Source organism: Candidatus Firestonebacteria bacterium RIFOXYD2_FULL_39_29 (assembly GCA_001778375.1).
Classification (GTDB): domain Bacteria; phylum Oederibacteriota; class D2-FULL-39-29; order D2-FULL-39-29; family D2-FULL-39-29; genus D2-FULL-39-29.
In genome coordinates this window covers 1-57,671 of the sequence record MFGV01000074.1, presented here as the reverse complement: position 1 = coordinate 57,671, position 57,671 = coordinate 1, and the positions used below count along the sequence as shown (strand labels likewise).

55 protein-coding genes (1 of these 55 running past the window's edge) are annotated in these 57,671 nt (G+C 39.0%); 7 read left to right on the top strand and 48 right to left on the bottom strand.

The window, feature by feature from the left end; genetic code table 11:
• The 13 genes from A2536_06380 to A2536_06320 form a co-directional block, all read right to left on the bottom strand.
• Positions 1-866 carry the 5' portion of a hypothetical protein gene (locus A2536_06380; GenBank protein OGF45107.1) on the bottom strand. The gene continues 787 nt to the left of window position 1, outside the view, so only the first 866 of its 1,653 coding nucleotides appear in the window; its start codon is at positions 864-866; its stop codon lies beyond the left edge, outside the window.
• 130 nt (positions 867-996) lie between these two features.
• Complete coding sequence (locus A2536_06375) at positions 997-1,203, bottom strand: hypothetical protein (protein ID OGF45106.1); 207 nt, start codon at positions 1,201-1,203, stop codon at positions 997-999.
• A gap of 84 nt (positions 1,204-1,287) precedes the next feature.
• A complete protein-coding gene (locus tag A2536_06370) occupies positions 1,288-1,983 on the bottom strand; it encodes a hypothetical protein (GenBank protein ID OGF45105.1) in 696 nt (231 codons plus the stop codon).
• 14 nt (positions 1,984-1,997) lie between these two features.
• Positions 1,998-2,375, bottom strand: a complete 378-nt coding sequence (locus tag A2536_06365; protein ID OGF45104.1) for a hypothetical protein — start codon at positions 2,373-2,375, stop codon at positions 1,998-2,000.
• A gap of 1 nt (position 2,376) precedes the next feature.
• Positions 2,377-3,399 carry a hypothetical protein gene (locus tag A2536_06360; GenBank protein OGF45103.1) on the bottom strand — a complete coding sequence of 341 codons (1,023 nt, stop codon included), beginning with the start codon at positions 3,397-3,399 and terminating at the stop codon, positions 2,377-2,379.
• Positions 3,400-3,479: 80 nt separating this feature from the next.
• Positions 3,480-3,722 (bottom strand): hypothetical protein, encoded by a 243-nt coding sequence (locus A2536_06355; GenBank protein ID OGF45102.1) that lies wholly within the window; start codon positions 3,720-3,722, stop codon positions 3,480-3,482.
• 197 nt (positions 3,723-3,919) lie between these two features.
• Complete coding sequence (locus tag A2536_06350) at positions 3,920-6,112, bottom strand: hypothetical protein (protein ID OGF45101.1); 2,193 nt, start codon at positions 6,110-6,112, stop codon at positions 3,920-3,922.
• A complete protein-coding gene (locus A2536_06345; GenBank protein OGF45100.1) occupies positions 6,109-7,758 on the bottom strand; it encodes a hypothetical protein in 1,650 nt (549 codons plus the stop codon). The genes A2536_06350 and A2536_06345 overlap by 4 nt, the downstream gene beginning before the upstream one ends.
• Before the next feature lie 622 nt (positions 7,759-8,380).
• Positions 8,381-9,553: a hypothetical protein gene (locus A2536_06340; protein OGF45099.1), complete on the bottom strand. Its 1,173-nt coding sequence runs from the start codon at positions 9,551-9,553 to the stop codon at positions 8,381-8,383.
• Positions 9,554-9,759: 206 nt separating this feature from the next.
• Positions 9,760-10,629, bottom strand: a complete 870-nt coding sequence (locus A2536_06335) for a hypothetical protein (GenBank protein ID OGF45098.1) — start codon at positions 10,627-10,629, stop codon at positions 9,760-9,762.
• Positions 10,630-10,889: 260 nt separating this feature from the next.
• On the bottom strand, positions 10,890-12,209 hold the full coding sequence (locus tag A2536_06330) for a hypothetical protein (GenBank protein OGF45097.1): 1,320 nt from the start codon (positions 12,207-12,209) through the stop codon (positions 10,890-10,892).
• 136 nt (positions 12,210-12,345) lie between these two features.
• A complete protein-coding gene (locus tag A2536_06325) occupies positions 12,346-12,585 on the bottom strand; it encodes a hypothetical protein (GenBank protein OGF45096.1) in 240 nt (79 codons plus the stop codon).
• 36 nt (positions 12,586-12,621) lie between these two features.
• A complete protein-coding gene (locus A2536_06320; GenBank protein OGF45095.1) occupies positions 12,622-12,807 on the bottom strand; it encodes a hypothetical protein in 186 nt (61 codons plus the stop codon).
• Here A2536_06320 and A2536_06315 point away from each other — a divergent pair.
• Both A2536_06315 and A2536_06310 read left to right on the top strand, forming a co-directional pair.
• The gene (locus A2536_06315; protein OGF45094.1) at positions 12,806-13,339 is read left to right on the top strand and encodes a hypothetical protein; all 534 of its coding nucleotides are present in this window, start codon (positions 12,806-12,808) and stop codon (positions 13,337-13,339) included. The two genes, A2536_06320 and A2536_06315, sit on opposite strands and share 2 nt — an antisense overlap.
• Positions 13,340-13,367: 28 nt before the next feature.
• Positions 13,368-13,802, top strand: a complete 435-nt coding sequence (locus A2536_06310; protein ID OGF45093.1) for a hypothetical protein — start codon at positions 13,368-13,370, stop codon at positions 13,800-13,802.
• A gap of 185 nt (positions 13,803-13,987) precedes the next feature.
• Here the strand turns inward: A2536_06310 and A2536_06305 are convergent, their stop codons facing one another.
• From A2536_06305 to A2536_06140, 34 genes are all read right to left on the bottom strand, one after another.
• Positions 13,988-14,671, bottom strand: a complete 684-nt coding sequence (locus A2536_06305; GenBank protein ID OGF45128.1) for a hypothetical protein — start codon at positions 14,669-14,671, stop codon at positions 13,988-13,990.
• Positions 14,672-14,801: 130 nt separating this feature from the next.
• Entirely contained in the window at positions 14,802-15,827 is a 1,026-nt protein-coding gene (locus tag A2536_06300; GenBank protein OGF45092.1) for a hypothetical protein, read from the bottom strand.
• 312 nt (positions 15,828-16,139) lie between these two features.
• Positions 16,140-16,337, bottom strand: a complete 198-nt coding sequence (locus tag A2536_06295) for a hypothetical protein (GenBank protein ID OGF45091.1) — start codon at positions 16,335-16,337, stop codon at positions 16,140-16,142.
• Positions 16,338-16,483: 146 nt separating this feature from the next.
• Positions 16,484-16,903, bottom strand: coding sequence for a hypothetical protein (locus A2536_06290; protein OGF45127.1), 420 nt, complete (start codon positions 16,901-16,903; stop codon positions 16,484-16,486).
• 99 nt (positions 16,904-17,002) lie between these two features.
• The gene (locus tag A2536_06285; protein ID OGF45126.1) at positions 17,003-17,332 is read right to left on the bottom strand and encodes a hypothetical protein; all 330 of its coding nucleotides are present in this window, start codon (positions 17,330-17,332) and stop codon (positions 17,003-17,005) included.
• A 247-nt stretch (positions 17,333-17,579) separates the two neighbouring features.
• Entirely contained in the window at positions 17,580-19,352 is a 1,773-nt protein-coding gene (locus tag A2536_06280; GenBank protein ID OGF45090.1) for a hypothetical protein, read from the bottom strand.
• On the bottom strand, positions 19,349-19,936 hold the full coding sequence (locus tag A2536_06275; GenBank protein ID OGF45125.1) for a hypothetical protein: 588 nt from the start codon (positions 19,934-19,936) through the stop codon (positions 19,349-19,351). The genes A2536_06280 and A2536_06275 overlap by 4 nt, the downstream gene beginning before the upstream one ends.
• Positions 19,937-20,194: 258 nt before the next feature.
• On the bottom strand, positions 20,195-20,731 hold the full coding sequence (locus A2536_06270) for a hypothetical protein (protein ID OGF45124.1): 537 nt from the start codon (positions 20,729-20,731) through the stop codon (positions 20,195-20,197).
• Positions 20,732-20,829: 98 nt separating this feature from the next.
• Positions 20,830-21,561, bottom strand: a complete 732-nt coding sequence (locus A2536_06265; protein ID OGF45089.1) for a hypothetical protein — start codon at positions 21,559-21,561, stop codon at positions 20,830-20,832.
• 30 nt (positions 21,562-21,591) lie between these two features.
• Positions 21,592-22,110: a hypothetical protein gene (locus tag A2536_06260; GenBank protein OGF45088.1), complete on the bottom strand. Its 519-nt coding sequence runs from the start codon at positions 22,108-22,110 to the stop codon at positions 21,592-21,594.
• A gap of 108 nt (positions 22,111-22,218) precedes the next feature.
• On the bottom strand, positions 22,219-23,223 hold the full coding sequence (locus A2536_06255; GenBank protein ID OGF45087.1) for a hypothetical protein: 1,005 nt from the start codon (positions 23,221-23,223) through the stop codon (positions 22,219-22,221).
• Positions 23,213-24,850: a hypothetical protein gene (locus A2536_06250; GenBank protein OGF45086.1), complete on the bottom strand. Its 1,638-nt coding sequence runs from the start codon at positions 24,848-24,850 to the stop codon at positions 23,213-23,215. The genes A2536_06255 and A2536_06250 overlap by 11 nt, the downstream gene beginning before the upstream one ends.
• Positions 24,847-25,569, bottom strand: coding sequence for a hypothetical protein (locus A2536_06245; protein ID OGF45085.1), 723 nt, complete (start codon positions 25,567-25,569; stop codon positions 24,847-24,849). Before A2536_06245 ends, A2536_06250 begins: the two co-directional genes overlap by 4 nt.
• Before the next feature lie 2 nt (positions 25,570-25,571).
• Positions 25,572-26,504 carry an ABC transporter gene (locus A2536_06240; GenBank protein OGF45084.1) on the bottom strand — a complete coding sequence of 311 codons (933 nt, stop codon included), beginning with the start codon at positions 26,502-26,504 and terminating at the stop codon, positions 25,572-25,574.
• Between the two features lie 114 nt (positions 26,505-26,618).
• Positions 26,619-26,906 carry a hypothetical protein gene (locus A2536_06235; GenBank protein OGF45083.1) on the bottom strand — a complete coding sequence of 96 codons (288 nt, stop codon included), beginning with the start codon at positions 26,904-26,906 and terminating at the stop codon, positions 26,619-26,621.
• A 202-nt stretch (positions 26,907-27,108) separates the two neighbouring features.
• Positions 27,109-27,858, bottom strand: a complete 750-nt coding sequence (locus A2536_06230) for a molybdate ABC transporter substrate-binding protein (GenBank protein ID OGF45082.1) — start codon at positions 27,856-27,858, stop codon at positions 27,109-27,111.
• Complete coding sequence (locus A2536_06225; protein ID OGF45081.1) at positions 27,846-28,565, bottom strand: hypothetical protein; 720 nt, start codon at positions 28,563-28,565, stop codon at positions 27,846-27,848. Before A2536_06225 ends, A2536_06230 begins: the two co-directional genes overlap by 13 nt.
• The gene (locus tag A2536_06220; GenBank protein OGF45080.1) at positions 28,562-29,341 is read right to left on the bottom strand and encodes a hypothetical protein; all 780 of its coding nucleotides are present in this window, start codon (positions 29,339-29,341) and stop codon (positions 28,562-28,564) included. The genes A2536_06225 and A2536_06220 overlap by 4 nt, the downstream gene beginning before the upstream one ends.
• Positions 29,342-29,343: 2 nt before the next feature.
• On the bottom strand, positions 29,344-30,090 hold the full coding sequence (locus A2536_06215; protein OGF45079.1) for a molybdate ABC transporter substrate-binding protein: 747 nt from the start codon (positions 30,088-30,090) through the stop codon (positions 29,344-29,346).
• Between the two features lie 17 nt (positions 30,091-30,107).
• A complete protein-coding gene (locus A2536_06210; protein OGF45078.1) occupies positions 30,108-30,851 on the bottom strand; it encodes a hypothetical protein in 744 nt (247 codons plus the stop codon).
• A 176-nt stretch (positions 30,852-31,027) separates the two neighbouring features.
• The gene (locus tag A2536_06205; protein ID OGF45077.1) at positions 31,028-32,137 is read right to left on the bottom strand and encodes a hypothetical protein; all 1,110 of its coding nucleotides are present in this window, start codon (positions 32,135-32,137) and stop codon (positions 31,028-31,030) included.
• Positions 32,134-32,811 carry a hypothetical protein gene (locus A2536_06200; protein ID OGF45076.1) on the bottom strand — a complete coding sequence of 226 codons (678 nt, stop codon included), beginning with the start codon at positions 32,809-32,811 and terminating at the stop codon, positions 32,134-32,136. Before A2536_06200 ends, A2536_06205 begins: the two co-directional genes overlap by 4 nt.
• A gap of 254 nt (positions 32,812-33,065) precedes the next feature.
• Positions 33,066-35,231: a hypothetical protein gene (locus A2536_06195; protein ID OGF45075.1), complete on the bottom strand. Its 2,166-nt coding sequence runs from the start codon at positions 35,229-35,231 to the stop codon at positions 33,066-33,068.
• Positions 35,232-35,262: 31 nt separating this feature from the next.
• Positions 35,263-36,453 carry a hypothetical protein gene (locus A2536_06190; GenBank protein OGF45074.1) on the bottom strand — a complete coding sequence of 397 codons (1,191 nt, stop codon included), beginning with the start codon at positions 36,451-36,453 and terminating at the stop codon, positions 35,263-35,265.
• A 99-nt stretch (positions 36,454-36,552) separates the two neighbouring features.
• The gene (locus tag A2536_06185; GenBank protein ID OGF45073.1) at positions 36,553-37,059 is read right to left on the bottom strand and encodes a hypothetical protein; all 507 of its coding nucleotides are present in this window, start codon (positions 37,057-37,059) and stop codon (positions 36,553-36,555) included.
• Between the two features lie 140 nt (positions 37,060-37,199).
• Positions 37,200-38,414 (bottom strand): hypothetical protein, encoded by a 1,215-nt coding sequence (locus A2536_06180; GenBank protein OGF45072.1) that lies wholly within the window; start codon positions 38,412-38,414, stop codon positions 37,200-37,202.
• Positions 38,415-38,651 (bottom strand): hypothetical protein, encoded by a 237-nt coding sequence (locus A2536_06175; GenBank protein ID OGF45071.1) that lies wholly within the window; start codon positions 38,649-38,651, stop codon positions 38,415-38,417. It abuts the gene before it with no gap.
• Positions 38,652-38,658: 7 nt separating this feature from the next.
• Positions 38,659-38,988 carry a cupin gene (locus A2536_06170; GenBank protein ID OGF45070.1) on the bottom strand — a complete coding sequence of 110 codons (330 nt, stop codon included), beginning with the start codon at positions 38,986-38,988 and terminating at the stop codon, positions 38,659-38,661.
• A 166-nt stretch (positions 38,989-39,154) separates the two neighbouring features.
• Entirely contained in the window at positions 39,155-41,011 is a 1,857-nt protein-coding gene (locus A2536_06165; protein ID OGF45069.1) for a hypothetical protein, read from the bottom strand.
• Positions 41,012-41,187: 176 nt separating this feature from the next.
• Positions 41,188-41,904 (bottom strand): orotidine 5'-phosphate decarboxylase, encoded by a 717-nt coding sequence (locus A2536_06160; protein ID OGF45068.1) that lies wholly within the window; start codon positions 41,902-41,904, stop codon positions 41,188-41,190.
• 182 nt (positions 41,905-42,086) lie between these two features.
• Positions 42,087-46,589, bottom strand: coding sequence for a hypothetical protein (locus A2536_06155; protein ID OGF45067.1), 4,503 nt, complete (start codon positions 46,587-46,589; stop codon positions 42,087-42,089).
• Between the two features lie 164 nt (positions 46,590-46,753).
• Complete coding sequence (locus A2536_06150; GenBank protein ID OGF45066.1) at positions 46,754-48,910, bottom strand: hypothetical protein; 2,157 nt, start codon at positions 48,908-48,910, stop codon at positions 46,754-46,756.
• Positions 48,907-50,478, bottom strand: coding sequence for a hypothetical protein (locus tag A2536_06145; protein ID OGF45065.1), 1,572 nt, complete (start codon positions 50,476-50,478; stop codon positions 48,907-48,909). Before A2536_06145 ends, A2536_06150 begins: the two co-directional genes overlap by 4 nt.
• A gap of 26 nt (positions 50,479-50,504) precedes the next feature.
• Positions 50,505-51,305, bottom strand: coding sequence for a hypothetical protein (locus A2536_06140; protein OGF45064.1), 801 nt, complete (start codon positions 51,303-51,305; stop codon positions 50,505-50,507).
• A 340-nt stretch (positions 51,306-51,645) separates the two neighbouring features.
• Here A2536_06140 and A2536_06135 point away from each other — a divergent pair, with 340 nt between their 5' ends.
• From A2536_06135 to A2536_06115, 5 genes are all read left to right on the top strand, one after another.
• The gene (locus A2536_06135; GenBank protein ID OGF45063.1) at positions 51,646-52,056 is read left to right on the top strand and encodes a hypothetical protein; all 411 of its coding nucleotides are present in this window, start codon (positions 51,646-51,648) and stop codon (positions 52,054-52,056) included.
• The gene (locus A2536_06130; GenBank protein ID OGF45062.1) at positions 52,053-52,418 is read left to right on the top strand and encodes a two-component system response regulator; all 366 of its coding nucleotides are present in this window, start codon (positions 52,053-52,055) and stop codon (positions 52,416-52,418) included. Before A2536_06135 ends, A2536_06130 begins: the two co-directional genes overlap by 4 nt.
• A 115-nt stretch (positions 52,419-52,533) precedes the next feature.
• Positions 52,534-54,138 carry a hypothetical protein gene (locus A2536_06125; protein OGF45061.1) on the top strand — a complete coding sequence of 535 codons (1,605 nt, stop codon included), beginning with the start codon at positions 52,534-52,536 and terminating at the stop codon, positions 54,136-54,138.
• Positions 54,138-55,787 carry a hypothetical protein gene (locus tag A2536_06120; protein ID OGF45060.1) on the top strand — a complete coding sequence of 550 codons (1,650 nt, stop codon included), beginning with the start codon at positions 54,138-54,140 and terminating at the stop codon, positions 55,785-55,787. Before A2536_06125 ends, A2536_06120 begins: the two co-directional genes overlap by 1 nt.
• On the top strand, positions 55,784-56,434 hold the full coding sequence (locus tag A2536_06115; protein ID OGF45059.1) for a hypothetical protein: 651 nt from the start codon (positions 55,784-55,786) through the stop codon (positions 56,432-56,434). Before A2536_06120 ends, A2536_06115 begins: the two co-directional genes overlap by 4 nt.
• A 44-nt stretch (positions 56,435-56,478) precedes the next feature.
• On the opposite strand, the gene A2536_06110 is transcribed toward A2536_06115, so the two are convergent.
• Complete coding sequence (locus tag A2536_06110) at positions 56,479-57,516, bottom strand: epimerase (protein ID OGF45123.1); 1,038 nt, start codon at positions 57,514-57,516, stop codon at positions 56,479-56,481.
• Between the last annotated feature and the right edge of the window lie 155 nt (positions 57,517-57,671).

The window sequence follows — 57,671 nt, the reverse complement described above, 5'->3', positions numbered from 1 at the left end:
CGATTGGCTTCTACTATCCTAAACGTTGAAGCCGTGCTTAAACTTGCCGTAAACTCTGCGTTAAATGCAAATCTTGACGTTAGTTTTAAACACTTTGACTTCCCACTTTCTCTCGTCCCTGAAAGGAAACAATAAGGGAATGATGAAAACAATGGATGAAAGTATGTACCTATGCACCATATCGAAAAGAAATCGTATAGAGCCGTCTCTTCAAAATCTAAATACTGTTTGTATAACTCCTTTATTTCATTGAACACCTGATAGGCGTTAATCTCGCCTTCTTCATTCTTTAAAAACTTCTGGATACTTTCGGACTTCCACCTGCTTTCAGGTAAATACGTTGATCCCGAATAAATCAGTTTCCGCTTATACATCTCTTCCTTGGTTAACGGGAAACATTCACGGTTACTGGCAATAACATATGGGACTTCAAAATACTCACCTTTTACTTCCTTATAGAGGGTTATTGTTACATAGGCGGTTTCGTTGATGAAATCCAAGGCGGGACAAAATATTCTAGGCTCTTCCCAGACGATATGGGCAGGTATCTCTTTGTCGGGTTTAACTCTCTGCTTTCTGCAATCGTATAGATACTCGTTTATTACCTTGCTTGACATTCCTAACTGGGAGATAATCTTCTTCTTGATAATCTCTAACTCGACCCCATCCAACCAGACTGCGACCTCAAACAACAGGCTCTTAATTTCTCTACCTTTTTCAACATCCCCCATCTTTGCTATGCTTGCCAGTTTTTCATCTACGGCGTTTATTATGCTATCTTGTTTAACCTGCGTTTCCATGTGCTCCCTCAGGTCATTCTTTTCTTTGATACTGATAGTCTTTATCAGCTCTCCGATCTTTTGCATATCTGCTCCTTAAAAATACGATTTTTACTTCCATTATATTAAAAACATTCTTTTTCACGTTTAAACCCCCGTTTTCCTTCTCTTCTTATTCTTATAATATATTTGGTTATAGCGATCCGAGATCTCATGCTTAAGCCCCGTTTGCTCGCGTATTTGCCCGTTTATAATTGATCCTTCCTTTACTTTTCCCGTACTTGGCAAAAAGGTGACAATATACCTCTACTTTTAAAATGTCCGTCACCGCCCTTGAATACGAGAAGCCCATATCTTTCAAAACATTAACCATGATATCCACCAACTCGATTGCTTCCGTCTCCAACTCTTCTTTTTCTCGCATTCTTCTTGGCTCCAAATAGAAAGAGCCTCTTGGGCTTTTAACCCTCAAGGCTCTTAAATTTAAACTGTCTTGTTTTGTTCTACTTTATTTCTTGAAACCTTCGTTAATTACCTTAATAGGACTTAGTACTACAACGTTGTCTGAAGAAACGTATTCAAATTTCCCAGTAACGACCATCCAATCGTCTTCCTTAACTTCTGGAACTTTTTTTAACATAACAGCACATTGATATGTATACCCCTCTGGACCAAGAACACTAACACTATAGCTATTATTATCCCTGTAACTCGAAGCCAGACGACCCAAGGGATTTTCCCTTGAAATGTAACTCACTTTAAATCTCCAAGTTGTAACGGTTCCTTTGTATTTTTCCTCAGCACTACGAAAGTTGACCCATTCATCTTTTGCATCCCGATCTTCTTTTGGCTTGTATTTTTCTTCTTCTTGTCTACGCTTTTCTCCAGCGATCCTTTCCGCCTCGACCCTTACCAACTCCCTATTAATTTCAGTTAAACGCTCCCTTGAAGATGCAACTAAAGAACTCGTTGGATACTTCTCAATTACAGCTTCAAACTCCGTTTTCGCATTATAATATGACTTATCCTTCAATAATAAAACACCTTCCTTATAATGATAATCTGCCGTCTCTTTTAAACACTTGATCTCATTCTTCAATGAAGCATTCTCTGATTTTAGTTTTTCAATTTCACCTTGTCCACAACCTCCAACAAATACAATTACTAGCCCTAATATAAACAAGCCAACATCTTTTCTACTCATAACGCACCTCATTCTTAATTCGCTTTATAGATTGCGACGTCACTTTTTAAACTTTCTACCCCTTCTCCAGAAATAGTCCTTTGATAAGAATATGTCGTCCCGATAACAACTGGATAATCCTCATAATATGTTGCAGTGGTTGTTCCTATTTTCACCCCATCTCTATAGATGTTACTCGTATATGAGCTTGTCCATTCTTCCCCATATTTTATATTCCAAGTTAATCTCATAGTGGTTGAAGTATTTCCAATCGTAGTTATATTCGGTTTGTATGCCTGTATTTTTGTTGCGAGATTTATTGAATCATAAGGATTGTTCCAACTACGGGTACATCCAACACCTATCAAAACGCTTAATATTAGTACTACCGTTATTCTATTAATTGGCTTCACTTTAAAACCTCCCGCATAATGCTATGCTTATTCCGTCAAAGGAAGGTTTGCATACTAAATGTATTTTGTCATTATCCAATTCCGACACATTACTTTCTGTTGATGTATTAGTAATTAATGCAATCAACCCAAACACCCCTGTCCCAATTCCGCATGCCAGCGTTGCCGTATCCCATGTCTGCGTTTTAGTTTTATGATCAAGTGCTGACTCATTACTCTGCGCCTTTTGATATAAATCATATTCATTAGAAGCATTTAAGTAGCTCCCTGCTGTTGCAATAGCAAATCCGCCAGCTATCCATGCCCATGCGTCTAAAGGTTTCGAGGGCTTAACTATCTCTGAATATTTATTTGTTTCAGACAAATATTGACTTGTTTTCATACGTTCATATTTTAATTGAACCCCTGTAATATTAGATGCCAGTTTAACGCTACATTCTTCGAAGTCATTTTTTGATTCGCACCTGATTCTTTCTGACTTATCTACGCTACCGCTTTCTACGTCAAGAAGTCTAACTGTAATATAATAGATTCCGCCTAACTCGTTTATGTCGCCAATAAATATCTTTCGAACATTAAGTAACTTGCCGACTTCCACTGCACACTCGCTTGAGGTACACCCTGTCATCTGGAGCTTCTGTTCTTTTAAAACATCCTCCATCTTGTCTCTTCCTATCACTAAGTATTTATTTGTCCTGTAAAGATCGTGTCTAAATAAACTTACAAATATTGAAGTGTCAGTCTCTGATACATTCTTCGACTCAAAGCTTAACACTGCAACATTTATCTTTTCCTCAGCAAAACCTATTCCGGTCAAAAGGAAGGTAAGTATTAATAGGGTTAAAATATTCTTGGCTTTCTTAATGGCGACATTTCCAAGCTCTTTGCTTTTAACTGCTTTTATGATGGCTCTTATTACCTTGCCTTTACCTATTCCTTTACCGTTATTATCTTTAATAGTTTTATCTATGTTATCAACATATTTCATCTCTCCTTTATTAAGTAGTACCGTTTTTGACTTCATCTATCCGTCTCCTTGCCCATCTGCCCTAATGGGCATATTGTCTTTATAAAAAAATAGAGGACTCCGAATAACAGAGTCCTCTATCGCTTCTTTTTACTGACTTCTATAGCTTTTTCAATTTTCTTTACTAAGTCTTCTTCGGTCTTAACTTTGCTCAGGTCTATATCGTACTTCATAACCGCTCTTATACAAGCCTTAATTATTGAGGTTTTTGGTATCCTGAACCCACCAAGTTCTCTGGCATCAATACCAATATTCTCTAACCACTTAGTTAGTTCCGCGTTCATTGGCACGTGTACTTTAAAAACTTCATTCTTTTTCATTTCATTTACCTTAATATAATTATATATTACTTCCCGTATAATCTCAATATCAAAATAAGGTATTTTGACCTTAACGAGATAATGGCTTAGTAGTCAACACTTTAACGGGGCAATTTCGAGAGCAAACGCCGTTTTTACACGTTAAAATAGTTTTAATATAATTTTATATTAAGGGATTACAAAAGGAAGGGCAAACCCTATATGTCCAAGATTTTCCATTCCGAGAGGTCATCTTTATTATATTTGTACTTATCGTTACTATTAACTCTCCAACTATTTTTAACAGATATGACTATTCCACCCTCAAGCTTTTTTACTTTTTTCAATTCCTTCTTAATGTATTTTTGTAAGCCTTCCGCTCTTGGGCCAGCCTGTTCTGCTGTCATTCCGCTTTTAGTATCAAATAGTCCAATCCTGCCATCTTTAAATTTAACTACAAAATCAACATAAAAACTTCTTTCTATGCCATTCTCATCCTTGTACGGTACTGCAAAATATTTAACCTCGCCCTCTCCGTTCTTATACCACCATTTTACCTTACTAGATTTGTCAAGCAATTCTACAAACTTTCTCTCGGGATCACTTTGTTCAGACACATAGAATGGTTTAATAATAGACTTCTCATGGTCTTCTTTTTTATACCTTTTGTTATAGTTAATGACTATTGGAACTTCCCATTCCGGCGTCTCTTCCTTTTCCTTTGTTTCGGATAGTTTTTCTATGACTTCTTTTTTGTATCGCTCCTTTGCAAGGTTTATAACATCCACAAATGCTTGTTCATTCTCCTTCCCTAAGACTATACCCTGAACCTTTGGATCATACTTTTCTATTTTGTATTTTTGCTTAAAGTATTGGTATATAGCTGTTTTCATTCTATCACTTGAATCAACTGGAGCATAAGGAGAACAATTCTGAATGATAAATCTATCAAATTTTTCTTGCAATTCCTTCTCACTTAAAGTCAAATACACCTGGCCCTTGTCCTCTATCTTCCCAGGTTTATCCACATCTTTTATCTTCCCATCTGATATTATTGGATTGATAATTTTAGATTTGTCCACATTAATTTTATTTTGTAATTTGTTCACATCAGCCACCGTCACAAATATTCTCGTAAAGGCCCCTGACAAACGTGTTCTTTCTCTTTGCCTTTTCATGAAAACTGATGACAAGGCTAATTCCTCATACAACTTGTTATCTCTTTTACCTTCATATATTGATATATAGTCTTTTGCGTAATCCTCTGTTATTTCAATGCTTGGCAGATTTGTAAAAACAAATCCTTTATTCAGTTCCTCATTCTTAACATAATAACGCAACTCTGGCATTCTCATAATCCTGCCGATCGTCTGTATAGTAAAAACAAAACTTTTCAATTCTCTAAATATCACCAGAATTGATGCTCTTGGGCAATCCCAACCTAACGCAATAGCTTGCTTAAATACCAAGACCTCTACGTCATTATCATTTTTTTCTATATTTGGTAAAGTATCAGTTTTTTCTTCTGACAACCATATTGCTAATTTCCCGTTCTTTTCAGTAATTCCTTTTGATTCTAGAATTTTTTCCACATCTTCTTTTTTGTTAATCAAATCTCCTTTACTGTCTGGCAATTGAATTAACACAAGCGGATTAATATTTGAACCTTCGTTCTCGAACATTAATTTCAAATCTTTTCTCTTCTTTAATGCCTGATCAATTACCAGTTCGTCAGCACTTTTTGACCCGACTTGGATACTTTTAAATTCAGGATTAACAACAATTTCCATCTTAATCATTTCTTCAGATTTAACATCAGTTAAATGGACTTTCTCAATCTCAGAGACTTTGTCAGTTAGATGAGGTGTAGCAGAAACCTCTATGGTTACTTTAGGGCCAATAACTTCTATTAATTCTTTTGACTTCTCTGAATTTGCGGAATGATGGCTTTCGTCAATAACTAATATTACAGTTCTTCCTTCCTCTTTTGTGTTCCGAATAATACTATTCAAATTATTATCTCGCTCATTTTCTTTTACAAATATATTTATGTCTTTCTTGTTTATGCTGTGCCAGTTAATAAACAAAATTTCATTTTCGTTTATCTTCCTGTCTTCCAAGTCTTCAAAGTATGAGCACTTTATTAGCCTATCATCTTCGTAATATTTTTCTAACTTTTCTTTGCTTTGTTCATGAAGCATTCTAACTGACACCCAGACAAATGAATAACTTTTATCACCCTTCTTATTCCGCACTATTTCTTTTAACAGCTCTGACACCATTACAGTTTTTCCAGAGCCTGTAGGAGCTTGAAAAATGATCACTTCATTTTCTGGAGATCTTAATAGCTTTTCTGTTTTATTCTTAAGACCTTCTATAGCTATTTTTTGATACTCCTTTAATTCGATCATTTGAATATCCTCTTATAAACATTCAAAATTACTGCTGGTATAGGTTTTAATTCTACAAGATGTTTTATGTCTTCAAATTCCTCTTCCCTCGCATTCTCGTCAAGTGAGAAAACGTATATAACAACTAATTTATTAATCTTTCTTATTTCCTTCTTAATATCCTCAATTCCCTCATCATCATAAACTATACCTAAATGCTTATTTTGTGAATCTTTGAATATTCTATATTCTTTACCTTTTTTTACTTCCTCAAAACAATATTCTTTTAGACACAACATTTCCGTTGATTTATCAACTAACATCTTTTTACTCTTATCAGTCGGAGAAGCGTCCACAAAATCTGTCTTATAATACTTTAAATTTGCAGGCATTCCAGTTATATCATCGTGCCCTTTAAGACCTTTTATTACTCTTTTTATTCTTGGATAGCATACACCTTCTGCAATTTTATTTTCATTATTAGTGCAGACAATAAATTTTCTACTACCCTTGTCTTCATTATTAAGCATTAAGACAGCATGACCAGTGGTTCCAGATCCTGCAAAATAATCCAGAACTATACCATTCTTCGGAAGAAACAAATCTATGCAATCCATAACAGAGTACAAGCTTTTAGGGTAATCAAAATTTGTTTCTGGGAGGATCGTCTTTAAAAGACGCGTGCCGTATGCATTAGCATTATACTTACTTCCATGCCAAAACGATGTTGGTTTTACACGACCAAGTTCACGACGTTTGTAATAGATAGTTATTCTTTCTTTTCGAACAACAGCACTAAGCTCGCCCACATTGTCTTTTGCTCTTTGTTTGTCCCAAAGCCAAACCCTCTCAATCCCTTTAACATTTATTGGCCAAACTTCACTCGTTCCTTTACCTGGCTCAAAAAATATTTTACCTTCTTTAGAAACATGGAATGCATACCAGTAGTCTGACCCTCTGTCCTCACGCGAAGCGTCTCTTCGCATCAACCCTTCCCATCGGAAATTGGATACCGGATCTTTTTCTGGAAAATCTAAACCAAAGTCTACATTTAGACCTCTGGTAATCGGGGTACCCCATGTTACAAATAATGCATATTCGTGTGCTTCCATTATATATTTGCTTTGACGTCTTCCTTCAGGTTTAATACAAATTGAAACTATACCAATATTCTTGGCATTTACACCTTCTAACAATCCGAGCAACCCCAATAATTCATGATCATCAATTGTTGCTATTAGAACTCCGTCCCTTCTTAAGAGATTCTTAGCTAAAATTATTCTTTTATTCATCATCGAGAGCCATTTGCTATGCCTATAATCATCGTTTTCATCAACGTAGTCGTTATTATATTTCCAATCCTTTGCTCGAGTATTATAAGGAGGATCTATATATATGACATCGATTTTATTTTTATGTGTATAATTTAAGACTGACAAGGCATGATAATTGTCACCTTCAATTAAAATATTAACAGGGAGGTCTTTATTGGTTTCTATTATTTTATCGTGTTGTTCTATTAAGACAGGGAGTTTGTTTTTACAAAGCTCGGCAACTTGCTCCGGTTTATCTTCCCACACCATACCATATTTTTTTCGCTTCCTTAGCTTTTTAATTTCTGTTAATAATTCTTCTCTTGACCAGCTACTAAAATCTTCTTTTGGCATATAAGATTGCTCCAGTTATTCAGCCCATACAAAATACTCTTCTTATGGCCGTCTCTTTTAACAATTATAGCAGTATTAATCTTCTTTATAAAGGGAAATCAGGTTTTTGATTGTAACGGAACAGCCCAAATGTTAAACGGGTTCATTTCCATCGCAAACGGGGTTATTCCTTCCTTTAGCTATTCCAATATAATTTTATATTATAACTTTTAAATAACCCTTTCAAACCAAAAATAACACGGTTTCTTAGGGTGATCCCAGTCACCTTCTGGCAAAACAAAAGTGTGCCCAAAATGTGCCTGACGGATGCACCTGGATGAGTAAATCTGGGCTCGGGTGAGACTCACGATTTCAAGAGAAGTCCTTTTAGAATCAGAAAATCATTTGGATACAAGGAGAACAGCTATCGGTCTAAACGCTTTGGGAAGGTGGCATTCTACCGCTGAATTACGCCCGCAGCCGTAAACGATGTTTATAATGCTTTTAAGGTTTATAAAGTAAAATCCTTCAAAGCAATCAACAAAAATATTGTAGCACCCAAAAATGTTTTTATCAAGAACAGTTTTGCAGCTTTTTTTGTTATCTTGTTAACCCCGACAGTCTCGGCAAATGTCCTATTATTTTATCCGGCAAAAAACCTTGATGCCGATACCACAAAAAACCTCTCCTGCTCAACTTTCAGTATATTCTCGCTTGCCACCAACTGAACGTAGGGAATATCATCGAACATTGTAGAGTGTTGATAATGATGCTTCTCTATTTTTTCTGAAGAAAGTTTGGCTTCAACTAACAAATAAGGCGTAGAGTTCTTAGTTATCATAAAATCAGTTTCGGTCTCACCTCTGGCTTTAACAAAATATAGCGCATATGTATCGGCGAGAGTACTATTCCAAAGATCCACTCTGGATTTAAGTTCAACAGCCACATAATTCTCAAATTTCTCCGCATCTCCTTTCACTGAAACCCAGTCATAGAAATATACCTTCTTTTCCTTTTTAACAAGGCGATTGCCTTTTTTGTAATAAGGCGGCACCTCAAATATAGCGTACGAAAGTGTGAGATATTTTACATAATTTTTAACGGTATTGAAATTGAGCTCAAGATCCTCCCTGAGTGAATTTATCGATAAAGGGGCCGCTATTTTGGAGAGCAGCAAGTAGTCGAGATCGGATACTTTTTGAAGCTGATGTATGGCGGATAAGTCTCTTAAGTCTTCTTTGACAGTTTTTTCAAGATATTCCGCATGCCAGCTTTTTGAAAAGACAGCATCCTGATTTAAAAATGGTTCAGGGAATCCGCTGAATTGCATAAGGGTCTCCATTGCTTTTTGTTCAAATCTGTTTCCGGAAATGTTTTTCTCTACATATTTCAGTGCCGTTTTGTCCGGCAATATGTTCTCATATTTTTTTCCCAACACTTCGGCAAGTATCAGGGGATTTAATCTGAAGAGGAAATAGCGGCCTGCAAGGCTATCCCCTGCCTTGTTAAACATATCAAGCCTTGCGCTTCCTGTAACAATGATATTCAGTTTAGTTTCATAGGTATCAAAGAAATCTTTTAGAATATTCTTCCATTTAGGATACTTGTGTATCTCGTCAAAACAAACACTGATCTTCCTTCCTCTGTCTCCATTTTTCAGCAGGTCGTTTGCAAGAAAATCAATTTCATTTCTGTATCTCTCCCGCAACTCTCTTCTATCCCAGTTATAATAATAAAGCCCGCTTTTGTTCTTTTCAAGCGCACTTTTGGCAATTGTAGTCTTTCCTGATTGCCTGGGTCCGGAGATAAACCGCATCTGCCTTGAGAATCTCTCGGAAAACGCTGTTTCCTCTATATATCTTTCTATTCGCTTACTCATGTTGACATTATTACACATGTATATAATATTGTCAAGGCATTATTATACAACCATGTAATTTTGTCAAAAGGGCTTCCCGCGAAGATAGGTAAAAAGGGACGGCTGGTCCATCATTTCCCCTTTCCGTTCTTCTGCCTTATACTTTATTTAATGATATTTTTTGTCGGCAATGAACGGGTTTCTGCCTGGGCGGCGCACAGGCAGGAGCCGAATATAAAAATACAGCCGGAAAGATAGATCCACATAAGGAGTGCCATGATCCCGCCGAACGCTCCATAGACTAGATTTAACGAGGCAAAGTTCTTAACATAGATAACAAATAAACTTTCTACCGCCTGCAGTAAAACTGTCGCATACAGGGCGGCAATCCACACCCGGGAAAAACGCACGAACTGTTGCGGAGCCAGCATGTAAAAAAGGCTCAGGCCGAAGAATATCACCAGCAGAGGGATAAAGAAGATTCCCAAGGCATATATCCAGAAAGCAAAGTCAGGTACTGTAAAAAGCCTTCCCTCTGTCATTTTTAAGAGGACAGGTGCCACCATGCCGAGGAAGACCACGCCTGCTGTTACGCCGAGCATCACCAGGCTTTTCAGCGGCAGACGCCACCACTTTCTAACCGGAGTATCCCAGGCAAGATTGGCAGCGAAGATGAGGGTAGAGAAACATTGGATGGCGCCCCAGATCAATATGAAAAACGAAATAACACCTACATGCCCCCGAGCTTTGACCACACCTGCAATGGTGTTGAATACTTGATCCTGCATTTCACCTCTGATCGGGACATATCTTTGCATATAGACAATGATCTCTTTCCCTGCTACGACCGGATCAACAAAAAACGAGGCAATGGTGACGAAAAGGACAATTAACGGAAATATAGAAAAAAAGAGATCAAAAGCAAACGATCCTGCCCACTGTCCCCCGTTTAACCGCAAAAACTTCTTGACAGTGATACTAAATATCGCCCAATCCCTGCTAATCTTATTTTTAAGTTTTATTTTCGTAATCATATATTTTTAATAATCCTATTTCCGATTTGTATAATTACTTATAATTTTATTCTATTTTTCAAAACACCTAAATTGTCTAATCCCGCAGTTAATTGACTTTTATCTGCCAACATATTATTAGAGGTGCTGTAAAGAATTTTCGTAGTTTCATCTCAGAGCAGTATAATTGTTGAGCATATGGGGTTATATCTAAAATGGGGTCAACGGCCATTATTTCCATTTTGCGGCTCGATTATTTCAGGACAGATAATTACAATGCTTCACCGGTTTGTTAAATGGTGCTGACTCTTTTGTTTTAGGAAAACAACGGCTATTACCAGAACCCATTGAAGGTAAGCTATTATTGATATCCTTTCAAAAAGCCCTGCGTAATAAAAGCCGGAAAGCCCTGCAATTACGGTAATGAGAGCGAAGCCCAATATGAAGAAGAGAGATATTTTCGAGTAGGCCCTGAGCTTTCTGTTATGATCCTCGCCGAACTCAAAGAACAGCGTGCTGATTATGGTAAAGACCGCCAGTATCGCAATAAAAAAATGATGGGTAAAACCGGAGAAGGTCATCCTTATATTTTCCGGGTCTTTGGGGAATATAATTATCAGTATCCCGGTTACCCCCGCTCCGATGAGGGACAGACCGGACCAGGCCCTGTATTTTTTTTTGACGTTCCTGCTTATAGCAAATAACCCGTATCCGAATAGAATGAGGCAGATGTTACTTAAAATAAAACCGGCCCGGAGAATTATTCTATTTGGCGCGCCGGCCTGGACCAGAGTGCTTATCGTATGGGAAAGCGGGGCGTAATCAGGTCTTAGAAACCCGCCGAGCAGCACAAAACCGCTGTACATTACCGGCGCGATGATCCCGGCGACTGCATAGACTATCTTCATCCTTCGCGGCACCTTCTGCTCTGTCTTAGCGATGATCTTCTTTGAAAGCTCTGAGATCTTTTTTGAGGTCTTTTTACTGACGCTGTGTTTAAGCGCCAGACCGGACATTACGATTACCCATTGAAAGTACAGGATCAGTGTTATCCGCTCGAACATCCCGACAAGAGAAACTTTTGACATTCCCGAAATTACTGTGACAACCGCGGAGATGAGAATAAAGATCAGAGAAATAGTTGAATATATTTTGAATTTCCGGTTACGGAACTGTCCGAACTCGAAAAAAATAATGCTCAGCATGGCAAGAATGGTCAGGAACGCGGCTATAATATGATGCAAATAACCTGTTACACTCATGGCGCTTACGCTGTCCAAGTCCTTGGGTAATAAAATGATTAGAATACCTGCGATACCTCCGGCTATAAGTGTAAGGCCTGAAATGAACTTGTACTTATTCGCTTCATTCCTTCCTATCCTGAATATTCCGTACCCAAAAAGCGCAAGTAATGAGTTACTAATAATAATGCCGATATCAAGGAACATTTTATTCGGCGCGCCTCTCTGAATAAGAGTGCTTATTGTCTCACGAAATGAGCTATAATCCGGATTTATATATCCGCCCAGCAATATAAAAAAGCTGAACAGAACCGGAGCCGCAATACCCGCAAACCTGAATACTTTCAATTTTATCTGCAATTACACTTCCCCCATATACGACCTGATTATACGGGATTAATCGTGGTCTGGCAATAGCCATTGTTGACCCGAAATCCGAAGTAGAAAGCATGTCATTATTTGATTGTATAATATTAAAGTTTAGAGGGATTTCGAGTTAGATTCCGCTTCCACCAGTGATATAGGGCGGATCTTTTGATGAGATTGCAAAGCTATTGGATTCCACTGATTCTACAATAAACACTAAGATTTTATTAAGTTCTAGTTTAAATAGTTCTACTTCGTTTTTTGGGGTTGACTGTTTTTTAATATTTTTTTCTCCCCGAACTTTCAGCTTTTTCTTTCTCTCCCGCTCCAGCCAACCAGCCTGCGCATAAAGCTTCGGTTGGTAAACCATCTTGCTTTTATTCTTTCGCTAAGCCTCTAACCATCTCTACCAAAGATCCGCCCTATATGATTGGCGGGCAAACCTCCAAGCATCCATCTGCCTTCCGTCCTCTGTCCTCCGCCTTCCTCCCCTCAGATTCCAGTCAATAAAAAGACGAAATCCGACATATCTAAAAATCGCTGATAAGTTTATATTAATTATATAAGAATTCATCAAAGGAGGAGATAACATGTTAAAGAAATTTTTGAAATTCCGGGTGGTTCTGGGTGTTTTTCTTGTTTTTGCATTACTATATTCATCCGATATCTTTGCTTTTAGCCGCGGAAACGGGAGACATTATTATACTAGAGGCAGCTGGTATAGACAGAGATGGTTTTGGTTTGATGCAATTGTTCCCACTCTTGCTATCGGCGCGATCGTTCGCACACTACCCTTAGGCTATACCACCGTTATAGTCAGAGGTCATCAATACTATTATTACAATAATGTATATTTCCAGACGTACAACAACAACGGCTTTTTAGTAGTCGAGGCCCCTTCAATAGTTATTCCGGTTACGCCAAAGCCTGCTGAACCTATCGCAACTGCTCAGGTAACAATACAAAAAGATGTTTATACCATAAATATCCCCAACTCAAAGGGAGGGTATACGGCTGTTATAATAAAAAAAGTTAAGGAAGGTTTTACCGGGCCGCAAGGCGAGTTATACAAGGAATTCCCTACCGTAGAACAACTGAAGGTTTTATATGGCACTAAAAAGTAATTAACAGGACAACAAGGAGAAAAAACATATGAGAAGCAAAATAGCTTTTGTTTTGTTGTTGGCGGTATTTGCACTGTCCGGTATGAGTCAGGAGGTTTCGGCAGCAACCCCGTTAAGGCTTTCATTGCTTCCGGGTATCAGTATCCCGGGGGATAATGTAGTGATAGGAATTGACATAGGCTTGATCGCGGACAGCGTTCAGGAAGTGAATGGTTTTCAGGTATCCTGGCTTTACAGCGGCACAGACAGACTGTCAGGAATTCAACTCGGTCTTGTAAATATCAGCAACAGTGCTACAGGTATTCAGTGGGGACTATATAACCAGTCCCAATCCTTCGTCGGCATTCAGATAGGTTTAATTAATGTGACCGACACAATGCATGGCTTTCAGATAGGCCTGATCAACATAATCAGAACCGGCGCCCCTTTCCCCTTTATGGTATTCATAAACGGTAATTTTTGAAAAAGCAATTTCACTTCCGCCAGTGATATTAGGCGGATCTTTTGATGATCCGCCAGTGATATAGGGCGGATCTTTCGATGAGATTGCAAAACTACAGGATTTCACTGATAAGAGATGGTTCCAATGAACTAAAATCTGAAAATCTCTCCATAGGGCGTGGAGTTCCACTTACAACTAAATTTAAGTTAATGCTTAGCTTTTTTAAGCTCTTTACGCAAGGAGCGCCAATCAGGGGCGAATTTGTCCATGACAGCTTTAAACTCTTTCTGGTGGCCTCTTTCCAGTAAATGCGCCAGCTCATGGATAAGGACATATTCAATACTTTCGAAAGGTTTTTTTGCAAGCTCGGTGTTCAGACATATCTTTCTTTCTCGATAATTGCATGTTCCCCATCTTGATTTCATTGTCCGGATAGTTAACTTTTCTACTTTCACATTCATTACGCTTTCTAATCTCGAAATGTGCGGTAAAATAAGCTCCTTAAGCCGTGCTTTATACCATTTTTCCAGGAGATCTTTCCTGTTTTTCTTTCCCTCTCCCCGGTGTACATATATATGAAGGGTATCATTGACAAGAATCACCTTACGGCGGGTGTTGCCTTCAGTCACTTCCAGTTTGTACTTCTTCCCCAGGTAAAAATGCACTTCACCGCTAGTATATTCTTTGGCAGGCTCATATTTTAGAGCTTTCATCTTTTCATGATGTTTTTTTATCCACTCAAGCTTTGAGGTACAAAATTCTCTGATTTTTCCCGACTCCATTCTAAGCGGAGCTGAAACCGTCACCAACCCCGGGGGCCGTACCCGCAAATGAATATTTCTGATGTTCTTATGGATAACATTAATACAAATACCGTCTATTTCAATTATTTTGGAGTCGGAATTTATCAATTATTTTTCCTGTTATATAAAACGGGGACAGACACCGGCAAAGCCCGTTATCTATCCCCTGACTATTGCCTCCCTATACGTTAATTGGTAAATCTGACTTTCTCTTTTTTTATGGTAACCTTGTGCAGTTATACGAACCGGTTGTGGTCGCGTTATTAAAGAACTTACTGTAGGTGCCGGAATGAGTGGCTTTTGAGAAATTCTGAAGTGTAAGGGTATTTGAATCATCAAATGTTCCCATGCTTCCGAAACGGATTAGAAGATTATAGGTCCCATTACCGTTATCGGTGAAAATGCATTGAGCGGGAGCCGTGGTCGGTAACAAATTGTTGCCAAAACTGCTATTTGTAAGAACCAACCTGGCATTAGCACCTATAACATTACCCGTCCCGTCATAGACTATTGTCAACCTGCCTCTGTCGGCGGATACGCCGGTATCAAAATCATAAATCTCTTTACTCCCGGGTATCCCCAAAGTAACGGCGTAACCGCAGCCTTGCAGATACATACCCGCCGTCTTCGCCGGCAGCCAAGGTTTTGCAAGGGGGTCCGTTCCGCTCCCGTCATAATAAATCAGAGAATCTGAGATATCTACGAGAGCTACAATATCAGAAACTGTTGAGGAACCTCCGATCTCGATCGCAGGGGAATAATCCTGAGTAAGAGCATAATATCCTTCAACTAGCGCAGTGGAGCTGAACTCTTCTATCTCCGCCGGGCCGGTAGCATGCCCGGTATGGCTCGCTTTTGTATAATAGGTGGTCGCACCGGATACTACGGTTCCTTTTACTCTGATATTTACACCGTTTGCCGGGCCGCAAAAAATATTAATTCTCTTGTATTTTCCGGGCGGCACGCTGCAGTTGAAAGAAGTGAAATCCGAAAGCCCCGAAAGAGTTGCCAGGTCTACGTCCTGATTACCGGACCACAGAGTCACAAAATTACCGTCTTCTTTTTGCAGGCTTATCTGGGTTACCGGGATAATATAGTTATCCGGAGAACTCGCGCTATGCGCCTTAAAGGCCAAGGCAAATAGAGGCTCCGCCTTGTATTTACCCGCCGTATAAAGAATGCCAATAACTACCAGTTGTACGGTAATTACAGCTTTAAGTATCTTTAGAATTTTGTCTGTCATTTTAAACTCCTTTTTCCGGCAGAGTACGCCGGCAGATCCCGCATAACTAGGGACTGAATATTTGTCTTTCCTTTTCTTCTCTTCCTTCTTGCCCTTCCCTTCCTGATTCTTTACAGCTTTCCCACTCCGACATTCACAGTATTGCCGCCGCCCAGCACACTGACAAACGGATTCCTGCCGCACCCTACAACAAACATCACATGCAGAAGCAAAACTACCACCGCCAGATACAAAACCACCTTCAATTTTTTCATACCCACCCTCCACTAGACATTAGATATTACTTATAAAATTCCATAAAAAGCACGCCGGCTATTCTGTAGTTTTCTTGAAGCCTGTTAAAGCAAAACCATCATAGACTTTGTGTGAAATTCTGCTTCCTAAATCCATAGGGAGTTTATTATAGGTTACCACGGTATCACGGCACCCCAAAAGAGTACTTGCCGGAGTCAAACAGGCTCCAACGGTCAAATCAACAATAATGGACTCCCCTTTATTTATCTTTATCAAATTTGAGGCCTGCACCCTCAAATTATTATTCTTACAACCATATAAATACAATATAATTTAAAAACCATGTATTGTCAAGCCAATTCCGTATTATTCCATATTATATTAAAAGAAGCCTCTGCAAAAATTATCAGGCGTGGATTTTTCTATTTGTTCCTTTTTCTAATTTTTATCAAATGTTTTAATTGCCATGCTCGTTCTTTGGTTACGGCGGCATCTGCTTTAACCGAATCAACAGAGTCGCGGATAACTGTAGCTGCGGAAGCTGCAGCGGCAAGGGCGTGAGCGGGAACATGCGCCGCAGCCACTGCCTGTCCTGCGGCACGTGCGGCTGAACGCGCAACATCATCAGCCATAACATCCCGCGCCGCGGCGTGAGAATCAAGTGACGCTTTACGAATAACGGCCATGCTAAACACGCCGGTTCTTACCCATTCCCGTCCCGCTTCAATTGCAGCTTTAGGGCGTTTGTCTCTCGTATATTTACTCTCAAAATATGGCAGGACGCGCTCGGCACAATCAAGTCCCCACGTTGCCAGTGTCTTATGATTAATTTTCTTCGCCAGCTCTGCAATTTTTCCTATACGGGGATTTTTTATGGCTATTTTTGTTCTTTTCATTTTATTAGTGTTGACTCTCCTGTCTCCATGTTATCTGATATCTATTTATCTTTTAGCAGCCTTCACGTATCCCTCTATTCTGGAATATGTAGCCGAAGGGCTTTCTATCATATTCCCCTTCTTGTCAAAAACCCTGACATCCGGTATGGAGTTTATTCCGTATTGCCTTGCCACCGGACTGCCCCATTTTACAATATTTACTTTTCTTAGAATCACATCATCATTCTCTTTAACCAGCTCTTCTATTTTAGGAGCCAATGCCAGGCAGGGACCGCACCAGTCCGCGTAAAAATCGATAATGACCACGTACCCGTTCCCGACATATTCTTTAATATCAACTTCTTCCCCGTTTGAAATGATCTTTATTTTCTCTATATTGCCGGCAACATTAATATCTTTTTTTGGTTCAACCCGGTGGACATGCTCCGTTACAATACTTTCATTTTTCTTTACCGCAACCGGCTGCTCATCTTTTTTTTCATTGAGAAATACAATTACTCCCCATATAATGAAAACAACAATGACTGCGGCAACAATGGCTATAAATTTTGTAAACCTGGTTTGATTCTCGCTATATTGCTTATCGCTCATTTAATGTTCCTCCCCGTATTTTGTTAAGCATTCACTCAACCGGTCTGGCATAATCATAAAAGTAAAATTCGTCCACCCATCCCCTGAAATTATCGCGTTTTGAACTGTAGGAATACGTCTGGCCGATACTCAGATTTTCTATCCTCTCCGGAATTTTAAATGCCGGCTGCCCGCCCTCTGAAAGCCACAAGGCTTTCCCATCCAGGTAATATGCCAGTTTATCCCTGTTTCTGTCGTAAGATACGAAGAAATGGTACCACCTCATTTCATACAGGTTATCAGTGACCTTATACCATTCTTTTATTTCCTGTGCCGTCCCGTGCTTCAGGTTACCCGTAACCAGGGAAACTATTTTTTTGTTTACCGGCCCCTGAAAAGCAAGGCTTGCCGAAAGAAAGTCCGGGGTAAAATTTGAAAGAAGGATATACCTGGTGAGAGTATCGTCCCACGCTTTTGCCCTGTCAGGCTTGAACCAGAACTCAATCGTGAAGGAACCTCCAAAATCGACCGGAGTTTCACTGAATAGGTCCAGATAGTATGTACCGTCAAAATACCCCGCTTTACCCTCTATCCCGGGCTGGTACTTGATAATACCGTATCTTTCCACGGGTGTTACCTTTAGGGTCCCCAGATTCTTTATATTATCATTGAAATTAAGACGTATGATAGGCGGGGTGCCGGCCCTGTCAGAAGTCCAGGTCTTATAATTATTCTCAGGGACATTTAACGAAGGGGGTTTTGAATATATCTTATCAAGCATCGACTGAGGAAGGAGGTCCTTCACCTTGAAAAGGTCGTAACTCCAGGAGAGCTTCCCGTTACCGTTACTGATAACAGTCGTTTGAAGTGCAAAAGAAATAAATAGCCATAGTAACAGGAGCAGTATATTGAGAAATATTGAATACCGTATATGCCTTATTATGCTTTCTTCTTTTGCAGTGCTGAGCCAGAATACAGGATCATCAACGTTTTTCGGGTCAGACGACACAACCCACTCTATAAACGAACGCTTGTGTTTTTCCGCTTTGGGTTTTATCACCATATCTTCCGCAATACCGTCTTTTCTGAGATTACCAAGCAGATAAGCTTCTGTGCCCGGTGTGAAATATTTATTTTTACCTCCGCGATGTATCCCGGATATATTACTGTTAAAAACTATATCCCAGAATCCCGGATAATTCTTTACATTTTCCGGATCTACAAGCAGCTTGCCCGTCCCGTCTTCAAGATAGAACGGAAAACAGTCCTTTTTATCATTGAACGGCATTTCATTCACAGGCCTGATAATACCTTTGAATTCATTCAGCCCGGAGGCAGCAGAACCTATGGCAGAAGTGGGTAAGTTCTGAATAGTGCGTAATTGCTTTATTAGCTCTATTATGCAGGGTATTCCTTTTGTCGCCGCAAATATCATTCCGAATAACCCGATTAGCTCTGAAGGAAACTTTGAATATGTTATATAATGATTTATAGAATAGTCAAATCTGCCGTGCCAGCATTTCAAAAAGACCGTTACGGCAAAAAACGGGACAAGTACACCGACAGAGTACACAGATACTTTGATAAGGGAAAACAATATTTTATGAAACGGCAGTTTTAATTTTATTTCTGCTATAAGAACAAGCAGCAGGGGCGCCAGTGCTATATAAGGCAAAAAACCGGAGAAGATATAGAAAACGGTCAGTATAAATATGGCTATAATCGCTTTTATTATTATTTCAGATTCGTTTATTTCCCTGACAATCTTTACAAATAATATCAAAAAGCACAATAAACAGGCAATTGCAGAGATGAGTACTATCACTTAGAATTCCCCCGGAATTTTTCCGCAGTCTCAAAATCATCCAGGTAGGGGTGTGAACGCAGACCCATTATCCCTGCAAAAACAAAGTAAGGAAAAGTTTCAATCTGCGCGTTGTACACCTTTACGGTATCGTTGAAAAACACCCTTCGACCGGCAATGATCGATTCAAGACTGGAAATAGAATCCATTATACGCACGGAATTTTCATTTGCTTTAAGTTCCGGATATTTCTCAAAACCGGCAAACAGATCATTTGCCTTGAAATTCAGATCATTTTCAACCGTTGTTTTTTGCGCTGAATCTTTTTTTTGCCGGTAGGCAACGCGGAGTTGCGTAATTGCCAATAATACATGCTGCTCATAATCAGTATATATTTTAAATGCTTCCACCAACTTTGAAAGTTCATCATGTCTCTGAAGCAGTACAACATCGATATTTTTCCAGGCTTTCATTATGTTATTACGCACTTGGATCAGACTGTTAAAAATGCTTATTACCCACACCAGAACCACGATCGTCAGTATTAATAGTAAGATCCCTGAAAGCAGCCATAGACCGGTAATTCTTGTTTCTGCAGCCGCCATCAAGAGATTAAAACCCAGTATTTGCAACACGGATACTATTAAAACGGCAATAACAAAAGCTACCATTGTCCAAAATATTATTTTTTTCAATAGAGCACCTGTAGTAATACCTTAACTATACAGAGTGAAAAAGCGATTTCACTGATTACAAAACTATCGGATTCCACTGATACAAGATATTGTTCCAATGAACTAAAATCCGAAAATCTCCTCATCTTTATTTCCATACTTTCCCATACTTCAAGATAAATAGCATTCTTAAATATTGATTTTCACGTCTTCTTTCAAATCTTCCGGAACTTCAAGGAATTCACGCCTTTTATAATTCATCGGCCCGGCAATAATATAATCCGGAAATTTTTCTATTTGAATATTATAAATATTAGTCTTATCATTAAAACTCTCTCGCTGGCCCGCGATCTTCGATTCAAGCGCAGTTACCCTCTCCATAATTTTGATAAAATTATCATTCGCTTTTAAGTTGGGATATTTTTCAAATACAACACGCAACCCGGTTAAAGCCCTGCTTATTTCGTTTTCAATGCGCGCCTTTTCCTCCGGAGTACCGGATTCCTTATAATTTGAACGCAATTTAACTATGTTTTCCAGGACACTGCTCTCATGCTTCATATACCCCTTGCATACATCTACTAACTTGGGCAATTCATCGTGTCTTTGCAGAAGAAAAACATCAATATTTTTCCAGGCGGCATCAACATTATTCTTAACCATAATAAGATTATTGTAAATCCTGATCACAATGCTGAGCAAAATTATACAACACAGCAATACCATTCCGATTACGAAATATACCATATCGTCCCCCTTTTTTTAGAATATTTTTCTTTTTAATTGGGGACAGACACCATAAAAACACGTTGTCTGTCCCCGCACTAGAGATATATCATCTTTCTGGTCATACCGCCGTCGACTATTAAATTCTGGCCGGTAATAAAACCGCTTTTTTCTTCATCGGCAAGAAAGGCGCAGGCTTCTGCTATATCTGTGCCCCGTCCGACGCGTTTTACAAAATGCTGCGCCCGGTCGGTTTTCGTTTCGGTATAGCCGGAGACATTTATCCAGCCCGGACTTACCGCATTGACGCGTATTCTTCTCTCCGCGAGGCTTGACGCAAGCGCATGTGTAAGCCCGATAATTCCGGCTTTGCCGGCTGCGTAGGGTTCGGAACCCGGTTCCGACATAATGGCTCTGGTTGAACTTATATTTACGACAGAACTTCCGGCAGGCATATAACGGGATGCATATTTAACAAGCATGTATTGGGCCGTAAGGTTTACCGCAAGAATCCGGTTAAATACTTTCATCGGGCGCTTTTCCATAGAGCGCCAGTCCCCGATACCGGCATTGTTGATAATAATATCAATACGCCGGTAATTCTTTACCGTTATGGAAACCAGCTTCTTAATATCCGTCTCAGACGCAACATCACATCTGACAAATAATATTCTGCCTTTGTTTTCAAGTCCAGCTGCAGCGGCGCATCCTTTTTTCACATTGATATCTGTTAAAACAACAATGGCTTGGGCAGCTAAAAATTTTTCTGCCGTCGCCAGGCCAATACCTGAAGCACCTCCGGTTATGATTGTTACCCTGTTTTTTAGCATTTTTTCAGCCGTCAGCCCCAGACCCGTATTCTATTTTATTACTTCGGCCATCTGATTTTTGTCGTTCTGAACTTTCCCGTCTTTATAAATTTTAACAGTCTTTATGCTGCCGTCTTCATTAAACACACTGCAAATACTGTCCCTGAGGTTGTTTTTATAATTCTCCTCAGCTTTGAGAGCGCCTGACGGATAGTATTGCCTGCTTAATCCGTTCAAACTGTCTCTTTTGTAAATGTCCTCTGTCATTATTTTTCCGTCCTCATAATATGTCTTGGTCAGACCGTCAAGAAAATTATTTTTATAATTATATTCCGCATATAACTGCCCGCTTTCATAATATTGTTTCACAATTCCGTCCGGGATCTTTCCGGTTTTTTTTATTATATCAAGATTGTCATTAAATATTTCCCGGGCTACCTCTTTTTTGCCGTCAAAAAATACAGCCGCCTTTACCGCACCATCCGCGGCTATTTCAAGCTTTCTGATAACATCGGAATAGAGAAAAAGAGGGATTAAGACAAGGGAAAGAGTATAAAACGTTTTCTTCATTATTTGTTTCATTGCATATATTTTACCATAATCAGTTACAAAACAACAAGAACTCCCAGCATTACTATGGTATTGCAATATTACGGATATCTCTTTGTTTTATAAGCATTATTTTTGCGATGGACGGATTTCCGGTGTGATATCTTTATTTTCTGCAGGTTTCTTATCGCCGGCCGCTTTTTCTATTTTGAAATCAGATTTTTTCTTTTGGAGCTTTTCAACATTACTTGCCTGCACAAGAAATACCGCAGGTTCCCGGTTTCCGGAAACATAATACCGGTTTTTCGCAGTATCTTTCTTGCCGGCTTTAAATATTTCTTCTTTACCATCCGCAAAGTGGATCTTTACATTAAGCTCGGGCTTGTTTAAACCTGTTCTTTTGTCATTCTTTTTTTCTTCTTCTTTGTCAACAAATTCATCGGCAGTCAAACCTGAAAGTTCCGTTAAAAATGTATCAATGTCATTCGGATTTGTTATTTTATTATTTTTGTCAGGCGCGCCCAGATACCACTCCTCTTTCCTGATAAGTTCATATTTTTCACCTTTAAAATCAATTTCTATTTCATCCACATTGTCTTTACTAAATGAAAAAATAGATTTATCTCTCCATTCATTAAGTTCTCTTCTTAATTCATCACTGCCAGGACCCTGTGCAAGATATACCTCATCTTTTTTTGGATATCTTGCATATATACTGCAAAAGTCTCCTGCCATTTTACCGAAGATAACCGGTTGACATGCTTTTCCTGATCTGTAAATGGTAAGCATAATTCCTTTTTCATCGGTAATCTCAAAACTTTCATGTTTTGCTTTGTTTGTTGAAATTACTTCACCAATTTTTAAACCGGCAACTTTACCCAGAATTTCATCAATATAAATCTTATTTGCAGGGTACAAAACCGGAGCTGTTATCCTCCATTTATTATCCTTCTTTTCAAAAGTGCAGGTATCCTTATTGTTCTTTGTAATATCAAATTTGTTAATATCTTCTTTCTTTATTCCTTTATAATATTCCGAACCTGCAGGAGCATATTTTATTTTTGTATAAATAAAGCTTAGCCCTATAAGCGCCGTAAAAACGAGCAGCAGGATAAATATTTTTTTAATATTCATTTAAAGTCAACCCTTTCCTTTTTATTTTTCTTATTCTCCAGCGAATTATTCCATATACAATAAACCCGGCAGGAACAAGCAATACGTTCAGCCATTTAATAATATTCCTGGTTTCTTTACTCGTTTCTTTCAACGGTCTGTATTCTATCCCTTTTGAACGTATTGATATAAGCCCGGTATCCTGAGCCAGCCAGTCAACAATGTTAAAAAAGAAAGTACCGGACATAGGATCTTTTAAAAAATCACCTCTCATTATTCTTCCGTTCCCGACTATTATAATGCGATTATCCGGGCTTTCCTTTATAGTCTCGCTTTTTTTCTCGTCTTTTTTATCTTTTTTTGTTTTATCCGCGCTCTCAACAGCAGGAACCTCCTTATCGGAATAGAAACTCTTGAACTTTCCGGTAACTGTAGCCGCGAGAATATAAGGACCTTTCTTTGTAAGATTCTGTGTTGGAAAATTTTGCAGGGGGCTAAGAAAATATACATCATCTTTTTGCCAACTATTCTCCGATGATTTTATAAGCCACTCGGGTTTTATTTTGCCGTCAGGAACATCTTTAAGTATGAGCGGACTTGCAAAAGGAAGAGATACTTTTTCCAATTCCCTTACAATAGGATTTTCTTTGCGAAAAACCGTGGCAACAGGCAGAAGCGGGTACTCAATAATATTCTGTATAGTGAAGAAACCTTGCCGCTGTTGCACGGAAATACGCTGGCACTGACGGTCTAATACCAGCCCCGGCGTTATTTCAACACCATAATTTGACAACAGATTATTAAGGTTATGTTCTATCTTGTTGCCCATAAAATTGGTCAAATTCACATTTACACTGTCTATCAGAAAGGCCACAGGTTTACCTTTCATGATAAATTGATCCACCTCATATTTTTCCCTTTCACTGATCTTTTCCTCCGGTGAAAGTACGACCAGAGCGTCCAGATCCTCGGGAACCGCTGTTCCATCCTTAACCGATACAGTCCGGAGTTCATATTGTTCGCTTAGTCTTTCATATACCCCGCCAAGATCAGTAAAGGGATCCGGCTCTTTATGCCCGGCAAGAAATCCGACTTTTTTCCTGACTTCCTGGGTAAGTTTTTTTATACGGCTTGTAACATCGTATTCAAGGCCGACTGTTTGTTTGACAAAAGGCAGTATCTCTTTTTTGTCCCCGTACAAAAACATCGCCCCCATATAGCTTATTTCCTGTTCATACTTGTCGTTCTTTACCTGGGTGATATTCACAGGCGCAATGCCCCCGGAACGCGCTTCCTGTTGAAGCTTTTCATCCCCCGCAGGATCTATAAATTCATAACTAATCTTGCCTTTTGAATATGTCTTATATTCCGCGAGAAGATCCTCAAAATATTTTCTGTTGCTGTTATACGGGGCCGGCAGATTTTTATTAAAATATGCCTTTATTATAATTCTATCGTCGAGCTTTCTCACAAGATCCTTGCTTGCTTTGGACAAAGAATATATACCGCCCTGCGTAAGATCCAGCCGGCAAAATATATGATAGGAGAGATAATTAATTACGATAATAATACCGAGCAGTATCGGAAGTGAAACCAAAGATAATATCGTTTTCTTGCTTGTTTTAATTTCTATTTTTCCTATCTTCATTTCCATCTCCTGCTGCCTAAAACAGAAACAGTCATGTAATAGAAGAATAAAATAACGCTGAAATAATATATAAGGTCCCTTGAATCTATGATTCCTTTGGAAATATTGCCAAAATGATAATCTATACTTAAGTATTCAATGAATGAGACGATAAATGCCGGGACAAAACTCAGTATTTTGCCAAACATAAAGGATACAAAGCATATTATAAAACTTATTATAAAAGCAACAATCTGATTTTTCGTCAGAGCCGAACAAAATACCCCGGCAGAAACAAAAGATGCGCTTAGCAGGTATAGCCCTGAATATGAACCAATTACCTGCCCCATGTCAACCTTACCAAGGAACATCAAAGTTATAGGATGTATTAGAGTAAGCGAGATCGCGACAGCCATTAAACTGAAAGCAGAAAGAAACTTACCTATTATTATTTCTTCATCTTTTAAAGGCATGGTCGCAAGAATTTCTATTGTTCCGCTTTTTATTTCATCCGAAAAAAGCCCCATCGTCATAGCAGGAATGAAGAATATAAATAATAGAGGCATATTACCCAGAAAATTATCCAAGGTAACTTCATTTATAAGAAATATGCTGGACGCAAAGAACCAGCCGTTGATGATCAGAAATATCACAACTACTATGTATGCGATAGGTGAATTAAAATACCCTCTGAGTTCCCTGCGCAGTATAGTTTTTATATTGTCAAAGCTAATTCCCATAATTACTCCCCTGCCGTTAATTCCCTAAATACATCTTCGAGACTTACCACCTCTCTTTTTAATTCTAAAAGAGGCCATTTATTTGTAACTGAAAAATTATACAATTCCTCCCTCATATCAACACCTTTAGAGATCTGTAACTGGTAACCTCTTGCCGGACCTTCTTTATCTTGAACCTCAACGCCTTCCACATTTGGGACTGCTTTTAACAATTTCACCACTTTTTCTTCCGGGCCTTTTAATTTAATGTACACTTTATCCTTACCTTCTATCATCCCGTGCAGTTCGTCAGTTTTTCCGTCAGCAACTATTTTTCCCTTATTTATTATAATTGCCCTGTCACATGTTGCCTGGACTTCCGACAGAATATGGGTACTTAAAACAACTGTCTTTTCCCTGCCCAGTTTTTTAATAAGCTCCCTTATTTGTACTATTTGGTTAGGATCAAGTCCTGAGGTAGGCTCATCCAGAATGAGAATAGGAGGGTCATGAATAATAGCCTGCGCTATCCCAACTCTTTGTTTGTAGCCTTTAGAAAGTTCTCCTATATCTTTTTTTATTACATCAACAAGACCGCAGACTTCTGCTACTTCTTTTATCCGTGATTTAACTTTATTTTTTTCTATATGACGTAAATTTGCAATAAATTCCAGATATTCGACTACACCCATCTCGTAATACAGAGAATTTGATTCAGGCAGGTAACCTATATTTTTTCTTACTTCTAGAGAATTTTCGAAAATATCAAATCCGGCCACTTTAATACTGCCTGAAGTCGGCGGAATGTAGCAGGTAACAATCTTTAAAGTAGTTGTTTTCCCGGCTCCATTAGGACCCAGAAATCCGACTATTTCACTTTTTGTTATACTAAATGAAATATTATCTACTGCAAGGAGCTTATCGTATTTTTTTGATAAATCTTTTACTTCTATCATAATTTTGCACCCAAACATTTATATTTTGCAAAAGTATTTTACCAAATTTAAAGACAATTTCAAGTCAAAAAATGTTCCAAAATATCTTTTCAAACGATTATCTAATACGATTATTTACAATTCCTCATAAATAGCATTGTTTTTCAAGGTATTTTCATGTTTTATTTTTCCGGCAAAACCTAATCCTTCATTATTCCCAGGGATTCTAAAAGCTTGATAATTCCTGTTAAAAGAACTAATAGGGCAAGAACTGCCGTTATCCGGCCAAATATTCTGTGCCAGGGTCTTAAAGAGTCCTTGCCTTTTGTAGATAAAAATCCAAGCTGGTGTACCGATAAGAAGAAGAGCGGCAATTCCCCCGCCAATCGCGTGCAGTGTTTTTAAATGAGACCAGCTATACACAACTTTATTATGAACCTCTCCGAGCTTCTCCGCCTAAATGATTGGCGGATCCGCTAAGGGCGAGATCTCGGCAGAAACTCTGACGGACAGGATGCTCGGGGTTTTCTTTGACATAACGTCATAATTCAATAAGAAGTGAAATTCCAAACACCGGTATGATTTTTAGACCGTCTTTGTTTTGCCTGCGATGATATTCTTTTAATTATTTTACTGCTGACGTTTTATAATGATGTTTATTAAAAATCTCTCTGCCTTTTTCGCTTTTAAGGAATATTATAAACTTTTCTGCTTCTTCTTTGTTTAAAGAGTTTTTAAGAACAGCCGCGGGAATTTTGCTTATCTCATTTTCCTTCACGGGTATATCAACCACATCGCCGGAATCAGGATACATATACGCAATAGAATCCCACACGATAACAGCATCCACTGTTTTTAATTTTACCGCGTTTCCGAGTTCATTAGCCGTTGAGGTCTTTACAATGATATTTTTTTCTATTTTTTCAAAAAGCTTGTTTTTTTCCAGCACACTTTTAGTTACAATACCTATTGCGCATACGCGTTCGTCCCCGACCCCAAGCTTAATACCTTCTCCCTCTAAATCAGAAAGATTCCTGATATTTTTTGGATTACCTTTTTGCACAAGTATAACAGGCATCCAATACGCTATTATTAACGGTTCGCCCGAAATAAGCTTCTTTTTCTTTGCAATCTCAATATATAACTCTTCTCCGGGAATAAAGACGTCCCCTTTACCGGACAATTCTATCTGAGCAAGCATTTGAGCGGAGCCGCCGAAATTATATTTTATCTTTGTGTTATTTTCTTTGGTGTAAGCTGCTGCGATCTCTTCCATAGGAGGCCGTGTACCCGCTCCGCAATAAACAATCAAATCAGCAGAATATAATACACCGGAGAAAAAGAAGATAAACAAAAAAGTAATTACTTTACGCATAACGTCTCTCCTTTGCACAGGAAATCTGCCACCCTTTTATCCGCAGGGTGTTTTTTTATTTCCTTAAGTTTGCCCTGTTGGATTATTTCCCCGTTCCATAGAACGAGAACTTTATCAGCCAGACGGTCCATTTCGTCATAAAAGTGACAGATATGAAGGAAGGGGATATCCATCTGCTTTTGCATTTTTTTTAATTTACCTATCAATTTTTCTCTGGTTTTCTCATCCAAAGCGCAGAGAGGTTCGTCCAAAAGCAGCAGCTTCGGAGAAATTATAAGCGCCCGCGCCATCGCAACCCTTTGACCTTCCCCTCCGCTTAAGGTCTTTGGCTGTCTTTCAAGCAGATGAGTAATCTCTAAAAGCTCGCAGATCTCCGTTATTTTCTTCTCAGCGGAAATCCTGTCGTATTTCAAAACCTTTAAACCAAAGCCTATATTATCTTTAACAGACATATGCGGAAATAGAGCATAATCCTGAGGCATATAACCGATACCCCTTTTTCCCGGAGCAAGGAGCGAAATATCCGATTTGTTTAATAATATTTTTCCTGATTTTATCTGTCTAAGTCCGCATAAAACTTCCAGTAATGTTGTCTTGCCGGCGCCCGGAGGACCTATTAAAACACAATATTCATTATCAATCTCCGCGGATATATTTTTGAGTTCAAAATTTGCCTGTCTAAAAAATATTTTCTGAAGTTGAATCATTGTATCCCTCTTTTTAAAAATAATCTCAAGATCATTAACGAAACTATGCTGAACCCTACCAGAAGGAGCGAAACGGCAAGGGCGCTCTCTATCCGGCCTATAGAAAGCTCCAGAAATATAGTTGTAGGTAATACCTCCGTTTTAAATCTGGTTGAACCGCAAAATACGAGAACCGGGCCGAATTCTCCTATAGCTTTTGCCCAGGCAATTATTCCGGCAGCGACAACTCCCTTTTTGGCAATGGGAAGAGTTATCCAGAAAAAGACCTGCCAGGAATTACAACCCAAAGTCTTTGCGACATCCTCAAGCCGGGAATCCATTCCCTCAAAAGCGGTTTTTATGGTTTTAAGACAGAACGCGCAGGAGATGACAAACTGGGCTATCACAATTCCGGGTATTGTATAGACAAAATCAAAACCATGAGATTTTAAAATATTGCCTAACCCTGTCTGATAAAACACCAGAAGGCTTATTCCGATAACCAATGGAGGCACGATAATAGGCAAATCCAGCACAGCATCTACAAAGTTACTTCCAAAAAATCTGAATCTTACGAGCGCATAAGCCGCAGGCACAGAGACAATCAAGGAAAGAACCGCGGTAACAAGGGAAGTTAAAAGGCTAAGCTTTATAGCATATTGAATCTCTGGAGCCGCCAAGGCTTCCCTAAAATTAGAAATACTGATATACCCGATATCCCCGAGCAACAGTATCATTATTATAAGAAAGTAGATTCCAAGCAGCCCGAAAAATGTCCCGCGGAATATTTTTTCCATGTTCACTTTGTTTTATAGCCCGAAGAAGTAAACGCCGGCTTCCCTTCATCAGAGACAGCATAAGAAAGGAATTTTTCCGCCTCTTTGAGATTTTCAGAACTCTTAAGCACCGCAATAGAGACCCTTGCTCCCTGAATCTCATTTTTCAGCTTTATAACCTTCAATGTACTCTCGAATTGTTTTGCTGAAGCATTCCAGATAAAAGCCGCGTCTATAGCCCCGAGTTTTATCGCATTAGCGAGTTCGGAACTGCTTCTTGTTTTCACCTTAACATTGATTGCAAGCTCTTTATACATCTTTTCTTTTTTAAGATACTCCTCAGTTAATTTCCCCGCAAGAGAAAATTCCGGTTCTCCCCATCCCAAACGCATGCCTTTTTTTGCAAGATCCTTAAACCCTTCTATATTTTTTGGATTATTGGCGGCAACCACCAGCACGGGTTGAAGAAATGCCGCATCCTTGTAGTCAAGAATAAGGTCCTGCTTCGCAAATTGTTCCATATAAGGTTCATGAACAATAAATATATCGCCTTTTTTCGAAAGCTTTACCTGGGCAAAGATTTCGCTTGAATCGCCAAAACTAAACTCCAGTTTAACTCCTGTCTTTTTTTCATAAGATTTTGCCAAAAGTTCCATTGCCGGCCTCATCGTGTTCCCGCAGTAAACAAATAAAGCTTTTTGATTTGACCGCGCGCAGCCAAATCCGGCAAGGATAAGACAGAATATTACCGGTAATAATATTTTACGCATTTTTTTCTCCTTCTAATTTACTTGGACGGAATAACCCAGCCGTGCTTTCTATAATGTTCAAGCCCCGCTCCGGAAGTTAAAAAGGCAATAAACTTTTTTCCGAGTTCTTTATCTTTGATGAATTTAAGAGCGGCAATAGATGTACCGCGAAATATCCGGTATTTTTCTTCAAGTTCGACTATTTCCAGATCGGGAGAGAGTTCATTAAAAGTGTTCCACCCGAAAGCGACATCCACCTTTCCGGCAGCGACAGCGTCAACCAGATGGATGCATCCGTTTACATGCAGAGTAATATTCTTTCGGACCGGTTCAATAAGCATTGCTCTTCCCGATACATCTTCCCAGAGCCCTTTCAAACAATCTATCAATGAAATGCCGATCTTTACTCCGGATTTTGCGCAATCTTCAAGGGTTTTAATCTTTTTCGGATTACCTTTCGGGACTATCAAGACAGAACGGCGGTATCCGATCGTCTTTCTCATATCAGGCAGCACTAACCCCAGATATTCGCCGTCATCAAGAAGATACTCAGCACTTCCTATCACTAAATCGTAATTTTCGCCCCTGCTTATCTCCTGAAGAAAAGTCTCAGGCTGTCCGGCTTTCGGAGCTCCCTCATCGGAAGTAACTTCACTGTATTGTTTTACACAGCCCCTGTTGCAAACATCGATTTGGACCTTAACTTTATTCAATATTTCAAATTCTTTTGCCGCATCAATAAGCGGAAAAGCGCAGGCTCTTGCAGAAAATACTTTCAACATATTAGTTTCTCCTCTATTCCAAAAGACAAGTCTAAAGTGAAGCTGTATCAATAATACAACACTTTCAAATTAAAGGCTACAGAAATATCATATTCAAAATCCAAAGAAGGATACCCGTCTATCTGAAATCTAACAGGTTGATGAAAAACTCTTTTTAAGATTTTTTCAGCAGCCTGCTAATAATTTATTTGCACCATGGTGTTAAATTTATTATTATCGGGGATAGTATCACTTTTTATCACGTAATCAGCCAGGAACCTTACGGACTTGTCCGCGTAAATGTTCAAGCCAACAGTATAATATGACACATAACTGCCGTCCCAAATATTCTCATCCCATCTTTCAAATCTAAAAACAGGAGCCAGACAGGAAAGTGACGGTAAAAACATCACAAAAGGCTTGGCTTCCACAGTAAATACAAAATCCATAATATCCTTTACGCCTGACGTATCTTTTCCGGCAATATACTCAAAAGTCGTAAACAACGGCAATGTGCCTTCTGTTTCATATTTTCCGTAAAATCCGTAATGCGTTTCATATTTATTGCAGGCGGCAATATGACGTGTATAAGCAGAGATACCGAACTCAAAATCATTTATAGGTTTTGTAACAAAATATCCGGAGAAATCTTTCATCCCATCCGTTTCCGAGCCATAAGTTGTTCCGTTAAGAATACCCACTCTCCAGGAAAGAAGGTTTTTCATATTATCCCCCGGAAGATTACCGCAAAGCTGAATACCATAATCATATTTGGCAATAATTGTTTTGGATAAAAATTGAGGGGTATCAAATACTTTGGCTTTTGATGCCGGATAATTATTCTCAAAACTAAAAGGAACTAAGTATTGTCCGACCTTTACCCTTAACAAATCCTTATCGGCAATAAATTCCGCCCATAACTCTTTAAAATTTACTGTCGGAACCGCGGCAATTACAGATACAGCTTTATTTGATATGTTAGTTACCGTTGTTATTGAAGTCGAAGTGGCAAAACCGTAAAAATCCGGCTGAATTTTAAACTCCGCCCAATCATTAAACTTCCAGCTAAATCCCACCCGGGCTGTCTTTACGGCAAAAGGTTCTATCCCTCCTAATGTCGGATCCGAAGTGTAGGAAAACTGGGTAAACCCGGAAATCTTGACTTGCGCAGGTACTTTTGATGCTTCTCCGGATTTCTTTTCTTTTGTATCAGACGCACTTTTATCAACTACTATTTCACTTTGCTGGGCATAAACACCAAGAGTAAACAAGAGAACCAGTCTTATTATCGCAAATATTTTTCTCATCTATTCTCTTTGGTTTTATCGGATTTACTTTTGCCTTTAAACATTGCTGTCACATAAAATATTATTACAACAATAGTTAGAAGAAATCCGACGAAATGGCCCGAGGGCAACCCGTTAGCCCAGCTGTTTTTATCCAGCAATTCATCGTACTTTAATATAAAAATATGCCCGAGTAAAAATATATAGATAATATTATTAAGCGCTTTAATAGTTCCGTGCTTTTGTATAATATTTGATAATAAATTAAAGCTTACCGCCATAAAATATACAAAAGCTGCCGAACCCAGAAGCAAAGAAAGGGCAAATACTGCAGTCATTTTATTTTCAGGAGTAAAATAATCCGGATAGTAAGAGGCCGAAAACATCATGACAGAAATCAAGATATGAATAAAACTTAAGATAAACCCTAGGATCCCAAAGCTTTTAATATAATGTACTTTGCTTTCCCACTTTTTCGGCCAAATCTTTACAAATGAGCCTGTTAAGATCGCTGCAGAGATCATAGTAAAAGAAGTAAAAGCTATTGATTTATTCATTACGTTCAAAAATATATTTGGAATAGGCTGGCCAAAACGCCTGAAGTAATGCTGGAGTACGAAGAATAGAAAAACAACAAGACAGGTAATCCATACACTTTTAGAACTACTTTTTCCGTCGAAATTATTATTTTCCATTTTTAATTCTCCTTTTCGAAAAAAATTCCACTTCCGCCAGTTATATTTGGCGGATCTTTTGATGAGATTACAGAGCTACAGGATTCTCCGCCTTTAGCCCGCCCAATAGCGAGGTCTCGCAACAAACTATTGTTGCGGACGAGATCTCACCAAAGGTGGACACTGATACAAGATGTGGGTCCAATCAAGTAAAGTGAAATACTCTTCATTTTATTTTTCTATATTTTAAGACAATTGTTTCTGATAATTACTGATCAATATTTTGCTTCAATACCCAAAAAGAAATTTATCCCTGACGCATCAACTCCCGAACTATGAAGACGGTATCCCCGGTCAAGTATATTTTCCACTCCGCTATTAATCTTTATACTATCATTTATTTTTAGATTACCGCGAGCATTTAATGTAAACCAGGCCGGTGTTCCGTTTGGATCCATCCTTGAATCGGTTTTATCTCTTGTAGACAGAGCATCCTGTCTTCCTGCAAATTTTGTATAAGCTTCCAAACCCCAATCGGAAATTTCATAGCGAACTCCAAGCATGCCGTTTAACGGAGGAACCCGGCTTAAAGGCTCGCAATCGGTCAGATTTTTGCCCTCAGTCCATGTAAGGTTACCATATATGCTCCAATTAAACATATCGTCAATGAAAAGCCTGCCGTTTAGCTCCGAGCCCTGCAACTGTCCTTTTCCAATATTGAACTTCTGATAAACCGGTTTTCCGTCTATAACAGTAACTCCGTTATAATCTCCCGGTTTTCTGTCTATTTTGTCGGTAACATCTGAAAAATAGTAAAATGCCGACCAATTTATCCTTTCAAATTCACCTTTGACACCTATTTCTATATTGGTATTTTTTTCCGGTCTTAGATCATAATTAGGAACATCGATACCCAGATTCTCGACTCGAAGTGTCACAAGATCATCAAGATTTGGAGCTCTAAAACCCTGGGAAATATTTCCGCATAAATTTACACCCTTTGTGATTTTATACATCGCCCCCAAATTTCCGGTAATGTTCTGAAAGACCTCCCCAATATTACTGACTACGGGGTTCCCTCGTATTATAGAGTTATATTCGAACCTGCTGTACCTTGCTTCCGGGATAAACTTGAAATTTTCCGAAACTTGCCATTCATCCGCCAAAAACACACCTGCAGTATTGTATTTTGAACCATCAGGAAAGGTACTTTTAAGAGAATCTTCCGCTCTTGACTGAGTATTGGTATTATAATCCCAATACCGGCTTTGGACATAATCCTGGTAGTATTCAAACCCATAAACTAATTTATTATTATCTATTTTTGAAGTAAATTGCGGAGTAAATCCCAGAGTATCCACATTATCTTCATATTCAGATACTGTTGTTTTTCCCGTCTTTTGTAATTGTCTTCCTTCAAACTGACGCTGAAACGAGGCAGCAACGGAGAAAGAATCCATCCAAGAAGACACATTTTGCTGTTCATACTTAATCCAACCCAGATGCCTCTCCTGGGGGTTGTAAATATATTTTTCATATCCGCCGGTTCCGCTGAACATCCTTGCTCCTTTGTATGAATCATAGCGAGGAACCTCATTTTGCCTTGTATATTGATAATTCAAAGTAACATCAGCATCTTTCGAAATATTATAACTTATTTTTCCATTAGCATCCTGCTCATTAAACCCGGTTGGAGTAAGAACCCCAAAATTTCCTCCGGCCCGTAAATTCCCTATATTTTTATAAGTGCCTCCAAATAAATAATTAAACTCCCCTGCTTTTCCGTTTGCTTCTAGCCTTGTTGCAGTACCATTAACACTGCTGTCACCCCTGCTTATTATTTTCGCCGTGAATGGAACAGTGGAAACAGGATTTTCCGTTATTATATTTATCACACCACCCAAAGCATCACTTCCGTAGAGAGAAGAGCCGGGACCTCTTACAATTTCAATTCTATCTACCATAAAATTATCTACAGTGTTCATATATTGTACAGGACCGCTTCTTAATGTGGAATTATTCAGTCTTATACCGTCGATCAGAACAAGATTTTCCCTTCCGATAAAACCCCTTATGATAGGTGATCCATGACCCTGCGTTGTTTTTTGCATAAATACTCCGGGAGATTCATCAAGCGCTTCATTCATCATAATTGATTTTTGAATTACAGAACTATCCCCTCCGGTAACACTGACCGGTTTGGAAACATTAAATGTATCATCTATTATACGTGTTGCCGTAATTGTAATTTCGGGAAGACTAAGATATATTTTTTCTTTTTTTGCATCTGATATATCCGCCGCAATCTTATCTTTTGAATTCGCTTCTATTTTTCTTTCCATAGTAATTTGTTCTTTTTCAACAAGTTTATCTACTTGCTGCGCATAAGCCACAAAACCTGATAATATCACCATACTTACCAACACCAGTATTCTTTTCATCTTCTCCCTCATGATTTATTCAAACGATCTACTATGAGCCGCCGTATTTCGCCAAAATATACGTTGCTATAGCGGTAGCATAGTTTTTTCCGGAACAGTTCGTCCAGCTTCCTTCTTTATCCTGTTTCAACAGAAGAAACCGGCATATATTTTTTTTTTGCTGCATGGCATTTTTCTTCACATAGTCCAGATAATAATCATAGATCAAAAGATCCTGATAATAAAAACAGGGTTTTTCGCTTTCTTTCCCGACAATAGCATTCGTTATTTTGCTTAAGTGCCGGTTAAAATCAAATGTTTTTGTCTTATTTTCGGTTGACACCAGCGTATTTTTTGCTAAAACATTTACAATATAAGAATTATAATTTCCGTCGGCTGAATATGTTTTAATAAATCCCAATCCTTTATTAATTACTTCATTATTACAATGAATACCGGATTCTTTTGCTTTTATCAATGCCTTAATCATATTCGCACTGACAATAACATCTTCCGCGGAGCTATGAAAATAATATGTCCAGCCTCCTTTCTCTTTTTGATTTGCTTCGGCTGCTTTCACCGCTAATTCCAATTTAAACTTTATTTCCTCAGCTTTATTGAGACTGTAAATCCTGCTCAATGTCAGTATCCCAAATGCCTGATCATGTATAGTTGCGCGTTTTCTTGAATCACCGATAATAATACCGTTTGATTGAACTGAACTCAGAAGATAAGCTGTTGCTTTTGAGGTGATTTTATCATATTTTTCCTTGTCAAATTTTGTTTTATTTTCCATCATACTTAAAAGCGTTATTGACGTCACCGGTATGCTTTTTTGAAAGATATTAGAGTTCCATGAACCGTCTTCATTCTGTGTTTTTTCCAGATAATGCAGCCCCTTCATTAATGAATTATCCCGGCTTTCGATAATCTTAACCGTGAAAAATGCAGTGATCAGGGAAAACACACTTACCGCAGAAATAAAAGCTATTTTTTTGCGATAAAAAGAAAAGCTTTTGGCTTTTTCGTTGGGGAGTAATGCCGAGGAAATGGCAGATAGGAATTTACTCTCACTTGAATATTTAATGTCATTCAACAATTCATGAGTTTTCTTTAAAGTATCGAATTCTCTACGGCATGAATCACAGGCTTCTAAATGAATTTTGAGATTTATTTTTTTCTTTTCAGACAAATCTTTATCAAGAAAAAGGTTTATGTAATACCCTGCTTTTTTGCATTTCATACTATATAGTACGATTGAAGATCAAAAAGGTTACATATATTTAAAATAATACATAAAAAGAACGCTATTTCTGATATTGAGATTTTGACAGACTGAGGATTATTTATTAAAATATCCTGAATCTTCCAGGATATTACGGAGTTTTTCTCTTGATCTATGCAGTCTGACTTTAACTGTACCTTTAGACAGCCCAAATTTATTGCTTATAGATTTAATTGACATATCTTCAAAATAAAACAATATTATTATGGATTTCTCCTCATCAAGTAATTTTGAAAGTGCTTCTTTTAAGATTCTGTACTTCTCTGACCGTTCTGATTCCAGCGAATTATCGGAAGCAAAATATCCGAACTCGTCAATCTCATCCAGGGTATATACAGGCTTTTTTCCTCTTAAAAAATCAACACAGGTATTATGGGTAACCGTGGAAATCCATTTTGAAAAACTTTTATCTTGCGAATATTTATCTTTTGCAATAAACGCTTTTTCCCAAACTTGCGAATGCAAATCCTTCGCATCATCCTTATTACTTGTGAACTTGTTTACAATATATTTTACAAATCCCTGATAATCCGAATACAGTTTCTTAAAATTTTGATTATTCAATTTTTTACACCTCGTAAATTTCCGGCTACCACTTTAATACAATATATAATAATACCGAAAAGAAAACAAGTTAAATTAAATCAGCAAGGGTAATATTCATCAACTTTCGATTGTCATAAATCTATAATATATTTTATAGCTTATCTATTATTGTTTTTTATCGCCATTCCGGCAATATATCCGCTGGAAAACGCGAACTGCATATTGTAACCGCCTGATTCACCCGCCACATCAATTACTTCTCCAGCAAAATACAGTCCGGGAATTTTTTTTGACTCCATAGTTAAGGGATCTATTTCCTCTGTCGCCACTCCTCCGGCTACGGCCATAGCTTCTTTGTAGGTTTTTGGACCTTTTATAGTAACCGGCCATTTTGAAAGAGATAATATTATATTTTCCCTTTCTTTTATTGTTAGTTCTTTACATTTTTTTGAGATATTAACACCCAGAAGCGGAAGAAGAACTAAAGCAATTTTCTTCGGAAGAAAACCCGAAAGAAAAGTAAATACTGTTTTTTCAGGCCTGAAATCCCAGGCGGCACTTATAGCTTCACCTGTAGAATTCTTATAAAACGGGAGAAAATTGATAAATACTTCCGCATTATTCTTAATTTCATCAATTATTCTGCACGAAGCATCTAAAGTTAAAGGTCCGGATATCCCATACTTTGTAAAAAGCAGCTCTCCTCTGTATATTTTTTTTGCATTTTTCATGCAAATTTGAAGCTCTGCTTCCACCCTCACACCCTGAAGCTTATAAAACCAATTCCCGGCAAGTTCAACCGGCACTATAGCAGGTCTAAGCGGGATTATGGTGTGCCCAAGCTCCCCGGCAAGTTCATATCCCGAACTGCTGCCTCCCAACTGGGGATAGGCACAACTTCCGGAGGATATAAGTACATTTTTCGTTTCATAAACAGTTTTTCCGGTCTTTACCGAAAAACTGTTCTCATTTTTAACTATAGAAAGCACTTGCTCTCCGTTTTTGACCGCAACTTTATTAGAAATCAATTCTTCTTCCAGACAATCAATAATACTTGCCGAGTTTTCAGTCACAGGCAGTACCCTGCCAAAACTTTCTGTTTTTAGCATTACCCCTCGTTTTTCAAAGAAAGCAATCAGGTTTTTGTTGTCAAACTCCTCAAATACTTTTTTCAGAAAGGTTTTATCACCGCAGTATTTATCTGTATTTAAATCTGAATTGGTAATATTGCATTTTCCGTTTCCTGATACGCGGATTTTACGTCCAAGGGCGGGATTTTTATTTAGAAGCAATATATTTTTTTTATTATCTGAAGCGGTTATTGCCGCCATTATTCCGGCAGGACCTCCGCCTACTACAATAAAGTCTTCCATTTATTTCCGCTCGTTTGAATCCGGTAGAATGGTATTTTCAGAGTTATTTTTTATGGCAGGAATCGTATTTATGCTAAACAAGCCGTTAAAAGGACACCAGCCCATAAGCCCTGTAAGCAGAGCATATACCCCAAGTATTGCGGCAGCAAAAAAAGGCAGTAGAATTGATATAAGAATTAAAATTATTCCTGCCCCCAGCCTGATTTTTCTATCGAACGCTCCGAGATTTGGTTTCACAATATCCTTATGACCTGATCATTACAAGCATCATCTTAAATTTTGTTATTGATTTTAGCGCATGGGGCTTACCCGCGGGAAGCACAAGAAATTCACCTTGCATAAGAACATATGACTTACCGGAAATAGTTATCGACACTTTCCCGTCCAGAACACAAACAAGCGCATCAAAAGGAGCAGTATGCTCACTTAAGCCTTCTCCTTTATCAAAGGAAAAAACTGTTACAGTGCCCGTTTTTTTGTTTATTAACTCACGGCTTACCACTGCCGATTTCTGATATTCAACAAAAGCTTTAGTATTAAATATTTTTCCCCGAAGATCGGCTGCCTTTTTCATGCTAGCTCCAAAAAAAAAAATGACTAACGACTAATGACTAGTGACTATTTATGGTATTATATTTATCAAACAAACTCCGGATTCTAATCGAACCCGGAGTTTGAGTAATCTTTTTAATTCGCATTGCTTTCCTAGCATCCAGAGCCTAGAACCCAGGAACCTATCTTTAGAATTTCATCTGCATTGCCATCATCGTGGATCTCTTAAAAAGATCCAACAGCGGATCATATGTCTGCCGTACTGTGAAAAGAAAGATAACACCCGGGGCCATTTCCATTCCAACTCTTCCGTAAGCCACGGTATTTGGACTTTTTATGGTAACCATATCAATGTCTTTTTGTTCATAACCGACTGCTACTTCAGAAATCTTCGGAATGAAATTGCCTCTATAAGAAGCTTCTGCCCTAATATAAGGTAATGAACCTTCATACTGCTCATAAGCTGCAACTATTTTCAACCAGGGTACTGGATTCGCACCAAGCTGTCCAAAGACACCCCTTAAACGATCTCCTCCGGCAGAAGGTAACACTGCAGGACGACTATCTTCATAAACATAATCAAAAAGACCCGCTACGAAGTTAGATTGAAGCGACCTGTATTCAAGCTGGTAATCAAAAATTGCAATTTTCCCCATAATGCCGGGAGCCGCAAAACCTTCCCCGCCGTCACGAAAGATACCATAATCCGCATAAATCAAGGCACTTAATATAGGTGTTTTAATAAGAGATATTCCCACATCCGCGCCATATTCTACCAGCGGACCGGCTTCAGGCAGAGCCACTTTATCTGTACCGACCAGTTGATATTTATCCTCTGCCGGATTAATATCATAAACTCCGGAAACACCTGCCTGAAGGAAATTAGGGATTATATCATAATACAAACGTCCTGCATATAATCTTCTCTTCATAATATCATTTGTCAGACCTTCCAAACCTATAGCGCCCTGTTTAATGTCTAACTCCAATCCAAAAGTCCTTTTATTCAGATCTATTCCGATATTTGAATATCTCCGGACTAAGAATCCATGACCAAGAGTGGAATCGTTAAGCACTCCAAGTTTAACATAAAGAGGTTCTCCCTTTAAGCCGTAACGGATGTATTTAAACATATTTTGAGCCGACTTCTGCCAGTCTTTCCAATCATCCTCTTTTACTCCATCATCATTCCAAAGTAATCTGATATCAAAGCCCGCTCCAAATTTTCCAAGCGTAAGTTCATAAAGGAAACTCATCATATAATAAGTCTTGCCATCAATGGAAACAGCTCCAAAACTTCCGCCAAAACCAGCATCACCCGCATTCTCGGGAGCTTTAGCCGCTTCTTTTGGCGGCACTACAGGAGCTTCTGCTTTCTTTTCCTCATCTTTTTTTTCTTCTGCTTTCTTCTCTTCTTTTTTTTCTTCCTTTGGTTTATCCTTCCACTCTTCATCCTGCTTTTCTTTTTCTTCCTTTGACATTTCCTCCGGTTTCCCTTCAAAAGCACCCGCAAAAGAAGCCTTTTCTCCGGCTTTTACAAATATTTCTTTTTTACCAATCGGATCTTTCATTGAAACAATACCGTCAAATACAACAAGATCTGACCCGTTAGTGTCGGCATCCAAACTAAAATCCGTACCTTTTACCGCCGCTATTATATTTTTTGTCTGAACCTGAAAAGTAGAATCATCTTTTTGAATCGTAAACTTTGATCTAATCTTGCCTATCCAAAGCTTTACAATCGTATCTCCGGTCTGATCCTTATCTTTAAGCTTATTAAGAGAGAGCGATGTATTTTCTTTTAGATTAATTTTACTTCCGTCCTCAAACGTAAGCTCAACTTTCCCTTCTCTAGTCCTTATTTCATCCCCCTGGTTCAGAACCAGATCAACCTTGACAGGAGACCATACCTGTTTTTTATTTTCATCTATCTTTGAAGTTTCCGCAACGCCTGTTACCGCCGATATTTTAGCAGTAGAAAGCTCAACGGCAAAAGCAGCCGTGGTTAAACAGAACATTAACACCAGAACTAAAACTTTTCTCATAAAGTTCCTCCTTGATTTAATAGTTTATTATATTAAGTATATTATAGAAGAAGGGTTTTGTCAATGCTCCAATTTGGTGATTTTAATCACATATTAAGATTGACGAATATCATGCATTCTTATGACTTTTACAATGCAAAGACTACAGCGGGTTTTCTAAGAATATCCACCAAAAGTCAGGATATTTCCGAGAGTATTTTTTTTGCCGCTTCAACAACATTTTCTGCTCCGGTAATGGGTCGGCCTACAACTATGAAATCCGCGCCTCTTTCTATGGCTTCTTCCGGAGTGACTATGCGTTTCTGGTCATTTTTAGCAGACCAATCCGGTCTGACACCCGGAACAATCACTTTGAAATCCTTACCACAAGCATTTTTTATCGATGTTATTTCTTCTCCGGAGGCGACAACACCCGAAAGTCCCGCTTCTTTTGCCAGTTTTGCAAGACGCACAACCTGTTCTGCGGCTGTTGACGCTATATTTAATTCGTTTTTTAAAATCCCGCTATTCATACTGGTTAGAACTGTTACCGCAATAAGTATAGGATGATTTTTTGATTTTTTAATTTCTTCCGCCGCTTTTTTCATCATCTCAAGCCCTCCGGAAGCATGAACATTAAGTATAAAAACATTCATATCTGCCGCGGAAGCCGCTGCTTTTGCCACCGTATTGGGAATATCATGAAATTTTAAATCCAAAAATACTTTTCCGCCCAAAGAATGAATTTTACTTACGATGGAAGGTCCTGCTGAAATGAAAAGTTCAAACCCAACTTTAAAAACTCCGACATAAGGCGCAACTTTCTCCGCAATACTTAACGCAGTCTTTTCATCAGAATAATCGAGAGCCACTATAATCTTGTCTTTGATATTTGTATTAATTTTAGACATCAACCCCCCGGTAAACAAATAAATTCGAAGTACTAAACTCGTCCGCTGAAAGCGAGATCTCGCCAAAGGCGGAAAATTCTAAACCTTAAAAAAGAGCAACAAAAAACTCACATTTAAAGCACTTTTTTTCTTTTTTTTACGCTTGCTTTTTCTTCGAATTTCGAATTTAAAATTTCGAGTTTGTTTTAGTTTCTCGGTTCATTCGGGTACCACAGCCATAAAACAAATTTGAATCTTTTACGAAGATCTTTCAGGGAAACACTGAGCACTTTAAGCCGGGACTCTATATCCATATGTATTTTTAACAACTTTTCTTTTTCTTCCGTCTCTTTCATAAGCTGATCGGCAAGAACATCATTTTCTTTATCCAGCTTTTGTATTTTTTCTTCGCTTTCCCTTATGCGGACTTCAAAAGCAGAAATACTTAACTGCGCACTTTCCAGTTCAGAGGTAAACTTAGCGGTATTATCTGAAGAATCTTTTTTTAGTTTCATGTAAGACGCTTCCATATCGGCCATCTGACCTCTGGTCTCTTTTTCCTTATCTTTTTGTGAACTCCACTGGGCCTCGCGAAGAGCGTATTCAGCCTGAATAGACTGAAGTTTTTGTTTTTCAGCTTTAAGCTCCGTTTCGTGTCTTCCTGTAATCTCTTTCAGCTGCATCTGAAGCCGGCCTATAGCAAGTTTTAGTTCTTCTTCCTTCATCTCGTAATCATTTTTTATCCGATTCTCAAGCTCGACAGCCTTTTCTTTTGCTGTTTCAAGATCTCTTTCTTTAACTTTCAAAACTTCCGCCAAAGCCTCAAGCTTCCCATTGAAGTCCTGAGTAAGATTGTTAATCTGATTATCCTTTTCCCCTGCAAGCTTTGAAAGTTCGTCCGACCTTGTAAGAAGTCCTCCGAGCTCCACCTGAAGTTTCTGATTATCAACTTCTTTATTCTTTATAATTTCTTTTACCGCAGCTGTCTCTTCCTCTTTTGATCTTAGATTGTCACCTGCAGCCGCAACTTCATTCTTAAGCTCTTCAATATACCTGTTCTGCTCATCCAGCTTGGACAGATTGGAATCTATTCCGCTCTTTATCCTGTTAAGTTCAACATCCCTCCTGTCTATCTCTTCTTTCAACTGCATCAGGCGTTCTTCATAATTTCCGGCAGAGGTTTCTTTTTCCTCAAGATTTCTATTTATTTCTTCCGTCAGATTGCGGATAATTTCCTCTTTCTCATCAGCCAGCGCTTTCACTTTATTATTTAATTCCTCTTCCAAACATCTTTTTTGTTCTTCCAGTTTCATCTGGTTTTCTTTTTTAACCGCATCAAGAACATTACCTGTCGTTATCAGCTCCGCTTTCAAGCTGTCAATCTCCTGAAGCAGCCGGTTTTTCTCCGTATCAAATTGAAGACAGGAAATACTGCTAAACTCTTCCGTCTCTCTTTTCACTCTTTCTATTTCCAATCCAAGATTATTACGTTCATTATCCAGCTTTTCCTCATAGGAAAGTTTCAAAGTATCAGCTTCTGTTTGAAGCCTGATCAGCTCTTTTTGCGCAATATTTAATTCATTAAGCGCATTTTCGCGATCTGATTCAAGTTCTTTGGTCTTAAACTCAAACTTATTCTTATCTTCTGTCAGATTTGAAACCGTATACATAAGATCTTTCAGTTCTTTATCTTTTGTTTCCTCAGCTTTACTCTTTTCCAGGATAAGCTCTTTGATAGCAGCTTTTTCTTTTTCTATTTTAGATATAGTATCGTTTAAACTTATTATTATAGTATCTTTGTCTTTCATCTGAGAAGAAAGATTACCGCTCTGGCCCTGTTCTTTCAGTACCTTAAGTTCTACTTTTACCCTTTCGAGTTCAGAAAGAAGCGCTGCTTTACCGGAAGTTTCGACATTATACTCTCTTTCCACGTTTGCGCTTTCTTCATTTAACTTGAAAAGGGTACTTCTTAAGCTTTCTATCGCAATACTTTTCTCTGCCAGAGCTTTTTGCAGTCTTTCATTATCTTCCTTAAGTCCGGATAACTCATACAAAGTGCCTTCTTTCACCCTGTTTACCTCTGCTCTGCTTCTTTCCAGGTCCTCGGAAAGCAACTGTTTATCATGTTCAAGCCGGCGCATAAAAAGTTCAAGTTCACGGAGCTTCTCTTCTTTTTCAAAAATAACGCCGTTTCTGATGTTAAGTTCAGTTTCCAGACGCCGCTTTTCATTGTCCTTTTCCGTTATAGTATTTTCCAGGTTTTTAAGACGCTCCTGGGTTCTTCCAAAATCCGCCGCACGGTCTTCTTCAAGTTTACGAAGATTCAGGATCTGCTCCTCCAGAAGTTTCTTATATTGTTTCTCTTTTTCTTCATATTGAGATATAAAGAACCGGTATTCCTGTTCTTTACGGAGCAGCTCGTCTTCTTCTGTTTTCAATTTAATTATCAGAAGCCGGTTCTCTTCCATTTGTTTAAAAGCACTTTCGTCTTTTTCACTCAGTCTGTCATAAAGCTGTTTTTTCTGTTGTTCAAGACGGGACTGCCAGACACCTTCACTCTCTTTTATTTTTTCTTCCAGCGAAGCAAGCACCTGTTCTTTTTTTGCTATTTCAGAAGAGAACTCATAATCCTTCAGCGAAAGCTTTTCGGCAAGCGCGGCCTTTTCCGCAAGAAAGGTTTCCTCAAATTCTTTCAACTCGCGCCCTTTCTGCAGAAACGCCTCGTTAAACGCTGCTTCCTGTCTTGATAGCTCGCTTTTTAGCGCCGTCAACTCCGCTTCTTTCAGAGTTATCCTTTGTTTCCAGAGTTCATCGTTATCACTTACCTTTTTAACCGCATCCAGCGCACGCGCTTCCAGTTCATAGGCCTTCCGCCTTAATTCCGCCTCTTTATCCAGGAAATCCCTAACAAGCCCGGCCTTTTCTTTTTCCTTAAGCTCACCCAAAGCCAGAAGTCCGTCTTTCGCCTCTTTAATCTCTCTATCCTTTTCTTCAGTAAATACTTTAATTTCTATTTCCTTTTTTTCCAGCAGAGCTCTGGCTTCCGCTTTTGTTGCGGCAACTTCTCTATCCCTGGCCGAAAGAACATTTCTAATTTCAGACTTAAGCACTTCAATTTCTTTGTCGCGCCCTTCGGTCACACTGGAGTATTCCTGCCTGATCGCCAGAAGCTCCGTTTCTTTAATTTTTGCAGCGATACTTATTTCTTTTCGCAGCGCTTCGAATTCTTTCTCGCGATTATCCAGCACGGTTTTAAGTTCATTACTAATTGCTTTAATTTCCCCGTCCTTGGCATTTAAAAGCTCAAGAAGTTTATCCCGTTCATGGCCAAAAGAATTTTCTTTTTCTTTTAACCCCGCTTTTTCTTTTTCAAACGCTTCTTTCAGTTCAAGCTCTTTTTCCTTAAGAATAACCCTTTCTTTTTCCAGCTGCTCTTTCAAACCTGTTCTTTCTTTCTCAAAAGCCCCTTTCAATTCCTGTTCTTCACCGGCAAGGGAAATTCTTTCTTTTTCCAGCTGCTCTTTTAATTCCCGTTCTTTTTCTTTAAACTGGGCCTTTAGTACCGTAATCCATTCTTCACGCTCCACCCAGAGGTTTTTTTCCCTCTCTTTTAGTTCCTGATCAAACTTAGCAAGGGCAAGCTTGCCATCCATCTCCGCATCTTCAACTTTCCCCGCCAGATATTTCTCCCTGTCGGCAAAAGCCTCTTTAAGAGTGTTTATCTCTTTCTCCCGGGCCGCAAGCACTTCAAGGATATTTTCTTTTTCTTTTCCAATTTTCTCCGTTTTATCCTTTATTGTTCTGCCTGTTTTTTCCTCAATATCCCTGACTTCGTCCTGTTTTTTTTCAAGTACTGCGCGGATTTTGGATTCCTGAAGAGTAATTTCGACTTTCATGGAATTTATCTCGTCTTCTTTTGCCTTTAAAGTCTTCAACCAGGTTTTTTCCCGTTCTTCCTGAAGCTTCTCCTCCGCATTTCTAAGTTCGTTCAAAGCCTTTTCTTGAAGGTCCCGCACTTCCTGTTCTTTTTTCTTCCAGCCGCCTTCTATTTCTTTAAGCCGGCTTTCCAGCTCGGTATTCTTTTTCTCAAGAGATTTTTTCTCTTCAGCCAGGCGGGAGTGCTCTCTGCTCATTTTGCTTTTCAGCTCAGTTTCTACTTCGATTATTTTATCGTTCACCAGCTGATCTTTATTGTTCAGAGTATCTCTGATCCGTCTTACTTCATTTTCTTTTTCGGTAACAACTTTACTCCACTGCTCTTTGTCCTTTTCAAGTTTCTGACGGTAAGTATCAATCTCTTTCTTGAGCTCCTGTTTTTGCGCGTCAAATTTGATTCTTGATTCTTCCAGCTCTCTCTGCAGTTTTTCTTTTACTTCATTTATTTCAAGTTCTTTCTTCTGCAAACTGCTCTGTGTCGTTATAAGTTTATCCGCAAGATCTTTTTCTCTTTGAAGGGAAACAGGTGCTTTAAAGAAGGAATTATCCAGAAAGGGATTATCGGTTTCTGTTTTAGCTGCAAAACCGGAAACTTTAGACAAATCAGAAGGTATTTCCATAGAAGGGGTCTCAACAGGTAAACTTGGATCCATAGACGGAAATCCTATTCCGGACGCATCTGCACCTTCCGAAGGAAAATCCGGCAAAGCCGGTCCGCCGTTTTGCTTCTCTTCGCCTTCCGGCATAGGCGGTAAGCCCATGTCATCAACCACAAAAACCTCCATAAAAGCAAATCACTAATAACTAAGCACTAAATCCTAAACCTTAAAACTCTCATCTTTTTGTTCTTGCTGCGCATCCGAGCATCCGAGCATCCAAGCATCCGTTCTATTCTTGCTACGCCTCTGAGCCTCTGAGCCTCTGCGCTTCCGCGCATCTATAAAGCCGTCTTGTTCCTCGCGTTGTAATCCTTCATCCAGGCGGAAAGCTGCGGGTTATTCGGATTAATACTAAGAGATTTCTGATACGCCCGCACTGTTTCTACTAAATTTTTCTTCGCGTAAAAACAATTCCCGATATATTGATAAATCTGCCAGAGATTTGGATTCAAAGCCAGACATTTTTGGAAGTCCTTAATAGCATCATCAAATCTTTTTTCTTTATAGGCGGTTATGCCTCTATTATATACCGTGGTCATATCTTCAGGCCCGGTTGCTTTTGCAGCGCCCTGTGCCGGCGCGGCCGCCGCAGGTTTCTGCCCTCCGACCTCCGTCCTCTGGCCCCCTGCTGCCGTCTTTTTCGAGACAAACAATCCTTCTTTTTCTTCTTTTACTTCCCCTCCTGCTTTTGCTTCCGTCTTCTCTGCAGGGGTATTTTCCACCTGTCTAAAGATATTGACCATTGAAAGCACTTTTCCGGTATTCTTACCCTCATAATCTTTTATGCTTACTTTCTTTTCGCTAAAATCAGTTCTAGAAGGGGTATTTTCTCCGCCCACAGCAGCTTCATCCGCAACAGCCTGTTCCTCTTCATTTTTTATTAAACTTGCATCTAGTTTTTCAATACGGCCTATTTTATCCATACGCCTTTTCTTGCCTTTACCCAGAGAGATCTTTCCTTCTTTTTCAAGTTTTTTAATGGAATTGACAATTTTTGCGCGTTCTTCTTCTATTTGCATCGGGGTCAAGTAACCCACGAGGTTCATTTCTTCCTGGAGCAGGGTTTGAGCGCCGGTAGATATGTTCTTTTTTACTTTTTCAACTATTTCAACAGGCGCACTGGTCAAACCTTTGGCAAGTACATCTGTTTTTATCTCTCTAAGGACAAGCTGGAGCGCAGCATCCTCAAGGTCAACAACATTTTCAAAGGCGAATACTTCTTTCCTGATCTTTTCCGCAAGCGCGGGACTTTCTTTCTCCAGGGCCTCTAAAATCTCATCTCTGGTTGTCTTATCCAGGCGATCCAGTATCCCGATAAATCTTTCAACACCGCCGACCAGAAAGTCTATCTTTCTTTTTATTTCTTCCTCCGCTTTTATCACACTCTCCGCAGTTGCCTGCTTTACCTGCGCCATAGCAAGCGCAACTTTAGCCTGCTGCTCCAGCGGAAGCGCCGACATAACCTCTGCAGCCTCCTCCTGGCTTAAATAAGTCATAATAAGAGAAACAATCTCCGGAGGTTCCTGCTGAATAAGATACACCAGATTTTGCATGTTAGCTTTTTTTATGAAAGAGAAAGGCTTGAATATTTTTACTTCCCCGTTCTTCTCAAGAGAAAAAGAAGCACCGCTTCCGCCTTCCAGCAGTTTTGCTTCCCCTCCTGCCGCCGAAATTGCCCCTGCCGACATAGGCCCGCCCTGAGCAATCTGACCCGGAGCTCCGGGCCCGCCGCCAAGAGGATTTCCTCCTTGATTTGCACCCATATCAATACTTATCTCTCTTCCTTTTCCTTCTACCATTGACTTGGAGAAATTTCTCATAAGAGACCTGACCGGCCCGAATAAGAAAGCTATGACTGAAACCACTATCAATAAAATCAACAGAGTTGTTTTGTTTGTTTCAAAGAAGGCTTTACTGGAAGTAGCAAATACCATATATTTTATATCTATCTTTTGATTGGCAGCCGGCAGACCGATAGTTTTTCCGATGGCCTCCAGCAATTGTTTCCCAACTTCAGTTGTTTCCAGACTTTTATCCAATAAAAGCATTACCTGTACCATCGTGATCTTGGGCTTTGCTATTGATACAAATTTTTCTTCATTTTTTTGAGGTTTCAAACCGGGAGGCATCGGTATACCGGGAATCAGAAAGCCATCCGTATCATCATCAGCCGTCTTGGTGTAGGTTATTTTTTGCTTTGTTTCAATATCAGATGTAACGTCAACAGAAACCGTAACTGTAGACTTGTCGGGCCCCAGAGTGCGCAGTAAAACACTCTCTATACTTTCCTTAAGCGACTTTTCATAATTTTGTTTGAACATTAATATATCCGTAGAGCTGCCCTCAGAAGAAATACTTTGCGCAAAAGCAGAAAAGGGCAGCAGGAAAATAGCTGCGGCAAAACTTCCCACAATGTAATTACTGATCCTTTTCATTTTTTCTCCGGGTCAAACAGTCTTTCCGGTATATCTTTCTCCGTCAAGTCATCCGCTTTTTTCCGTTTAAATATCTTTCTTAAAGACATCATTTTACCGTCGTCCTGATTTTCATAATAACTCAGACCCACTCTTTCTTCACCGTCCCGGAGGACACCGGTATTCTTTCCCGCCTTCGATACCGTAATTTTAGAAAGTGTCTTGTCCTTTACCGGAAGCTGTAAAATCCCTTCACTCTCCAGAGCATGAAACAGTTTTAATATCTTACTACGTTCCTTCTCAATTGCTATCGGAGTTATATAACCGGTCAAATCAATTTCTTCTTTGAGTCTGGCTCTCTTGCCTTCCGAGAGATTACGGTTAAACTTATTAAACAACGTTTCCGAAGCACCATTTAGCGCTTTGGCCAGAATATCCGGTTGAATTTCTTTCAAAGCCAGCTGCAGGGCTTCATCAGGAAGCTCCGCTATCGAGTCAAAGGTAAAAATTGAGTTCTTAAACCTGCCCGCTACTTCCGGGCTGTCCTTAAAGAGCGCCGAAAGAATACTATCCCTGGTCCCTGCATCCATCTTTTCAAGTATTCCGGTGAATTTATCAATGCCGCCCACCAGAAAATCAAGCTTATCTTTTACCCGGCCTTCAGCCTGTCTTACGCTCTCCTTATTAGTCTGTTTTACTTCCAGCATAGAAAGAGCTATTTTTGCTTTTACTTCAGGCTCAAAGTACCCGACTATCAAAGCAGCATCCTCTTCCTTTAGATATGAAAGAATCAGCGATATCACATCCGGCGACTCGTTTTGTATTATTATCGCAAGGTTTTTCAGATTATCCCTGCTGATAAAGGCAAACGGTCTTTCCTCTATTTCAGCTTTTCCGGGTTCAGTTATAACTGAACTTTTGTTTTCACTGTTTATTACAACACTACCGGGCGCTTTGCTTCCTTCAAAACCGGAAAAACCCGCTTTTTCCATCTTAATATCGATTACCCTTGAAGCAGGGCGGCCGGCCAAAATCCCTTTCATAAAGCTTCGCAGCGGACCAAACAAAAAACCCAGAAATACAAGAGCTGCAACCAGCAGGAGCAGAAACGCTTTTCTTTCTTCAAAGAACGAGAGAAAACCGGCACCGGTAAATTTCATTTTTCTGATATACAGGCTATTTTCTTTCAAACCTTTAAAAATTCTAAGTACAGAATCCTTTACTTCTGCTTCCGTTACTTCGTCTACACTTTCGTCAAGAATCACCGTAATAGAAACACCGGTTAACTTGTGTTTGCTCTCCGTAATCTTCTGCTCAACCTTCGAAGTATTTTCTCCGAAAAGCTGCCAGATAGTCGAGTCAATCTTTTCTGCCGGATCAGTTTTAAAACTCCGGCTCGTAGTCCTCTCGACAGTCGGACTTATTTCCACAGAAGCTTCAGCGTAGTATTTTTTTCCGCCGACTATTTTTTCAAGCAGTCCGTTTATCCTGTTTTTAATCTCTTTCTCGTAGAGCATTTTAAATTGAAGAGCATCTGTATCAGAAGCTCCGGCTAAATTATCTCCTCCGGAACAGGCAACAATTAACATTAAAAGGAGTAGAGCAAGTTTCCTGATCAGACCATCTCCTTTACCACACTTTCGATTACATCTTTATTAATAGTGTCAAGCTTCTTTGAGAACCCTGCAAGCAGCGACCAGTTGCAAACATTATTAATCTCTCTCGGAACCCCCCGTGTCTGCTCGAATATTGCCTTAATCGCAAGATTCGTAAAAAGCGGATCGGTGCGCCCCGCTACTTTTAAACGATGAAGTATGTATTCGCCTGTCTCCTGCTCTGTAAGCGCATCAAGATGATACTGCATCGCAAGTCGTTGTTTTAACTGAGGAATCCTGTTAATTTTTTCTCTGAGTTCTGTCTGGCCTACAAGCACTAACGTAACATAGAACTTATCCGACGGCTGCAGAGAAAGAAGAAGCCGAAGCTCTTCCAAAGTCTCATTATCTTTCACCAGCTGAGCATCATCAACAACTACGACGGTATTACGCCCTATTTCAATATTTCTTTTGAAAACTTCCCGAAGAATATTCAAAAGATCGCTTTTTTCTGAAGGAAGCTTGTCCACCACCGCCACCTGCCGCGCTATTTCTTTTATCATTTCAATAGAGGATAACTGGGGATTGGTAATAAATACAAATTTGTTTTGATTAGAGTTTAATTGCGTCGAAAGAATTCTGGTAAGAATAGTCTTACCGCTTCCATAGTCGCCGGTAAGCATTGCCGCACCCTGGCGCTCAGATATGACATAGAGCATACGCATAAGAGCTTCTTCGTGCATCGGAGAGGCATAGAACATTTTAATATCAAGAGTATTTTCAAAAGGCTTTACATTAACGCCCCAATAGCTTTTGTACAAAGCATGCTCCTTTTGCCTCTTTTTTCACTTCCGCTGAAAAAGCTTAAAAATACGCACGAGCTTAGTAAATTATATATAAATAATGCTTGTTTGTCAAGATTTTTTTACGCATTTCAAGGAAAATTGTTCTGATAGTAAAGGAATAAGAATATCTTGTTAAACTGCATTTGTTCTTATTTTTGTAACTCATTATGCATCAATAGTATATTTCATATTTTTGTTTTTTTCCACCGAAACTCATTGATTCTTATACATTTTTATTGTATAATTTAAGAAATATTAAGCTTCTTCTCGAGAAATTATAGCACTTTTTAAGCATAAAGACAAAAAGGACAGATAAATGATACAGGAAAAGCAGTTTTCTTTGCTTCTTTTCTCGATTTCAGGGAATAAATACTTCATTGATATCAACTTTCTTCTTGAGATAATTCCATTTCAAGCCATAACCCGTCTTCCCGGATCTTCGGAAAAGATCACAGGTATCACAAATTACCGCGGTCAAATCATAGGTGTTTTTGATCTGCCTCAAATTCTCAATATTACCGAAGATAAGGATAGAAAAAACAGAATTATTGTGGTAAAAAATAATAAAGAGAATTTTGGCTTTGCTGTATCAAGAGTTTTTGAAGTAGCATACATTAACAAGGACGATATTAAGAAATCATACGGTATGTTTACTTTTATTGCCTCCTACAAAGGAGAGGAAATAGAAGTACTAAATCCGGCAAAGATTTCACAGGAGGAAAAATGAGCAAAATTTTGATAGTGGATGACTCATCGTTTATGAGGTTGATGCTCAAGGATATTTTAAGGGCCAAACACGAAATCGCAGATGAAGGAACCAACGGACAAGAAGCAGTGGAAAAATACAAAAAGCTAAAACCCGACCTCGTTACGATAGATATGATAATGCCCGTGCAAAACGGTATTGACGCGGTTAAAGAAATAGTAAAATTTGACCCCGGCGCAAAAGTAATCATGGTCTCAGCGATGGGACAGGAACTCCTGGTGGAAGAAGCGATGCAAAGCGGAGCCAAGGCTTTCATCGTGAAACCTTTTCAGGGAGACAAAGTACTGGAAGTTATCGACAAAGTTTTAAAAGAAACAAAGTAATGGAACACGCCCTGTACCATTCACTAGGCTCAGGTGCAGGGTTACATTAGATTAAGGTTTTGAAATATTATAGGTTTGCAAGATATATTACAAACATATTTCATAGCGAGGTAATGTGTCAGAGCTGGATCAATACCGTGAAATATTTACGAACGAAAGCCGCGAAATAATCGGAAACCTTAACAAGGTGTTGATTTCCCTTGAAAAGGAACCAAAAAATACCGATTTAATCAATGAATGTTTCAGATATCTGCATAACATCAAAGGGATGTCTGCAACCATGGGCTTTGAAAAAATTACAAAGATTTCCCATGAGCTCGAAAACATTATGGATTTTGTGAGAAAAGGCACTCATCCTATGACGCTGGAAATCATCAATGCACTTTTCAAAGGTATTGATATGTTAGATACACTTGTAAACGGACTTTACAAACGTATTGACGGAACGGTATCACTTGATCCTCTTATAAATGAGATTAAAGAATGCATAAACACGAACAGTGCTGTTTCTGAAAATAAAACCGGCTTAGATACAGACAAAAAAACTGAAGTAATATCAGGAAGAGATGAATTTGTAAAACCCGCCTCACTCAGGATAGATTTAAAAGTATTGGACGAGCTTATAAATCTCACAGGGGAAATGATAATAAGCAAAAACCGTTTACAGGAGCTGGTCTCAAAATCCGAAGACGCGGAACTTGCCAACTCCCTCTACAATACCAACAAAATAATGTCGGAACTCGAAAATACTATTTTAAAAACAAGAATTGTTCCGGCAGAATATATTTTTAACCGCTATCCGAGATTAGTCAGAGATACCATGAGATTGCAGAAAAAAGAAATTAATTTTATAGTGGAAGGCAGCGATATAGGACTGGACAGGGGTATTTTAGATGAACTTTATGATCCGCTGATACATATTCTACGAAACTGCGTTTATCACGGTATCGAAACCCCGGAAATGAGGAAGGCTTGCGGAAAAAACCAGACCGGCATTATCCGTTTAACAGCTAAAAAGCTTGAAAATCATGTGCTTATTGAGGTCTCGGACGACGGCGCGGGTCTTGACTCAGAAAAAATCAAAAAAATAGCGGTACAAAGAGGACTTTTAAAAGAAGAAGAGCTTCCGGGGCTGACAGACAATCAAGCTTATGCATTTTTAACAAAACCCGGATTTTCAACAGTTGAGAAGGCCGACAGCACCTCAGGCAGAGGTGTCGGGCTGGATGTTGTAAAAACCAAAGTGGAAGCCTTAAACGGAATTTTTACTATGACGACAGAACCAAAAAAAGGCAGCAAGTTCACTATTAAAGTACCGCTTACACTGGCAATAATTCAGGCATTGATTGTAGATATTCAAGGTGAAACTTACGCCCTCCCCTTCTCCGCAGTCAGAGAAGTTTTATCCGCAGGAGAAAATGTAAACGGCTCTATTGAGTACAGAGGAAAAGCGGTACCGATAATTAAATTAAAAAAACTCCTTCTGTCGCCGGAAAATGAAGTTAAACCGGACAGGGAAGTAATCATAACCGAACATCACGGGAAACTTTTCGGCCTTGAAATAAATAAAATAAAAACCCAGCATGAGATAGTGGTAAAGCCCATAAACAGTAATCTTAAGACTCTTAAATTTTTCTCAGGCGCAACAATACTAAGCGACGGGCAAGTAGCGCTGATACTGGACATTAATACCATACTGGATGAAGGAGAAATAAACTGATGGCTTTAAATATCGGGAAGAAGATATTATTAATGTCTATTTTGAGTTTTGCGCTGGTTGCTGCCGCAATGATCGGGACTTTCAAGTATTATGACTATTTGATTACCGATAATGTAAATAAAATTCAAGAAGATAATGAAGCTCTCCTCTCCTTTAAGGACGTCCAACTAAAGCTAAGAAACTACAAGGATAACAGAGACGGTAAACTGATAACTGCCGCAAAAAGCGGCGCCAAAGATGAGACCACAGGTTTTAAGATAATACTAACTTCAAGAAGAACCAATATTCTTAAATCCGGCAAACCGGCTGACGCGGCAAAAATTGAAAATGCGCTTGCCCGCTGTACAGAGCTGGAGTCTTCTCTTGCAAAACTCGCAAAAGGTTATGATGACCTTGAGGTCAGCAAAGCACTCATGGCGAGTGAAGAGATGGCTCCCAAGGTCAAAGAACTCATTAAAGATGACGAGAAAGATTTCGACAAAAACATAGAATTTGCAAAAAAAATAGTTTTTTCAGCAATCGGAGCAATACTTCTCATTATCATGAGTTTTTCTTTCGGAATCTCCGGGTCAATGGTAGGACCAATAAATAAACTTACGACTATCTCCATAAATTCTTCAAAAGGAGACCTGACTCAAAGTATCAATACATCAGGTACGGACGAAATAGCCGAACTCTCCAGAGCTTTTAATACGCTGGTGCAAAACCTGGCAAAGATTGTCATTGAGCTTCGTAATACTTCTCAACATATTTCGAAATATTCGGTAGAGCTTTCAGCTGTATCAGAGGAGCTTAACTTCTCTTCGCTTAATGTAAGCACCTCGGTGCAAGGAATCGCAAGAGCCACCTTTGTACAAAGGAAGCAGATTGAAAAAACAACCCAGGTGATAGACACTATGGCAAATTCTGTTTCGGCTGTCGCGCAAAGAGCACAGACCCAGGCAGACAAAACCTCTCTGGCTACAACAATAGCCGAACGAGGAAGCCAGACAACAAAGGAAACCATCAGCAAGATGAGGCAGATCAGTAATACTGTTACAAATTCTTCAAATATGGTAAAACATTTAAAAGAAAGATCAAATCAGATCGGCTTTATAGTAGAAGCTATTACAAAGATAGCTGAGCAGACCAATCTTTTGGCTATTAATACCGCAATAGAAGCGGCAAGAGCCGGTGAAGGAGCAAGAGAGTTCAGAGTCATCGCAGATGAAATAAGAAAACTCGCAGAAGCCTCCGGCAAGGCAGCAGATCAGATAGTAAGATTACTTAAGGAAATACAAGGCGAGACCAATCAGGTAATCACGGCTACAGAGACAGGCGCAGTGGAAGTAGAAGAAGGTGTCTCTTATGTAAATAAGACGGGTGCAGCTTTGGAAGAACTTACAAAAGCAGTCTGGGATATAAGTAACCTTGCCACTGAAATATCAAAAAATACACTGGAGCAGTCCTCCGGTTTTGAACAGGTAAGAAAAGCCATCACTACCGTGACATCAATATCGGAAGAGAACGCCTTATCTACAGAAGGCGTCTTAAAACTCACACAGAGAGAATCCGAATTAACAAAAAAAATAACAGAATCTTCGTCCCAGTTAAAAAAATTGTCAGAAGAGTTGACTGACCTGGTGACAAAATTCAAGGTGAACGAATGAAACTACCCGTACTTACAGACATACAAAGAGACTCTTTAAAAGAAATTGCCTCAATAGGAGTCTCTCACGCGGCAACAGCGCTTTCCAAAATGATAAATAAGAAAGTGCTTATAGACGTGCCCCAGGTTAATATCGTACCAATCGACGACCTTGCTAAAGAGATAGAGTCCTCAGAAGACCTTATGGTAGGTATTTATTTCAGGGTAATCGGAAAAGTATCAGGTAAAGTACTTTTAACCTTTAAAAAAGAAAGCGCGCTCTTACTTACGGATGTATTACTTAAAAAGAAAAGCGGCGAAACAAAGATACTCGCCGAGCTGGAGCAATCAGCGCTTAAGGAGCTCGGAGCCATCTCCACAGCTATCTGCCTTAACGCAATAGCTGACCTCCTGAAAATGACACTGCTGCCTTCCATCCCTCATTTCACTTATGACAGGGCAAATTCAATTGTAAAGACACTTTTCGACGAAGTAAAGGGTGATTATAAATACCTGATGGTTGTAGATTCGGTATTTAAAGAGTCAAATAACCACATCCTGGGTAAGTTCCTCCTCTTCCCTGACCAAGAGGCCTTCAATGCAATATTTAACGCATTACAACTGCAAACTTTAGCTCAGAATAAGCACACGAAGGAGTTAAAAAAGTAATATACATTTTTTAAAAAGCGACTCCACTGATACAAGATAATGCATCAGAAAAACATTTTAACGATTTTTAATATTCCTTGTTTCCACGGGACACGGTGGGAAACTCCTGAACTTTCAGCAAACTTATCTACGTTCTCCAGATACCATTTATAATTTCTAAGCAAAGCATCTTTGTTTGAAAATTTAGGTTTGTATCCGAGTTTTTGTTCGGCTTTTTCTATGGAGACAAAGGAATCTTTGGAAGCGGTTTCGTAAACCCATTTGTACAACGGGGAAAGTTTTAAAAGTTCAAGTAATCTTAACATCATAATCACCGGACCGGCAGGAAAACCTCTTACCTTTTTTCCAAATCCTGCATAATCCAAAACAGATTGGTAATCCTCACCCATAGTGGTAAACTCTTTAGCGCCAATATTGAAGGTATCATTAACTACCTGTTTATCCAGCGTTGCCGTCAGATAAATCGCTTCACACAGATCGGCAACATCCAGAAACTGATATTTGTTCTTACCGTTCCCTATCATCGGAAATCCCTTGCCGTCTTTCGCCCAGTCATAGAAGAGAGCGAATACACCAAGACGCTCCGGTCCTATAAATGATTTCGGCCTTATTATCGGGACACAAACCCCCTTCTTTCTGAAATCAACGCAGACTTCTTCCGCAAGAATCTTAGCTTCTCCGTAAGGCCCTACTCCTATTTTTTTATCATCTTCCTTTAAAGGATGATGGTCAGGAATACCATAAACCGCAGTAGAGGAGATATGAATAAACCTTTCCGCATTCACTTCTTTAGCCGCCTCTATTACATTTCTGGTGCCATCCACATCCGTAGTAAATATATCTTCTTTTGAATACAAGGGAAGAGCCGCCGCGCAATGAACCACGATTTGCGCTCCTTCCATAGCCCTTTTAACAGCGGCTTTATCTCTGATATCTCCGTCAATGATCCTTATTTTATCCTTAACATCAGGATAAGTGAACTCGGCAAAATCAATAGAGGTTACTTCATGACCCTTTGACAGTAAGAACCGAATAAGGTTGATGCCAAGAAAGCCGGAACCGCCCGTTACGAGATATTTCATGCTAACTTCTCCTTTTAATATTTTTTCTGCTTTCATATACTTCCGACTGACATACTGAATCACTAATTCAGACTGTGTCGCAATTAAATTACTAACATGATATAATATGGCATATTCACTCCAAAGGAGCAAGCCATGTATCGCACTGGTGACAG

Coding starts and splice junctions, on each gene's coding strand:
- A2536_06230 (OGF45082.1), bottom strand. CDS start 27,858: ATGCGTAAAGTAATTACTTTTTTGTTTATCTTCTTTTTCTCCGGTGTA.
- A2536_06270 (OGF45124.1), bottom strand. CDS start 20,731: ATGGTATTGCTGTGTTGTATAATTTTGCTCAGCATTGTGATCAGGATT.
- A2536_06215 (OGF45079.1), bottom strand. CDS start 30,090: ATGCGTAAAATATTATTACCGGTAATATTCTGTCTTATCCTTGCCGGA.
- A2536_06110 (OGF45123.1), bottom strand. CDS start 57,516: ATGAAATATCTCGTAACGGGCGGTTCCGGCTTTCTTGGCATCAACCTT.
- A2536_06205 (OGF45077.1), bottom strand. CDS start 32,137: ATGAGAAAAATATTTGCGATAATAAGACTGGTTCTCTTGTTTACTCTT.
- A2536_06345 (OGF45100.1), bottom strand. CDS start 7,758: ATGCCAAAAGAAGATTTTAGTAGCTGGTCAAGAGAAGAATTATTAACA.
- A2536_06135 (OGF45063.1), top strand. CDS start 51,646: ATGATACAGGAAAAGCAGTTTTCTTTGCTTCTTTTCTCGATTTCAGGG.
- A2536_06310 (OGF45093.1), top strand. CDS start 13,368: ATGAGAAGCAAAATAGCTTTTGTTTTGTTGTTGGCGGTATTTGCACTG.
- A2536_06190 (OGF45074.1), bottom strand. CDS start 36,453: ATGAAATGCAAAAAAGCAGGGTATTACATAAACCTTTTTCTTGATAAA.
- A2536_06145 (OGF45065.1), bottom strand. CDS start 50,478: ATGTTAATTGTTGCCTGTTCCGGAGGAGATAATTTAGCCGGAGCTTCT.
- A2536_06250 (OGF45086.1), bottom strand. CDS start 24,850: ATGAAGATAGGAAAAATAGAAATTAAAACAAGCAAGAAAACGATATTA.
- A2536_06340 (OGF45099.1), bottom strand. CDS start 9,553: ATGCGGTTTATCTCCGGACCCAGGCAATCAGGAAAGACTACAATTGCC.
- A2536_06225 (OGF45081.1), bottom strand. CDS start 28,565: ATGATTCAACTTCAGAAAATATTTTTTAGACAGGCAAATTTTGAACTC.
- A2536_06325 (OGF45096.1), bottom strand. CDS start 12,585: ATGGTTTACCAACCGAAGCTTTATGCGCAGGCTGGTTGGCTGGAGCGG.
- A2536_06180 (OGF45072.1), bottom strand. CDS start 38,414: ATGGAAGACTTTATTGTAGTAGGCGGAGGTCCTGCCGGAATAATGGCG.
- A2536_06245 (OGF45085.1), bottom strand. CDS start 25,569: ATGGGAATTAGCTTTGACAATATAAAAACTATACTGCGCAGGGAACTC.
- A2536_06260 (OGF45088.1), bottom strand. CDS start 22,110: ATGAAGAAAACGTTTTATACTCTTTCCCTTGTCTTAATCCCTCTTTTT.
- A2536_06370 (OGF45105.1), bottom strand. CDS start 1,983: ATGAGTAGAAAAGATGTTGGCTTGTTTATATTAGGGCTAGTAATTGTA.
- A2536_06355 (OGF45102.1), bottom strand. CDS start 3,722: ATGAAAAAGAATGAAGTTTTTAAAGTACACGTGCCAATGAACGCGGAA.
- A2536_06170 (OGF45070.1), bottom strand. CDS start 38,988: ATGAAAAAGGCAGCCGATCTTCGGGGAAAAATATTTAATACTAAAGCT.
- A2536_06165 (OGF45069.1), bottom strand. CDS start 41,011: ATGAGAAAAGTTTTAGTTCTGGTGTTAATGTTCTGTTTAACCACGGCT.
- A2536_06300 (OGF45092.1), bottom strand. CDS start 15,827: ATGACAGACAAAATTCTAAAGATACTTAAAGCTGTAATTACCGTACAA.
- A2536_06335 (OGF45098.1), bottom strand. CDS start 10,629: ATGATTACGAAAATAAAACTTAAAAATAAGATTAGCAGGGATTGGGCG.
- A2536_06240 (OGF45084.1), bottom strand. CDS start 26,504: ATGATAGAAGTAAAAGATTTATCAAAAAAATACGATAAGCTCCTTGCA.
- A2536_06275 (OGF45125.1), bottom strand. CDS start 19,936: ATGGCGGCTGCAGAAACAAGAATTACCGGTCTATGGCTGCTTTCAGGG.
- A2536_06265 (OGF45089.1), bottom strand. CDS start 21,561: ATGCTAAAAAACAGGGTAACAATCATAACCGGAGGTGCTTCAGGTATT.
- A2536_06130 (OGF45062.1), top strand. CDS start 52,053: ATGAGCAAAATTTTGATAGTGGATGACTCATCGTTTATGAGGTTGATG.
- A2536_06220 (OGF45080.1), bottom strand. CDS start 29,341: ATGGAAAAAATATTCCGCGGGACATTTTTCGGGCTGCTTGGAATCTAC.
- A2536_06350 (OGF45101.1), bottom strand. CDS start 6,112: ATGATCGAATTAAAGGAGTATCAAAAAATAGCTATAGAAGGTCTTAAG.
- A2536_06150 (OGF45066.1), bottom strand. CDS start 48,910: ATGAAAAGGATCAGTAATTACATTGTGGGAAGTTTTGCCGCAGCTATT.
- A2536_06360 (OGF45103.1), bottom strand. CDS start 3,399: ATGAAGTCAAAAACGGTACTACTTAATAAAGGAGAGATGAAATATGTT.
- A2536_06315 (OGF45094.1), top strand. CDS start 12,806: ATGTTAAAGAAATTTTTGAAATTCCGGGTGGTTCTGGGTGTTTTTCTT.
- A2536_06195 (OGF45075.1), bottom strand. CDS start 35,231: ATGAAAAGAATACTGGTGTTGGTAAGTATGGTGATATTATCAGGTTTT.
- A2536_06115 (OGF45059.1), top strand. CDS start 55,784: ATGAAACTACCCGTACTTACAGACATACAAAGAGACTCTTTAAAAGAA.
- A2536_06375 (OGF45106.1), bottom strand. CDS start 1,203: ATGCGAGAAAAAGAAGAGTTGGAGACGGAAGCAATCGAGTTGGTGGAT.
- A2536_06200 (OGF45076.1), bottom strand. CDS start 32,811: ATGGAAAATAATAATTTCGACGGAAAAAGTAGTTCTAAAAGTGTATGG.
- A2536_06255 (OGF45087.1), bottom strand. CDS start 23,223: ATGAATATTAAAAAAATATTTATCCTGCTGCTCGTTTTTACGGCGCTT.
- A2536_06120 (OGF45060.1), top strand. CDS start 54,138: ATGGCTTTAAATATCGGGAAGAAGATATTATTAATGTCTATTTTGAGT.
- A2536_06210 (OGF45078.1), bottom strand. CDS start 30,851: ATGTTGAAAGTATTTTCTGCAAGAGCCTGCGCTTTTCCGCTTATTGAT.
- A2536_06320 (OGF45095.1), bottom strand. CDS start 12,807: ATGTTATCTCCTCCTTTGATGAATTCTTATATAATTAATATAAACTTA.